Genomic DNA, 48,311 nt, shown 5'->3' with positions numbered 1-48,311 from the left:
GGGGGGGGGGGGGGGGGCAAATGAAGAGCGCCGCCCCGCATGGCGGGACGGCGCTGGTTCGAATGGTTGAAGAGTAGGCGGTGTCAGGCGGCCTGCTTGGCCTTGTTGAGGAGCTTGCGGTTGATCAGCACCTCGGCGATTTGCACCGCGTTCAGCGCCGCACCCTTGCGCAGGTTGTCCGAGACGCACCAGAAGGCGAGGCCGTTCTCGACGGTCGCGTCCTCGCGGATGCGGGAGATGTAGGTCGCGTCCTCGCCCGCAGCCTCGTGGGGCGTGATGTAGCCGCCGGGCTCGCGCTTGTCGACGACGAGCACGCCCGGTGCCGCGCGCAGGATCTCAGTGGCCTGCTCGGGCGAGAGCGGGCGCTCGAACTCGACATTCACCGATTCCGAGTGCCCGATGAAGACCGGCACGCGCACGGCGGTGGCCGTGAGCTTGATCTTCGGGTCGAGCATCTTCTTGGTCTCGGCGACCATCTTCCACTCTTCCTTCGTGTAGCCGTCCTCCATGAACACGTCGATGTGGGGGATGACATTGAAGGCGATGCGCTTGGAGAACTTCTCGACCTTCACCTCGCCCGCCGTGAAGACGGAGCGGGTCTGGTTGAAGAGCTCGTCCATGGCGTCCTTGCCGGCGCCGGAGACGGACTGATAGGTCGAGACGACGACCCGCTTGATCGTGGCCGCCTCGTGCAGCGGCTTCAGGGCCACGACGAGCTGCGCCGTCGAGCAGTTCGGGTTGGCGATGATGTTCTTCTTGGTGAAGCCCGTGATCGCGTCGGCGTTCACCTCGGGCACGATCAGCGGCACGTCCGAGTCGTAGCGGAAGGCCGAGGAGTTATCGATCACGACGCAGCCCTGGCTGCCGATGCGGGGGCTCCACTCCTTCGAGGCTTCGCCGCCGGCCGACATCAGGCAGATGTCCGTGTCCGAGAAATCGTAGGTGTCGAGGGCTTTGACCTTCAGGATCTTGTCGCCGAACGAGACGTCCTGCCCCTGGCTCCGGCGCGAGGCCAGCGCCACGACCTCGTCGGCCGGGAAGGCGCGTTCGGCCAGGATGTCGAGCATCTCGCGGCCCACATTACCCGTGGCACCGACGACGGCGACCTTGTAACCCATCTCTCCAACTCCGCTTGGAACCTTGCAGACCCGCGGCCACGCGGCGCTCGCGCGACGGCCCCGGGTGCCTCTCCGCCGATCGGGCGGCCCGGCCGCGCACCTTCAGCGGCCGTAGAGGGCGCGACCGCGGCGCCTGCGCGCCGGAAACGGGCCTCGCGACCCCCTCTCGTCCGAGGTGGGTCCTCCGGCCGGCGAGAGCAAGACTCTCGGTTCGCGCGCCTGTCAAGGGCGCTCGCGCGACATCCGGCCCGCGCCCTGACCGAAAACGCTCGATTCACCGAGACCGCAGAAAGGCGCCGGCAACCGCGGCGCGGAAACCCCATGGCGAGCCAAGCAGTCGATCATCGCGCCCGGACGATCATCCGGAGCCCGCGCCAGCCGACCCGAGACGCCGATGACGAGACAACGCCACGAACCCCGATTCGATGACAGCGACGATGCCCCGCCGGAGGGCGACCTCCCGGCGCCGGCCCGGCCTCCGTTCGGACTCGGTCGCTTCGCGGTCCGCGCTGCCGCAGCCGCCGCGGTGATCACTGTGCTGAGCCTCTACGCCCGGGAGACGATCCGCACGAACCCGCCGGTGCCGCAGCGTGAGGCCGAGCAGCCGCTCGCGGTGGCCTTCGTGCCGGCGGCGGCGCTGCCAGTGCGTCCCGCGGTCCCGCTCTCGGAGTCGGGCCCCCGCCTGCGGCTCGACGCGGCGGAGGGAATCGAGGTCACGCGGGTCGAGCCGGCCCGCGTCAACGCGGCGACGTCCCAGCGCGAGGCAAGCCTCTCCCGCGGCGATTTCGACGCGATCGAGGAGGCGCACCTGCGCGTGACGCTGACGCAGGGCACGACGGCAGACCCCGCTCCGAGCCTGTTCGTCACCCTCGCGCGCCGCGCCGCGGACGGCCCCGGCCTCTCCGTGACCCGTACGGGCGAGCGCGGCCGGATGGCCTCCAAATTCGGTGCCGTCGAGACCCTGGAGACGGTGCTGGCGGGCCGGATGAGCCGCACCTGCACAGGCTTCGTCAGCTTGGAGGCGGCGCCCGCGCGCCTCGAGGGCTGGCTCTGCGCACCGCTCGGCCAGCCGCCGGAGCCGCGGGCGCTGGCCTGCGCCCTCGACGCGCTCGCCCTCGATGGCCACGCGGACCCGGCGACGGAGGCCGTGTTCCGAGAGGCAGATGTACGGCGCGATACCGGCTGCCGCGGCCCGAGCGAGGCCTCAGCGACAGGCGAGGCCTTGGCCGAGAAGTCAGGTCAGACTGGCTCCATCGCGGCGCTGCGCCGAACGCCAACGAAAAAATAAGGCGAAATCTGGGCAAAAACGTGCAAGCTGGGCCGTGGACTGGGAACTACGGCTCCGCTCGCACGTCTTCTCCACAGACAAGCCGAGGACCGGGAGACCCCTTCGCGGACAGTCCGGGCGCCTGCTCGGGACGCTTCGTGAGAGGCCCTTAACCCTTCGGTGCCAGGATCAGCCCGAATTTAACCAAGGTGCGTCATGCGCTCGTTCAAGATTGCCCTCATGGGAGCCCTCGCCGTTGCCGGCCTCGGCCTCAGCACTGCCGCGGATGCTCAGGGGCGCTACGCGCCGGCGGGCTACCGGGTCAGCCAGCCGCTCCCGATCCGCATCCGTCCCCGTAGCTGGCTGGATGCCGGTAACGTGGTCGAGCCGGGCAGCACCGCCGGCGGCCTCGGCAACCCGGCCACCAACCCGCAGCTCATCGCCGCCTCGAACCAGCTGAACCCGGTCTGGGGCCGCAACGACCGCTTCGGCGGCGGCATCCTGCCCGACCCGATCACCAACGGGCCGTTCATCGGAGCCCGTTCCTCCGCAATCCGCAACATCGACTTCTCGGCCGTCGACGCGATCGACCCAACCTCCTACGTCTCGCGCTACGGCAACCCGTACTGAGTCGGACGAGAGCCGAATAGCGAAAGGGCGCCCCGCGGGGCGCCCTTTCTCGTTCCGAGCCCTTTCGGGGAGGTCGGTGCCGCGGCCTCAGCGCGCCCGCGACCGCAGGGCGGCGATCACGGCCTCGCCCATTCCGGCGGTGCCGAGCACCTTGGCGCCGGCGCCCGCGATGTCCTTCGTGCGGGCGCCGCCGGCAAGCGCGGCGGTGATGGCGCCGTCGAGGAGATCCGCGGCCTCGCCGAGGCCGAACGAGTAGCGCAGGCACATGGCGAGCGAGCCGATCATGGCGAGCGGGTTGGCGATGTCCTGGCCGGCGATGTCGGGCGCGGAGCCGTGCACCGGCTCGTAGAGAGCCTTTCGGGTGCCGCGGGCATCGACCGCGCCGAGGGAGGCGGAGGGCAGCATGCCGAGCGAGCCCGTCAGCATGGCGGCGGCGTCCGACAGGATGTCGCCGAACAGGTTGTCGGTCACCAGCACGTCGAACTGCTTGGGCCGCCGTACGAGCTGCATGGCGCAATTGTCGGCGAGGATGTGCTCGAGCTGGACGTCGGTATAGTGCTCGGCGTGGACCTTCGTCACGACCTCCTTCCAGAGGACGCCGGACTTCATGACGTTGTGCTTCTCGGCCGAGGCGACGCGGCCCGAGCGCTTGCGCGCGAGGTCGAAGGCCACGTGGGCGATCCGCTCGATCTCGGCCGTGGTGTAGACCTGAGTGTCCACGGCCCGCTTCGAGCCGTCGGCCTGAACAGTGATTTCCTTCGGCTCGCCGAAGTAGACGCCGCCGGTGAGCTCGCGCACGATCATGATGTCGAGGCCCTCGACGAGCTCGCGCTTGAGGGCCGAGGCGTCGGCGAGCGCCGGGTAGCAGAGCGCCGGGCGCAGGTTCGCGAACAGGCCGAGATCCTTGCGCAGGCGCAGCAGTCCTGCCTCGGGACGGATGTCGTAGGCGACGCCGTTCCATTTCGGACCGCCGACAGCGCCGAGCAGGATCGCGTCGGCCGCGTCGGCCCGCGCCAGCGTCTCGTCGGCCAGCGGCTTGCCGTGGACGTCGATCGCCGCGCCGCCGACGAGGTCGGTCTCGGTCTCGAACGACGCGATGCCGAGCTCGCCGAGCGCGCCCACCACCCGCTCCACCTGAGCCATCACCTCGGGACCGATGCCGTCGCCGGGCAGGAGGAGAAGCTTGTAGGTCGTCATGGCGGAACTCGTCTGAAATGGGGGAACGCGCCGCGCGGCTCTATCGGCGCGGCCCGGTCCTTGGCAAGCGGGGATCGGTCCGGTCAGGCCTTGCGGGCGACGGTGAAGCGGGCGGCTTCGCGCAGGATCTCGGCTTTCGTGCCCCAGCGCGAGACGGCCTCCTCACAGACGCCGACGAGTCGGTCGCACTCCGCGCGGGCGCCGTCGAGACCGAGCCGGTCGACCAGGGTCGCCTTGCCGGCCTCCTTGTCCTTGCCGGTGGCCTTGCCCATTGCCTCGGGCGAGGCCTCGCGGTCGAGGATGTCGTCGGCGATCTGGAAGGCCTGACCGAGGGCGAGGCCGTAGCGAAGGAGAGCGGCCCGCTCGTCGGGACTCGCACCGCCGACGATGGCGCCGGCTTCGACCGAGAAGGCGAGGATCGCCCCAGTCTTCATGGCCTGGAGTTTCAGGGTGTCGTCGACGTCGACGGCGATCGGACCGAAGCGCCCTTCCGCGCCGAGGTCGAGGAGTTGGCCGCCGACCATGCCGCCGAGGCCCGAGGCCCGGGCGAGGCCGAGGACGAGGTCAGAGCGCACGCCCGCATCCGTCTGCCAGCGCGAGTCGGCGAGGATCTCGAATGCCAAGGTCTGGAGGGCGTCGCCGACGAGGATCGCGGTGGCCTCGTCGTAGGCTCGATGGACGGTGGGCTTGCCGCGGCGCAGGTCGTCGTTGTCCATGGCCGGCAGGTCATCATGGACGAGGGAGTAGCAGTGGACGAGCTCGATCGCCGAGCCCGCCGCCAGCGCCCCCGCGTCGGGGCCGCCCAGCATCCGCGCCGTCTCCACGGCGAGGAACGGGCGCAGGCGCTTGCCGCCGCCGAGCACCGCGTGGCGCATCGCCTCCATCAGCCGGGGCGGCCGCGCGATCTCGCCCGGCTGCACCTCGGGCCCGAGCCGGTCGGCGAGGAAGGCCTCGACCGCGTCGGCCACCGCGCCGAGCCTGTGGGAAAAAGCATCCTCCGGCGTGCCCGCCTTGACCGAAGCGTGGGAAGCTTGCGTTGAGGACGTCGAGGTGGTCATCGGGGTCGTCATCGAGACTCAGGCCTTGATCGGGAATGAAAGTGTCGCGGTGGGGAGGATCGATCGAACTCGCGGGCGAGAGGGCGCCGCGACCGGTCCCGGCGGACGGGACCTGCCGCTGGCCGGGCGCCCACGCAGCGGCGGCCGCGGGCGGGCGCGGCGCGTCGCCGGCCTGATCCTGCTCCTCCCCATTCTCGGCCTCGCCGTCATCGTTTTTCTCGCGCTCGTCTATAGCGCGCTGACGCCGCCCTCAACCCTGATGCTCGGGCGATGGTTGACGGGCCAGCCCGTTCAGCGCACCGCCGTGCCCCTCGACGCGATCTCGCCGCACCTCGTGCAGGCGGTGATCGCCTCGGAGGATCAGCGCTTCTGTGCCCATCGCGGCGTCGACTGGACGGCCCTTCGGGACGTGGTCGACGACGAGGAGGGCCCGAGCCGGGGCGCTTCCACCATCACGATGCAGACGGTGAAGAACGTGTTCCTCTGGCCGGGACGCTCCTACATCCGGAAGGGTTTGGAGATCCCGCTCGCGATGCTGGCCGACGCGCTCTGGGGCAAGCGCCGGGTCATGGAGATCTACCTGAACGTCGCCGAGTGGGGGGAGGGGGTCTTCGGCGCCCAGGCCGCCGCCCGGCACTGGTTCGGCAAGGATGCAAGGGCGCTCACGCGCGGCGAGGCGGCTTTGCTCGCCGCGACCCTGCCGAACCCGATCGCGCGCAGCGCCGGCAAGCCCTCGCGCGGCGTGCGCGCGGCCGCGGCGCGCATCCAGGGCCGCCTCGGGCAGGTCGAAGGGCTGATGAGCTGTCTGCGCGGGTGATCCCGTTCAGTCGAAGCGGACGCCGACCTCGTCACCCGAGCGCCGCAGGGTCTGGCAGGCCATCCGGATCTGCTGCGGCTCGATGACCAGCGTGAAGGCGCCCGGCACCTGCGCGGGGTCGGCCACGCTGAAGCGCGCGCCGACCTCGGAAATCGCCAGGATCAAGACCGGCAGGTCGGCGAGGCCGTCGACCTCGACTCTGCCCCTGCGGCGAAACCGGTTTCCGGCCAAGGTCATGTTCAGCGTGGACATCGTTCGATCTCGGGCCTCCGCAGACTGTCTTGCCCGAGGATCCTTGCTGGACCTTTACCTGAAACCTCGCTTCACAGGGTCTTGAATATCAGAACTGAACTTTACGACTATAAGTATACAGTAATAGAGTTCAGCAACTTCTGATGACGTTGAGGACTGCGTCCGCCACGTGCGACGGTGGCCGCCGGAGCGTTCGAGGTACCGCTCACCGCCGTCAGGTGCCGAGCTTCTTCTTCCGCTGGGCGAGGGTGCGCAGGCGCAGGGCATTGAGCTTGATGAAGCCCGCTGCGTCGCGATGGTCGTAGGCGACAGCGCCCTCCTCGAAGGTCACGAGATCCTGGTCGTAGAGCGAGTTCGGGCTGTCGCGGCCGATCACGTGGACGCCACCCTTGTAGAGCTTCAGGCGCACCGTGCCGGTGACCTGCTCCTGGCTCCGGTCGATCAGCGCCTGCAGCATCTCGCGCTCCGGCGAGAACCAGAACCCGTTGTAGATGAGCTCCGCGTAGCGCGGCATCAGCTCGTCCTTGAGGTGGGCCGCGCCGCGGTCGAGCGTGATCGACTCGATGGCGCGGTGGGCGGGCAGCAGGATGGTGCCGCCGGGCGTCTCGTACATGCCGCGGCTCTTCATGCCGACGAACCGGTTCTCGACGAGGTCGAGGCGGCCGATGCCGTTGGCGCGGCCGAACTCGTTCAGCTTGGCGAGCAGCGTGGCGGGCGACATCGCCTCCCCGTCGATCGAGACCGCGTCGCCCCGCTCGAAGCCGATCGTGATCACGGTGGGGGCGTCGGGGGCCTCCTCGGGCGAGAGGGTGCGCGAGTAGACGTAGTCCGGGACCTCCTCGGCAGGGTCCTCCAGCACCTTGCCCTCCGAGGAGGCGTGCAGGAGGTTGGCGTCCACCGAGAACGGGCTCTCGCCGCGCTTGTCCTTGGCAATCGGGATCTGGTGCTGCTCGGCGAAGGCGATCAGCGATTCGCGGGAGCGGAAGTCCCACTCGCGCCAGGGCGCGATCACCGTGACGTCGGGCTTCAGGGCGTAGTAGCCGAGCTCGAACCGGACCTGGTCGTTGCCCTTGCCGGTGGCGCCGTGGCAGACGGCGTCCGCCCCGACCCGCTCGGCGATCTCGATCTGCTTCTTGGCGATCAGCGGCCGCGCGATGGATGTGCCGAGGAGATAGACGCCCTCGTACTGGGCGTTCGCGCGGAACATCGGGAAGACGTAGTCCCGCACGAACTCCTCGCGCAGATCCTCGATGAAGATGTTCTCAGGCTTGATGCCGAGAAGCTCCGCCTTCCGCCGCGCCGGCTCCAGCTCCTCCCCCTGGCCGAGATCGGCGGTGAAGGTCACGACCTCGCACCCGTAGGTGGTCTGCAGCCATTTCAGGATGATCGAGGTGTCGAGCCCGCCGGAATAGGCGAGGACCACCTTGCTGACGGGCTTCTGGGACGACTGGGACATGGATCCGGCCTCGGTTCGCAGGGCGTGGCGGCGGCTTATCGTGGCGGGGCCGGCCCTGCAACCGGCGGGCCGTCTCGATCGTTCGCTCAGGCCCGCCCGCCTTATCGCGGACACGGGCCTGGGGGAGGTTTGAGCCCACACTCTCGCTCCGGAGATTCCCCGACATGGCGCGGCGGCCGACCCTCGAGTTCTGGTACGAGTTCGCCTCCACCTATTCCTACCTCGCCGCGATGCGGATCGAGGCGCTCGCCGAGGCCGCCGGCGTGGCGGTCCGGTGGCGGCCCTTCCTGCTCGGGCCGATCTTCGCGGCGCAGGGCTGGACCTCCTCGCCCTTCAACCTCTACCCGGCCAAGGGCCGCAACATGTGGCGCGACCTGGAGCGTGAGGCCGCCCGACTCGGCCTGCCACCGGTGCGTCGGCCGGACCCATTCCCGCAGAACAGCCTCGCGGCGACGCGGGTGGCCGTCGCCGGTGCCGATCAGGACTGGCTGATCCCCTTCAGCAAGGCGGTCTACGCCGCCGAGTTCGCGGAAGGCCGCTCGATCGCCGAGCCCGCCGCGGTTGTCGCGATCCTCGACGGGCTCGGCCTCGATGGCACCCTGACGCTGAAGGGGGCCTCCGCCGAGGCCAACAAGACACGGCTGCGCGTCGCCGGGGAGGAAGCGCGCTCACGCGGGATCTACGGCGCCCCAACTTTCCTCACGGACGACGGCGAACTGTTCTGGGGCAACGACCGCCTGGAGCAGGCGCTGGCCTGGGCAGCGGGCGAGCGACCGGGCGACCTGCGCTGAGGGCGCCGCGCGGGCTCGACTCGAGCCCGGCGTACCGCCTTAGGGCTTCGGCGCGGCTGCGGCCGCGGGCTTCTCGGCCGGCGCGGGAGCCCCGGCCGTCTCCTGGAGCTTGCGCGCCTCCTCGGCGCGGCGCGCCACCTCGGCCTGATACTTCTTCTGCTCCTCCTCGGTCATCGCCGGACCGTCGAGGGTGGGGCCGAGGCCGGCGAGCGGCACCATGAAGTTAAGCTCGCGCTGCGTCTGGTTCAGCACGGCGAGCTTCAGACTTGCGCCCTTCTTGAGCGCCGCGAGGGTGTCCGGGCCGATCGTCGCCTCCGAGAAGCAGCCGATCGGCAGGCAGGCGTTGAACTTGCCCGTGGTCGCCTGCTGCCCGTCGACGGTGAAGCGGATGCCGGGCTGAATCATGATGCCGAGCGGCACGAGGAAGCGCACCACGCGCGCCTCCTGCTTCGTCTGCCCGCTGCGCATCTCGTAGAGAGCGATCGCCATGAGGGGCTTGCCGCCCTCGGAGACGAAGTCGCGCGTCGTGCTGCAGAGATCGTTGCCGGCCTGATCCTTGTTGCAGACCTTGATCCAGCCGGGCTGGCCCGGCTCGGGCTTGACGTTGAGGACCTGTGGCGGCTGCTGGCCGGTCGGCCCGGGCATCGGCGCCATGATCGGGGGCGCGGTCAGCGGAGGCGGGGCGGGATTGCCCTGCTCGGCCCGAACCGGCCCCGCCGCGAGCGCAGCCGCGAGGGCCGCGCCGGAGAGCGCGAAGCGCGCGGCACCCCGGCGGCACGTCTGGATCTGGGCTGAGAACATCGGAACGGACCCTTCGGATTGACCGTGCAACCAGCCGTGCGCTCTGGAGCGGAACGAGGGCGAGCGGTTCGGGCGCGCCCCTCACGGCAGGTCGGCCTGCTTTCCCGCTGAATGAGGCGAAGACATGATGCGGCCGACACGCGGTGCGCCGCCGCTCATGGTGGCGCCCCGGGCGGATGCATCGCGGCCGGAAACCCGCTAATCAGCCTGCCCCGCTCTACGGGCAACCCGCGCTGTCCGGAACCGCACCCATGCCGATCGACCGCCGCCGATTCCTCGTCGCCTCCGCCAGCCTCGCCGTCATCATCGGCGGAACCGGCCGCGCCGCCGCGCAGAGCTACGGGCAATCCTACACCGCCACGAGCGACGAGGGCCGGGCGGTTGCCAACATGCGGCTGCCCGGCGAGATCACCGGCGAGATCCCGGCCCTGCGCGGCGTCACCTATGTTGGCCCCCGCGAGGCCGAGACGACGATCTACGAGTTCTTCGACTTCAACTGCCCCTATTGCCGGAAGGCGGGGGCCGACCTCGCCTCGCTCGCGTCGAGCGATCCCACCCTGAGGATCGGACTCGTGCACAACCCGATCCTGTCCGTGCAGTCGGCACAGGCGGCCAAGGTCGCCCTCGCCGTGCAGCGCAAGCTCGGATCGGCGGCGGCCTGGAACCTCTACGGGCAGCTCCTCGGCAGGCCCGGCCGGATCGACGGGCCGGGCGCTCTCGACGCGGCCACCGCCCTCGGCCTGCCGAAGCCGGAGGCAGAGGGCATCGCCGACAGCGAGGAGGTGCGCGCCGCCCTCAAGAGTCACATGAAGATGGCGGCCGATCTCGGGCTCTACGCGACGCCCTCCTACGTGCTCGGAAACACGGGCATCCTCGGCCACCCCGGCGCCCGCTCGCTCGCCCGGATGATCGCCTCTCTGCGGCGCTGCGACCGCATCGCCTGCTGAGACCCGCCGCCCGAGCGGAACACCCGGTGCCTCTGCCCACGCTCCCGATCGCGGAAACGTTAGCCGGATCGGGTCCGCCGGCAGGGGCGAGCGCTCGGCAGCCCGGACCGGACCTGCTACGCTGCCGGCGACGGGGGGAGAAGCCGGCTATGAGACGCATGCTCGCTGCGGTCGCCTGGGCGCTCGCGGCAGCGCACGGCGCTACGGCCGCCGAGGCGCTGAGCAAGGCCGGCATCTACCCGCCGCGCTTCGAGATCCACCCGATCCAGAGCCTCACCCTCACCGACGAGCAGTTCCTCTCCGGACAGGCGGACGGCGCCCGTGCCGTCACCGTCGCCGGCGTCCTGCGCATCGCCAAGGCGGGCAAGGACAGGCTTCCGACCGTCGTGCTGATGCACGGCTCCGGCGGCATTGGCGGGAACATCGCGTTCTGGGAGCGTGCTCTGAACGCGCGCGGCATCTCGACCTTCGCCATCGATGGGTTCACCGGCCGCGGCCTCACGGTGGTGAACACCAACCAAGCCCTGCTCTCCCGCACGAACCTGATCCTCGACATCTACCGGGCGCTCGGCGTGCTCGCCAACCATCCGCGCGTCGACCCTGCCCGCGTGGCCGTGATGGGGTTCTCGCGGGGAGGGCAGGCCGCCCTCTATGCCAGCCTCGCCCGGTTCGACCGCGCCTGGAATCGCTCCGGCCTGACGCCCGCCATCTACCTTCCCGTCTATCCCGACTGCTCGATCACCTTCCAGGCGGATACGGATCTCGTCGCCAGGCCCGTGCGCATCCTCGCGGCCGGCGCCGACGACTATAACCCCGCCGGGCCCTGCCTCGCCTATGCCGCTCGGCTCCGCGAGGCCGGGCTGGACGCCGCGATCACCGTCTTTCCGGGAGGCCAGCACGTCTTCGACAACCCGGTCGGTCCCCGCGAGCCGACCGTCTCGCCCGGCGCGCAGACGGTGCGCAACTGCTCCATCCGCGAGGAGCCGGAAGGTCGGCTCGTGAACGCGCGGACCGGCGAGCCCTTCTCCTACAGCGATCCCTGCGTCGAGACCGGCCCGCATATCGGCTCCGACGACGCCCTCCGCGAGGCGGCGCTCGCGGCGGTGGCCGAGGAGCTCAAGTCCGCCTTCCGGCCCTGATCCTGGTCGGGTCGCCCGCACGGCGCAGGCCACGCTCACCGGAGCACGCCCGGGACGCGGACCGGACGCCTCGGCACCCGCCCGCCGACGGTCGCCGCTGCGCCGAGGACGCGACGCCTGTCGAGATCGGCTGTTGAGAACGGGCGCTCGGCCGGCCGGCTCCGTGCCCAACCTTCGCCACCGTTCACCATCACGGAAACGGGCTGCGCGGAATGCCCCAACGCCGGTTCGCGGCGTCGGCCGCATCGCCTTGCGCGCTCCCATCTCCCATGCTAGGCGGTCGCCGCGTCGGCAAAGGGGCTTCTCGCGCCCCGCGTGTCCGGCACATTCCCAATACCCAGGGTCCAGTGCCGAGCGTCTCCAGGCAGGCGCGATCCGGCCGGAGCCGGGCAAGGATAAGAGAGAGCGGCGGGTGGCGCAGAACGGTTCCGAAGCGGGTCCCCTGGTTGCAGGCGTGGCGGGCCGCTACGCCTCCGCCCTGTTCGAGTTGGCCCGCGACGAGCGCCAGGTCGACGCCGTTGCGGCGGATCTCGACCGGTTCGACGGCCTCCTCAAGGAGAGCGCGGACCTCAACCGCCTCGTGAGGAGCCCGGTCTTCACCGGCGAGGAGCAGGCCGCCGCGATCGGCGCCGTCCTCGACAAGGCCGGAATCTCCGGGCTCGCCGGCAACTTCATCCGGCTCTCCGCCGCGAACCGGCGCCTGTTCGCCCTGCCCGACATGATCCGCGCCTTCCGCGCCCTGGTGCGCGAGTCGAAGGGCATCGTCCGCGCCGAGGTGCGGGTGGCCGAGAAGCCCTCCGACGCAGTGCTGGAGGAGATCAAGTCCTCGCTGCGCGACGTTGCCAAGTCCGACGTCGACATCGACCTGCACGTCGACCCGAGCCTGATCGGCGGCCTTGTGGTGAAGCTCGGCAGCCGCATGGTCGATGCCAGCCTGCGCACCAAGCTCAACGGAATTCGCCTTGCGATGCGGGAAGCCCGGTAGGCGTCGGACGCCGAACCCGCTCCCGTCCCTGACAACACACGATTGTAGTAAGAGGCCCGACGATGGACATCCGCGCCGCCGAGATCTCCGCGATCCTGAAAGAGCAGATCAAGAACTTCGGTGAAGAGGCCGAGGTCACCGAGGTCGGTCAGGTCCTGTCCGTCGGCGACGGCATCGCCCGCGCCTACGGCCTCGACAACGTCCAGGCCGGCGAGATGGTCGAGTTCGAGTCGGGCGTGCGCGGCATGGCGCTCAACCTCGAGCAGGACAACGTCGGCATCGTGATCTTCGGCTCCGACCGCGAGATCAAGGAAGGCCAGACGGTCAAGCGCACCGGCGCCATCGTGGACGTGCCTGTCGGCAAGGGCCTGCTCGGCCGCGTCGTGGACGGCCTCGGCAACCCGATCGACGGCAAGGGCCCGATCGTCGCCGAGGAGCGCCGCCGCGTCGACGTGAAGGCTCCGGGCATCATCCCGCGCAAGTCCGTGCACGAGCCGATGGCGACCGGCCTCAAGGCCATCGACGCCCTCATCCCGGTCGGCCGCGGCCAGCGCGAGCTGATCATCGGCGACCGCCAGACCGGCAAGACCGCGATCGCCCTCGACACGATCCTCAACCAGAAGCCCGCCCACCAGGGCACGGACGAGAAGGCCAAGCTCTACTGCGTCTACGTCGCGGTGGGCCAGAAGCGCTCCACCGTCGCCCAGTTCGTGAAGGTGCTCGAGGACCAGGGCGCGCTCGAGTACTCGATCGTCATCGCCGCGACCGCTTCGGACGCCGCGCCGATGCAGTTCATCGCGCCCTTCTCGGGCTGCGCCATGGGCGAGTACTTCCGCGACAACGGCATGCACGCCGTGATCGTGTACGACGACCTCTCCAAGCAGGCCGTCGCCTACCGCCAGATGTCGCTGCTGCTGCGCCGCCCGCCGGGCCGCGAGGCGTATCCGGGCGACGTGTTCTACCTTCACAGCCGCCTGCTGGAGCGCGCCGCCAAGATGGGCGACGCCGCGGGCGCCGGCTCGCTCACCGCGCTGCCGGTCATCGAGACGCAGGCCAACGACGTGTCGGCCTACATCCCGACGAACGTCATCTCGATCACCGACGGTCAGATCTTCCTCGAGACCGACCTGTTCTACCAGGGCGTGCGCCCGGCGGTGAACGTCGGACTCTCGGTGTCGCGCGTCGGCTCGGCCGCCCAGACCAAGGCGATGAAGAAGGTCGCCGGCAAGATCAAGGGCGAGCTCGCGCAGTACCGCGAGATGGCCGCCTTCGCGCAGTTCGGCTCGGATCTCGACGCCTCGACCCAGCAGCTCCTGAACCGCGGCTCGCGGCTCACCGAGCTCCTGAAGCAGCCGCAATTCTCGCCGCTGAAGATGGAGGAGCAGGTCGCGGTGATCTACGCCGGCGTCAACGGCTACCTCGACAAGCTTCCCGTCAACAAGGTGCGGGCCTTCGAGGACCAGCTCCTCTCGACCCTCCGCTCCAAGCACCAGGACCTGCTCACCGGCATCCGCGATTCGAAGGACCTCTCCGACGAGAACGCGGGCAAGCTGAAGAGCGTCGTCGAGGGCATCTCGAAGTCGTTCAGCTAAGACCGACGGATCGCCGAAGCCGGGCGCGCGACACCCGCGCCCGGCCCTGAGCCGCCCGCGACACACCTGGAAATCCCCCGATGCCGAGTCTGAAGGATCTGCGTAACCGCATCACGTCGGTGAAGGCGACGCAGAAGATCACCAAGGCGATGCAGATGGTCGCCGCCGCCAAGCTGCGGCGCGCCCAGAACGCCGCCGAGAGCGCGCGTCCCTACGCCGAGAAGATGGCCCAGGTGCTCGGCAACCTCGCCGGGAACCTCGTCGGCGGCTTCGGCGCGCCGAAGCTCCTCTCCGGCACCGGCGAGGACCGGGTGCACCTGCTCGTCGTCTGCACCGCCGACCGCGGCCTCTGCGGCGCCTTCAACTCGTCGATCGCGCGGCTCGCTCGCGACCACGCCAACCGCCTCATGGCGGAGGGTAAGACGGTCAAGATCATGACCGTCGGCAAGAAGGGTTACGACATCCTGCGCCGCCAATTCCGGCAGCAGATCATCGAGAACATGGATCTGCGCGGCAACAAGCCGATCGACTATGAATTCGCCTCGGAGATCGCCGACAAGATCCTCGCCCGTTTCGAGGCCGGCGAGTTCGACGTGGCGACGCTGTTCTACTCCGAGTTCCGATCGGTCATCTCGCAGATCCCGACCGCGCAGAAGCTCATCCCCGCCGAGCTGCCGGAGAGCGGCGAGAGCAGCACCGGCGCGCCGGCCGATTCCGCCATGGAGTTCGAGCCGAGCGAGGAGGCGATCCTCGCGACTCTGCTGCCGCGCAACCTCACCGTTCAGGTCTTCCGGGCGCTCTTGGAGAACGCGGCCTCCGAGCAGGGCTCGCGCATGGGCGCCATGGATTCCGCAACCCGCAATGCGGGCGAGATGATCAAGAAGCAGACGCTGGTCTACAACCGCACGCGTCAGGCCATGATCACCAAGGAACTGATCGAGATCATCTCGGGCGCCGAGGCCCTCTAGGCTACCGGCAGCTCCGACCGCACAGAATTGAAGGACAGGGACATCATGGCGAACACCGCTTCCCCCGCCGCCGGCTCCAACAAGGTCGGCCAGATCACCCAGGTCATCGGCCCCGTCGTCGACGTGCAGTTCGACGGTCACCTGCCCGAGATCCTGAACGCGCTCGAGACCAAGAACAACGGCGCCCGCCTCGTCCTCGAGGTCGCCCAGCAGCTCGGCGAGAACACCGTGCGCTGCGTCGCCATGGACACCTCCGAGGGCCTCGTGCGCGGCCAGGAGGTCTCGGACACGGGTGAGCCGATCAAAGTGCCGGTGGGCGCCAACACGCTCGGCCGCATCATGAACGTCATCGGCGAGCCGATCGACGAGGCCGGCCCGATCGAGACCACCACCTTCCGGGCGATCCACCAGCCCGCCCCCTCCTACGCCGAGCAGTCGACCGAGGCGCAGATCCTGGTGACGGGCATCAAGGTCGTGGACCTGCTCGCCCCCTACGCCAAGGGCGGCAAGATCGGCCTGTTCGGCGGCGCCGGCGTGGGCAAGACCGTGCTGATCATGGAGCTGATCAACAACATCGCGAAGGCCCACTCGGGCTACTCGGTGTTCGCGGGCGTCGGTGAGCGGACCCGCGAGGGCAACGATCTCTACCACGAGATGATCGAGTCCAAGGTGAACATGGACCCGAAGGAGCACAACGGCTCGGCCGAGGGCTCCAAGTGCGCGCTGGTCTACGGCCAGATGAACGAGTCGCCCGGCGCCCGTTCCCGCGTCGCGCTGACCGGCCTCACGGTCGCCGAGCAGTTCCGCGACGAGGGCCAGGACGTGCTCTTCTTCGTCGACAACATCTTCCGCTTCACGCAGGCGGGCTCCGAGGTGTCGGCGCTCCTCGGCCGCATCCCCTCGGCGGTGGGCTATCAGCCGACGCTCGCCACCGACATGGGTGCCCTGCAGGAGCGCATCACCACCACGACGAAGGGCTCGATCACCTCGGTGCAGGCGATCTACGTGCCGGCCGACGACCTGACCGACCCGGCGCCCGCCGCCTCGTTCGCCCACCTCGACGCCACGACCGTGCTGTCGCGCTCGATCGCCGAGAAAGGCATCTACCCGGCGGTGGACCCGCTCGACTCGACCTCGCGCATGCTCTCCCCGGCGATCCTCGGTGAGGAGCACTACGACGTCGCCCGCCGCGTGCAGCAGACCCTCCAGCGCTACAAGGCGCTTCAGGACATCATCGCGATCCTGGGCATGGACGAGCTCTCGGAGGAGGACAAGCTGTCGGTGGCCCGCGCCCGCAAGATCGAGCGCTTCCTGAGCCAGCCCTTCCACGTGGCCGAGGTCTTCACGGGCTCGCCCGGAAAGCTCGTCGCCCTCGAGGACACGATCAAGGGCTTCAAGGGCCTCGTGAGCGGCGAGTTCGACGACCTCCCGGAAGCCGCCTTCTACATGGTCGGCACGATCGAGGAGGCCAAGGAGAAGGCCAAGAAGCTCGCGGCGGCCGCCTAAGGCCCCCGCTCCTTCCCCCGGCACGGGGGAAGGGCTTCGGGAAGGGTGCCGCCGCGGCTCGCGGTCTCGTCGGCACCGATCCCGTCTTCGACGCTTCCCGCAACGCCTCCCGACGCGCGGGCGGCGCGCATCCGAAGAGACCCTGATCCGATGGCCACCTTCCAGTTCGATTTCGTCGGCCCCGAGCGGACGCTCTACTCCGGCCAGGTCGAGGCCGTCCAGCTTCCGGGCACCGAGGGCGAGATGACCGTCCTGCCGGGCCACGCGCCCGTGCTGACCGCGCTCAAGGTCGGCGTGATCGTCGTCACCGAGCAGCAGAACAGCGGCAAGCGCATCCTGGTCCGGGGCGGCTTCGCGGATATCGGGCCCACGGGCGTGACCGTGATCGCCGAGCGCGCGGCGCCCATCGAGGAGGTGACTCCGGCCTCGATCGACCGCGACATCGAGGCGATCGAGCTGCTGCGCGACGCCACCGAGGATCTGGAGCGGCGCGAGGAGCTGAACGGCCAGATCGTGCAGCTCCAGGAGTCCAAGGTCGCGCTGGGCCTCTGATCCAGGCTGATCCCGACCTTCCAGAGGTCGTCGCCCGCCGATCCCGGCTCAGCCGGGGCCGGCGGGCTTCTTTCTGCCCGGCTCCGGCTGCCGAGCCGCGTCCGCGCCCAGTGCCGTCGCGATCAGGTCCTCGCGCGCGGCCGCGTCCGTCGGGCAGCCGCGAGCGAGCCATAACCTGCGGGCGGCGGCGAGAGCCTGCCCGATCCGGGGACCCGGCATGAGGCCGAGCGCCACGAGATCGGCGCCGGTCAGCGGCATCACCGGCCGCGCCGCGGAGGGGTCGAGCAGCGCGGGCAGCAGGGCTCGCGCCTCTGGTGACAGGGCAGGGCGCCGCTCGCCGTCGAGAGCGGTGAGAGCGCGCCCGAGCGTGGGCGCGCCGTGCTCGGCCGCGAGGGCGCGAAGCGCCGCGGCATCGATCGCCTCTGGCGTGAGAAGGGCGGCCAGCGCCCGCGCGTAGGCGACCAGCACCGCGAATTCAGCGTTCGAGAGGCGCAGGCGAAGCCGCAGCCGTTCCGCGTCGACGGTGCTGAGCACGAAGCCCGCCGCGAGCCGCCCGTTGACGCAGAGCCCTGCGCGCGCGGCGCGGTCGAGGCGCCCGAGATCGCAGATCCCGGCGATCAGCCGCGTCAGAAGCCCGGTTCGGCTCAGGGTCTCGATCGCCGCCACCGCGCCGGGCGTCATCAGTGTCTTCAGGAATTCCGCCCGCACGCGCTCGCGCGAGAGCCCGTCGAGCGCGTCGCGAGCGCGGATGCACGCGTCGAGACCGGCCGCGTCCGGCGCGTCAGCCCCGAAACGGGCGTGGAAGCGGAAGAAGCGCAGCACGCGCAGCGCGTCCTCGCGGATGCGCGTGTCCGGATCGCCGATGAAGCGCACGCGTCCCTCGGCGAGGTCGGCGAGGCCGCCGGTCAGGTCGTAGAGGCTTCCGTCCGGCCCGAGCGAGAGGGCATTCATGGTAAAGTCGCGCCGCTTGGCATCACGGACGAAGTCGCGCCCGAACCGGACCACCGCGTGCCGGCCGTCCGTCTCGATGTCCTCGCGCAGGGTCGTCACCTCGAACGGGTCGCCGTCGGCGATCACCGTGACGGTCCCGTGGTCGATTCCGGTCGGGACCGCCTTCAGGCCCGCACGCTCGGCCCGTGCCATCGTATCGGCGGGCAGCAGCGTGGTGGCGAGATCGATGTCGGAGACGTCGCGGCCGAGGAGTGCGTCGCGCACGCAGCCGCCGACGAGGCGGGTCTCCTCGCTGGGCGCGTCCAGTGCGGCCAGGACCGCCGACACGCCCGGCCTGGCGAGAAGCCGGCTCAGGCCCGGCGCGTCGAGGCTCTCCGGTATCGTCACCGGAACTGCCCCGGGACGAGGCGCCCGTTCTCCATGTGCGCCGGCACGTAGCCGCCGCTATGGCGCTCGGAGAACAGGCCGGTGAGGATGAGGGAGGCGATCACGACGCCGAACCCGGCCAGCACGAGGCGGAAAACCTGCGCTTCCCAGTGAACCCGGTGAAACGGATTGCGGCCGACGAGCAGCAGGTAGCCGAAGAAGAGGAGGAAGGGGATGAGGAAGAGGCCCACCTCTTCCAGGACGCGACGCAGCATGGGACCCGGTCAGGCAGTGGGGCGGGTGGGCGGATGGGCCCACGCCTCATAGACATAAGCGCTGGTGGAGATTGTGCAGGATGCCGGCCGTGAGGCCCCAGATCATCCGCTCTCCGAAAGGAACCGCGTAGTAGTGCCGCAGCCGCCCCTTCCAGACGAGGGCGTTCAGCGCGTAGCGCGACGGGTCCATCAGAAAGGCGAGCGGAACCTCGAAGATCTCGGCCACCTCGGACGGATTCGGCGCGAAGGGCGCCTCGGGATCGACGAGGCCGACCACGGGCGCGACGAGGAAGCCGGTGGCCGAGAGATAGGGGTCGAGATAGCCGAGCACGCGCACCCGATCGGGCGCGAGCCCGATCTCCTCCTCCGCCTCGCGCAGGGCGGCGTGGCGCGGGGTCTCGTCGTCCGGGTCGATCTTGCCGCCGGGGAACGCGATCTGGCCCGAGTGATCGCGCAGGTGCGGTGCGCGCTTCGTCAGGAGCACGGACAGGCTGCCGGAGCGCGGGACGATCGGCACCAGCACGGCGGCGCGCCGGTGCGGGCCGGGCGGCGCAACGGCCTTGCCCTCCGGGTCTAAGGAGTGGTCGCCGCGCGGGTTCGAGGTCGGATCGCAGGGACCGGGCGGCTCGCGGGCGAGCCTCGCCTCGGCACGAGCGACGAAATCCTCCGCTGCGATCTCGCCCGGCAGGCACCGGGAGTCGGCCGCCGCCACGGGACGCGACGCGGCGCTCATGCGGCCTCGGCCGGTGCGATGGGATGGAAGCTGCCGGCGGCCGCGAGCCCGAACCAGCGAACGCCGTCGATCACGCGCTCCTCGCCCAGCGCCACGAGGTCGTAGGTGAGGGCGCGGGTCAGCAGCGCCCAGAGGTCGCGCCGGACGTGGATGTAGGGCCGCAGGCCGCCGGCCTCGTCCTGCTCGAAGCGGAGGGCGTGCGCCGCGCCGAGGGGCACGAGATCGTCGACGTTGGTGCGGAAAGCGATGTGCCGCGCCTCGCCCGTGCCCTCCACCGCCATCTCGACCGCCACGAAGGGCGCGTCGTCCACCGTGATGCCGACGCTCTCGACCGGCGTCACGAGCACGGTGCGGCCGTCCGGCTCCCGGCGCAGGATCGAGGCGAAGAGCTTCACGAGGGCGGAACGGCGGATCGGCGAGCCGTTGTGGAACCACGTCCCGTCGGCGGCGATGCGCATGTCGATCGCGCCGCAATAGGGCGGGTTCCAGGTCTCGACGGGCGGCGGCCCGCGCTTCGGCAGCGTGCCGAGGGCGGCGCTGAGGCGGCTGAGCGTCGGGTCCGGCGGGGCGGCCTCGTCCGATGGGGTGTCGGCTGTCATGGGCGCATCAGATAGCGTCGTGCGGACGCTGGCAATCCGCGCGAGGCGTCCAGGATACGCCCTCATCCTCCCGGCCTGCGGCGCAGGATCTTCCAGATGCCTGTGGCGCTGGCGACGGTGTCCGTCCCGCGGGTGAGGTCCGTGCGCAGGAAGACGAGGGAGTTGGTGCGCTTCACGATCTCGGGGCGGGCCTCGATCCAGTCGCCGATGCGGCCGGCTCCGACGAACTGCATGTCGAGCTGGATCGTCACGCAGTTCGCGCCGTCCGCCGCCGCCATCGCCGCCACGCCGAGCGCCCGGTCGGCGAAGGTCATCAGCATGCCGCCCTGCACGACGCCGATCAGATTGGCGTGCTTCTCCTCGGCGCGGAACCCGTAGGCGCCGTCGTCCCGGTGCCAGACCGGACCGACATGCGCGATGAAGCCGGGATCGTCGAAGGCGGTCCAGCCTGCGGGGTCGGGCGGCTGCGCGGTCTCTGGCGGCATGGCGGTCTCTGCGAGCGGATCGGCCGGGTCGAGAGCCCAACTCGGTACGGCTCCGGTTGATCCGGCGCCTGTGCGCCGGGCGGAATCGGCTGCGGCGAAACCGACCTTGCCAGGCCGCCCAAAAGGACGCCACACTCCGGCCCTTCGATGCGTCCCCGGCGCCACAGCCCGGGCACGGTCCCTGCACACCGACCGCGAGGCCCTTCGATCGGGTCGCGAGAGACGGGAAACGACGCGCATGACGCACGGCTCATCGCCGGCCACCAGCCTCGACGACGGCATTGTCGCCACCGCCGAATCCTGCCTCGCCGCGGTCGGCAAGGCCCGGGAGGCGATCCACGGCGTGATCTTCGGCCAGGAGCAGGTCGTGGACCTCGCCCTCGTCACGATCCTCGCCGGCGGCCACGGCCTTCTCGTCGGCCTGCCGGGCCTCGCCAAGACGAAGCTCGTCGAGACGCTCGGCACGGTGCTCGGCCTCGACGCGCGGCGCGTCCAGTTCACCCCCGACCTGATGCCCTCCGACATTCTCGGCACCGAGATCCTCGACGAGGACGCCGACCGCCGCCGATCCTTCCGCTTCGTGAAGGGGCCCGTCTTCACGCAACTCCTGATGGCCGACGAGATCAACCGCGCGAGTCCGCGCACGCAGTCGGCCCTGCTGCAGGCGATGCAGGAGCACTTCGTCTCCGTGGCCGGCGAGCGTCACGACCTGCCGCGGCCCTTCCACGTGCTCGCGACGCAGAACCCGATCGAGCAGGAGGGCACCTATCCGCTGCCCGAGGCGCAGCTCGACCGCTTCCTGCTCGAGATCGACGTCGGCTACCCCGATCGTGCGGCCGAGCGGCGCATCCTGATCGAGACGACGGGGATCGAGGAGACCCGGGCACGTTCCGTCATGACGACGGAGGAGCTCCTCACCGCCCAGCGCCTCGTTCGCCGGCTGCCGGTCGGCGAGGCGGTGGTCGAGGCGATCCTCGATCTCGTGCGCTCGGCCCGTCCCGACAGCGGCGACGGCATCGTCAAGGGCAAGCTCCTGTGGGGGCCGGGCCCCCGCGCCAGCCAGGCGCTGACGCTGGCCGTCCGTGCCCGCGCCCTCATCGAGGGCCGCGTGGCTCCGTCCGTCGCCGACGTGAAGGCACTCGCCGAGCCCGTGCTGAAGCACCGCATGGCGCTGAGCTTCGCCGCCCGCGCCGACGGCGAGACCGTGCCGGGCCTGATCCGGCAACTCGCGAGCAAGCTCTAGCGGATGGTCGCGACGCGGGTCTCGGGCTCCTCCGAGCGCACCCCCGGGCGGCGCGAGACCGAGAGCGCGCTCTCGCTGGCCGAGCGGATGCCGCGCCTCGTCCTTGAGGCGCGCCGGGTCTCCTCGACGCTGGCCCACGGCCTGCACGGGCGGCGTCGGGCGGGGCCGGGCGAGAGCTTCTGGCAGTTCCGGCCCTTCGTGACCGGCGAGGCCGCGGCCCGGATCGACTGGCGCCGCTCGGCCCGGGACGACCGGCTCTACGTGCGCGAGCGCGAGTGGGAGGCCGCCCACAACGTCTGGCTCTGGATCGACCGGTCCGCCTCGATGGGTTTCGTCTCGGACCTCGCCGAGACCCCGAAGGTCGAGCGCGCCCTCGTCCTCGGTCTCGCGCTGGCCGACACCCTCGTCGAGGGCGGCGAGCGCGTCGGGCTGCTCGGGCTGACCCGGCCGAACGCCTCACGCCGGATCGTCGAGACGATGGCTCAGGCGATCATCGGCGACGCGGCCGGCCTCGCGCAGGACCTGCCTCCGCGGGCTGCCCTCGGCCGCTTCGACGAGGCGATCCTCGTCAGCGACTTCCTGACGCCGCTCCGAGAGGTCGAGGCCGCGGTTCGCACTATCGCCGGGGACGGCACGCGCGGTCACCTCGTGCTGATCGCCGATCCGGTCGAGGAGACTTTCCCCTTCGCCGGCCAGGCCGTGCTCCAGGACCTTGAGGCCGGGATCAGCCTCGACATCGGCGACGCAGCGGCCTGGGGCGAAGCCTACCGCGAGCGCATCGAGGCCCATCGCGCCGGCCTGCTCGGCCTCGCGCGCGACCTCGGCTGGACGCTCACGCTCCACCGCACCGATCGGCCCGCGAGCGAGGCGGCCCTGCGCCTCGTCACCCTCGTCGCCGCCCGCGGCGCCGGCTGAGGAGGGCGCATGCTCGGACCGCTCACCTTCGCCGCGCCCCTCGCGCTCGCCGCCCTCATCGCTCTGCCGGCGCTGTGGTTCCTGCTGCGGGTGACGCCGCCGCGCGCCCGCCGCATCGACTTTCCGCCGCTGCGGATCGCCGCCGACCTGCTGCCCCGGCGCGAGACGCCGGCCCGTACGCCGCCGTGGCTGCTGATCCTGCGGATGCTGGCGGCCGCCGCGCTCATCCTTGCGGTCGCCGGTCCCGTCTGGAACCCGGCGGGCGTCGGGGCGGGGGGAGGGCGCACGCCGCTCCTCGTGATGATCGACAACGGCTTCGCGGCGGCCCATGACTGGCGTGAGCGACAGCGCGTCGCCACCGACGCGGTCGAGGGCGCGGCCCGCGACGGGCGTCCCGTGGCGATCCTCAGCCTCGCCGATCCGGCGGCGGCGACCGAGGCGCGGACCCCGGCCGCGGCGCTGGAACGCCTGCGCGCGGTGGCGCCGCGCCCGCACCTCGCGGATCGCGGGGCTCATCTGCCGGCGATCGGCACCTTCCTGGAGAGGACGCCCGGCGCCGGCATCGTCTGGATCTCTGACGACGTGACAGGAGCGGGCGAGGCCCGCTTCGCGCCGGAGCTGGAAGCTCTGGCGACGAAGCACGGGGTGGCCCTGACGATCCTCAAGGCCGACCAGCCGCCGGCCCTCGCCCTCACGGGATCCGAGGGCGGCGGGCGCCTCGTCGCCCACGCCCTCCGGGCCGCACCGAACGGCCGCGACACCGGCCTCGTCCGGGCGCTCGACCAGAAGGGACTGCCGCTCGCCGAGCACGACTTCGCCTTCGCGGCCGGCGCCACCGAGGCCGAGATCGTGTTCGACCTGCCGGTGGAACTGCGCAACGCCATCGCGCGACTCGAGATCGCCGGCGAGCGCTCGGCCGGCGCCGTCACCCTGATGGACGAGCGCGGCAAGCGCCGCCGGGTCGGCCTCGTCTTCGGCGGCACCGCCGATCAGGCCCAGCCGCTTCTCGCCCCGACCTACTATCTCGCCAAGGCCCTCTCCCCCTTCGCGGACGTGCAGGAGCCGCGGGGAGCCAAGGGCACCGCCGAATCGATCGGCCAGATGCTCGACAACCAGGTGTCCGTGCTGGTCCTCGCCGATGTCGGCGCCCTCGATGAGGGCACGCTCGCCCGAGTCTCGAAATTCGTGGATGCCGGCGGCCTGCTTCTGCGCTTCGCCGGACCGCGGCTCGCGGCGGGCAACGATCCCCTCGTGCCGGTACGACTGCGCCGTGGCGGCCGGACGTTGGGCGGCACGCTCTCCTGGGACAGCCCGAAGACCCTGGCGCCGTTCGCGCCCGAGAGCCCGTTCGCGGGCCTCGCGCCACCCGCCGATATCGGCGTTCGCCGTCAGATCCTGGCCGAGCCCGACGGCGACCTGCCGAGCCGCACCTGGGCCTCGCTGCAGGACGGCACGCCGATCGTTACCGCAGAGAAGCGGGGGCAGGGCCTCGTGGTGCTGTTCCACGTCACAGCCGACACCACCTGGTCGAACCTGCCGCTCTCCGGCCTCTTCATCGACATGCTGCGCCGCGTGGTCGGCCTCGCGGGCAGCGCCGCGGCGCCCACCGCCGAAGGCGGCCCGCGGCCGGCCGCGGCCGTGCTGGCCCCGCGCCTGACCCTCGACGGGTTCGGGGCGCTCGGCAGCCCGCCCGCCTCGTCGCGGGCCGTCTCGGCCGATTATGGGGACCGGGCGACGCACGATCACCCGCCCGGCTTCTACGGACCGGCGGACGGGGGGATCGCGGTGAACGCGCTCCGGCCGGACGACCGCCTGAAGCCTCTCGACCTCGCGAGTCTGCAGGGCGCCCGGGTCGGGTCGCTGGCCGGGGCCGAGACCCTTGACCTGCGCGCCCATCTCTTCACCCTTGTCCTGATGCTCCTCGTCCTCGACACGCTCGCCGGCCTCTGGCTCGGCGGCTTCCTGAGCCGGTCGACCGGCGGCCTGCTCGGACGGGTCGGCGGCCGTTCGACCGCGCTGCTGCTCGCCGGGCTCGCCGTCCTAGCGCTCGCGGGCCCGCTGCCCACTCGGGCAGAGGAGCCGCCCGCCAACCGCCCGAACGGCTTCGAATCGGCCCTCGTCACGCGGCTCGCCTACGTGATCACGGGCGACGCGGCGGTGGACGAGGCGAGCCGGGCCGGCCTCTCGGGCCTCACCCAGATGCTGGCCTCGCGCACGGCGCTGGAGCCCGGCGAGCCGGCCGGCCTCGACCCGGCCAGGGACGAGCTCTCCTTCTACCCGCTGATCTACTGGCCGATCGCGCCGAGCCGCCCGCAGCCGAGCGAGACCGCGATCCGCCGCATCGACGCCTTCATGCGGAACGGCGGCACGGTCCTGTTCGACACCCGCGACGCCCTGACGAGCCGGCCCGGCGCCGGCCCGAGCCCGGAGTCGGCCTACCTGCGCAAGATGCTGGCGACGCTGGAGGTGCCGGAGCTGGAGCCCGTGCCGATCGACCACGTGCTCACGAAGGCCTTCTACCTCGTCGAGACCTTCCCCGGCCGCTACGCCACCGGCCAGACCTGGGTCGAGGCGCTGCCGCCGGCGGGCGAGGGCGCCGAGCGCCGCCCGGCCCGGGCCGGCGACGGGGTCAGCCCCATCATCATCACGGGCAACGACCTCGCGGCGGCCTGGGCGGTGGGCCGCCGGGGCGAAGCGCTCTACCCGGTCGTCGGCGGCGACCAGCGTCAGCGCGAGATGGCCTTCCGCGGCGGCATCAACATCGTGATGTACACACTGACCGGCAACTACAAGGCGGATCAGGTCCACGTTCCAGCCCTGCTGGAGCGGCTCGGACAGTGAGGACCCGGAAGACAGTGCTGCGGCGCCAACTGCCCGCCCGTCTGCGCACGGGCCCGGCGGCCGGCTTCGGGGACATCACCTCATGCTGAGCCTCAGCTTCACGCCCCTCGTTCCCTGGCCGATCCTGATCGGGTTCGGGGTTCTCGCCCTGCTGTTCTGCGTCCTCGCCTTCGTGGCGCGCGGGCGCACGGCGTTCCTGCGGGCCCTCGTGCTGCTCCTCGTGCTCGGCGCCATCGCCAACCCGTCCCTCGTGCGCGAGGACCGGGAGCCGGTGAAGGACGTCGCCGCGATCGTGGTCGACCGCTCGGGTTCGCAATCCCTCGGCGACCGGCCGGCCATGACCGATCAGGTCCGGGCCGAGCTGCAGCGCCGCTTCGGCGCGCTCACCAACATCGAGCCCCGCTTCATCGACGTGCCCGATTCCCGCGACGGCGACGGCGGCACGCAGCTCTTCGCCGCGCTCTCGCAATCCCTCGCCGACGTGCCGCCCGAACGGCTCGCGGGCGTGGTGATGCTCACGGACGGCGTCGTCCACGACATCCCCGCCTCGGCCGCCGCCCTCGGCCTCAAGGCGCCGCTCCACGTCCTCGTCACCGGCCATCCGGACGAGCGCGACCGCCAGATCAAGCTTCTGGAGGCGCCCCGCTTCGGGATCGTCGGGAAGGACCTGACGATCCGGGCCGAAGTGATGGAGCGCGGCGGCACCGGCAACGCTGTCGTCACCGTCCGCCGCGACGGCGAGCAGATCGGCCGGCGCAGCGTGCCGACGGGCAAGCCCTTCGCCCTGACGACGAAGATCGAGCACGGCGGCCCGAACGTGGTCGAGATCGAGGTGGAGCCGCTGCCCGCCGAACTCACCACGGTGAACAATCGCGCCGTGCTGCCGATCGAGGGCATTCGCGAGAAGCTGCGGGTCCTCCTCGTCTCGGGCGAGCCGCACCAGGGGGAACGGACGTGGCGCAACCTCCTGAAGTCCGACGCCAACGTCGATCTCGTCCACTTCACCATCCTGCGCCCGCCCGAGAAGCAGGACGGCACGCCGATCTCCGAACTCTCCCTGATCGCCTTCCCGACGCGCGAGCTGTTCGTCCAGAAGATCAAGGACTTCGACCTGATCATCTTCGACCGGTACGCGAATCAGAGCGTGCTGCCCTCCGCCTATTTCGACAACATCGTCCGCTACGTGCAGGAGGGCGGGGCGCTGCTCATCGCGGCGGGGCCGGAATTCGCCTCCTCGGCGAGTCTCGCCCGCACGCGGCTCTCCTCGATCCTGCCGGGTGACCCGAACGGTCGGGTGGTCGAGCAGCCCTACAAGGCGGCGCTGACGCAGACCGGCGCGCGCCACCCCGTCACCCGGGCGCTTCCGGGCTCGCAGGCGAGCCCGCCGGCTTGGGGCGACTGGCTGCGCATCGTGGCCGCACAGACCCGTCCCGGCGTGCAGCCGATCATGTCGGGCGCCAACAACCTCCCATTGCTCGCGCTCTCCCGCGAGGAGAAAGGCCGCGTCGCGCTTCTCCTGTCCGACCACGCCTGGCTCTGGGCTCGCGGCTACCAGGAGGGCGGCCCGCACCTCGACCTGCTGCGCCGCCTGGGCCACTGGCTGATGAAGGAGCCGGCGCTCGAGGAGGAGGCCCTGCGGGCGCAGACCACGGGCCGGGGTCGCGAGGTCCGCGTCGAGCGCCAGACCATGGCCGACACCGCGGAGCCCGTCACCGTCACCGGCCCGACCGGGCAGGAGCGGACGCTGACGCTCACGGAAGCCCAGCCCGGCCTGTTCTCGGCGACCTTCGAGGCGACGGAGCTCGGCCTGCACACGCTCCGCTCGGGGAGCCTCGTCGCCTTCGTGAGCGTCGGCCCGGCCAACCCGCGCGAGCTCACGGACGTGTTCAGCGACACCGACCGGATGCGCGCGCTGGCCGAGGCGACCGGCGGCTCGATCCGGCGCGTGGCGGATGCGGGCGGCATCAGCGTGCCGCGGCTGCAGAGCGTGCGCAGCGGCCGGCTCAGCGGCGGCGACTGGATTGGCTTCCGCCCGAGCGACAGCGCCATCATCCGCGGCGTCGAGGTCTACCCCTTGGCGCTGGGCCTGTGGGCACTCGCCGCCCTCGGCGCGGCGCTGCTGGCGATGTGGCTCGTGGAGGGACGCCGCGGCCGGGTTGCGTGATGTTCACGCGCGCCGGCTGCGCATTCCCGGCACGATCCTGAGGTCGCCGCGCGCGGCAAGCGTCCGGTAGGCCTCCGTCTCGACTCCGTAGGCCGCGACGAGGCCCGCCGCGTCGTGGTGCAAGCCCCAGCCGTAGCGCTTCACCAGCGGGGAGGCCCGCAGGCACGCCTGCGGCCTGCCGAAGAAGGCCGCGCGCTCCGCGCCCCGCTCGGCTTCGGCGAGACCGCGTCGGCGCGCATGGACCTCGAACAGCAGATCGTCGCTCGTCAGCCCGTAGGGGTCGCCGACAAGGAGGGCGTGCTGGATCTGCGCCACGGAGCCGGCCCTGCCCGGCACGAGGCCGCGTTCCGCCGTGCTGTCCGCCGAGGCGAGGATGAAGGTGTCAGCGTAGTTCGTGTTCATCGGCCCTCCCGCGGCCGGTACCTCCCGCCCGCGCTCAGCGGCCGGAGACCGGCCCCTGCGTCCGCTCGCAGGTGCCCTCGGCAAGCTCCAGCCAGAGGAAGCGCGCCGGATCGACCGGTCCCGGCAGCACGAGACGTCCCGGCGGCACGGGTGCGAATCCGAAACGGCGGTAATAGGGCGCGTCGCCGACCAGGATGACGAGGCCGTGCCCGGCCTCCCGTGCCGCTCCGAGGCTCGCCTCCATCAGCGCCGCGCCGACGCCGCGATTGCCGAAGCTCGGATCGACGGTGAGGGGCCCGAGCACGAGGATCGGCGCCTCCCCGGCCCGGGCCGGACCGACGCGCACGGACCCGACCAGGAAGGTGCCGACGAGGGCCGTGAAGCTCAGCTCCGCCCGGTGCGTCACGCCCTCGCGCAGACGGTAGGCGGTGCGCGCGAAGCGGCCCGGCCCGAAGGCACGGGCGTGCAGGCGCTCGATGGCCGGCCCGTCGTCGGGGTGCTCGGGCCGGATGACGAGAGAGAGGGGAGACACGCGCGCTTCCGAGATGAGGCGTCGCGCCGGATAGCAGCGCGGGCGCGGAGCCGCAATCGGACCCGAAGCGGCCGCTCACGTCCCCCGAGCGGCGAAATCGATGCGCGGGTCGATCCAGACGTAGATCAGGTCCGACAGCAGGTTCACCGCCAACCCCAGCAGCGAGAAGATGTACAGGGTCGCGAAGACCACAGGGTAGTCGCGTCCGACGATCGACTGGAACGAGAGCAGCCCGAGTCCGTCGAGGCTGAAGATCGTCTCGATCAGGAGCGAGCCCGTGAAGAAGGCCGAGATGAAGGCTCCGGGGAAACCCGCCACAACGATCAGCATCGCGTTGCGGAAGACGTGGCCGTAGAGGACGCTGCGCTCGCTCAGGCCCTTCATGCGCGCGGTGAGCACGTACTGCTTGCGGATCTCGTCGAGGAACGAGTTCTTGGTCAGAAGCGTCGCGGTGGCGAAGGCGCCGATCACGAGCGCGGTCAGCGGCAGCACCATGTGCCACGCGTAGTCGGCGATCTTCTGGCTCCAGGTGAAGCTCTCCCAGCCCTCGCTGGTGAGGCCCCGGAGCGGGAAGATCTGCAGGAAGGAGCCGCCCGCGAACAGGATGATGAGCATCAGCCCGAACAGGAAGCCGGGAATCGCGTAGCCGATGATGACGACGAAGGAGGTCCAGAGATCGAAGCGGGAGCCGTCCTTCACAGCTTTGCGGATGCCGAGCGGGATGGAGATCGCATAGGACAGGAGCGTCATCCACAAGCCGAGCGAGATCGAGACCGGCAGGCGCTCCCTGATCAACTGCAGGACACTGACGTCGCGGAAGTAGCTGCGCCCGAAATCGAATCGGACGTAGTCCCAGATCATCTTGGCGAAGCGCTCCGGGGCCGGCCGGTCGAAGCCGAACTGCTGCTCGAGCTTCGCGATGAACTCGGGGCTCAGCCCCTGCGCGCCGCGGTACTTCGAGCTCGTCTCGCCGCCGCGGTTGCCCGACATGCCCCCGCCGAGATCGCCCGCGCCGCCCGTCACCCGCGAGAGCGAACCGTCGCCCTGTCCCTGGAGCTGGGCGAGCACGCGCTCGACCGGACCGCCGGGGGCGAACTGCACGATGGCGAAGGTGATCAGCATGATCCCGAACAGGGTCGGGATCATCAGGGCGATGCGGCGCAGGATGTAGGCGAGCACGGGTCCCCTCCGCTCTCAGTTGCGGCCGATCCGGCGCGCCCTGTCGGCGTCGAACCACCAGACCGCGGGCACCCCGAGCCCGAATTTCGGGCCCGCGGCGGGACGCCCGTAGACGTCCCAGACCGCGAGGCGATGGCTGCCGGAGTACCACATCGGCACCCAGTAGCGGCCGGCGCGCAGCACCCGGTCCAGGGCCCGGCAGGCTGTGGTCAGCTCTTGGCGGGAGGCCGCGTTCGCCACCTTGTCGAGCAGCGCGTCGATGGCCGGGCTCTCGATGCCGGCGAGATTGTTGGAGCCCGGGGTACCCGCGGCGCGCGACCCGTAAGCTTGGCGCAGTTCCGCACCCGGCGTCACGCCGTTGGTGAAGCGGCGCGAGGTCAGGTCGAACGCGAAGTCGTTGAGGCGGGCCTGATACTGCGAGGGGTCGACCTGCCGGATCGTGCCCTTGATGCCGATCAGCCCGAGATTGCGGATGAACGGATGGGTGTGCGGCTCCAGCGCCGGATCGGTGTCGAGGAACTCGATCTCGATCGGCTTGCCGCCGGGGAGCCGGATCGTGCCGCCCTCGCGGGTGCAGCCGGCCTCGCGCAACAGGGCGACGGCGCGGCTGAGGAGCGCCCGGTCCTGACCCGATCCGTCGGAGACCGGGGGCGTCCAGGCCTCGTCGAACACCTCCGCCGGCAGCCCCTCGCGCAGCGGGTCAAGAAGGGCGAGTTCCTCGGCGGAGGGTCGGCCCGTCGCCTTGAGATCGGAGTTCTCGAAGTAGGAGGCCGTGCGCGTATAGGCGCCGTACATCAAGTTGCGGTTGGTCCACTCGAAGTCGAAGCAAAGGCCGATCGCCTCACGGACTCGCGGGTCGCGGAACGCCTCGCGGCGGGTGTTGATCCACCAGCCCTGGGTGCCCGAGGGCGTCGCGTCGGCCACCGTCGTCTTCACGACGCGCCCTTCCTTGACGGCCGGGAAGTCGTAGCCCGTTGCCCAGACGCGGGCGGTGAACTCCTCGCGGTAGGTGAAGGCGCCGCTCTTGAACGCCTCGAAGGCCACCTGCCGATCGCGGAAGTACTCGTAGCGGATCGAGTCGAAGTTGTGCTGGCCGACGTTCACGGGGAGGTCCGCCGCCCAGTAGTCGCGCACCCGCTCCAGCTCGATGAAACGGCCGACGTCGAGGCGACCGACCTGGTAGGGGCCCGAGCCGAGGGGCGGCTCGAGCGTCGCGGCCTCGAAATCGCGCGTCTCGTAGTAGCTCGCCGAGAAGATCGGCAGCTGCGCCACGATGAGCGGCAGGTCGCGGCTGCGACCGGGCGCGAAGGTGACGACCACGGTACCCTCGTCCGGGGCGGTCGCATCCGTCATGTCGCGGATGACCTGCGAGATCTCCGGGTGGCCCTTCTCCCGCAGCAGCTTCAGGGAGGTCGCGACGTCCCGCGCCGTCAGCCGCGAGCCGTCGTGGAAGCGGGCCTGCGGTCGCAGGCGGAACGTGTAGGTGAGCCCGTCCTCGCTCACCTCGACCGCGCGGGCGACGAGTCCGTAGATGGCGTCCGGCTCGTCGAGCGCCCGCACCATCAGGCTGTCGAAGGTGAGGTTCATCCCCGCCGCACCGTCGCCGCGCAGCACGTAGACATTCAGCGTATTGAACGTATTGCCGTTCTGGTTGCCGAAGGTGGCGGAGATCTGCGCCGAGAACCGGCCGCCGTGCGGCGCGGCCGGGTTCACGTAATCGAAGTTCTGGAAATCGGCCGGATATCTCAGGTCGCCGAAGCTCGACAGGCCGTGCACGCCGCGGGACGCCTCCGCCCGTCCGGGCCGGGGCAGGCAGGCCGCGCCCGCGAGCGCGCCGACGCCGATGACGAGGCTGCGCCGTGTGGGAGCGGGGCTCAACGGGGCGCTCCCGTCCTGGCGGCGAGCGTCTCGTCGTACCACCACGTCGTCGGAAAGCCCGAACCCCCGTAGCGGGGCAGGAGGTCGGGCCGGCTGAAGCGGTTCCAACGCAAGGTCCGGGAGACGCCCGAGGCCCATTGCGGCACCACGAAGTTGTGGGCGAGCAGGACCCTGTCGAGGGCGCGGGTCGCCGCGACGACGCCGGGCCGGTCCTTGGCGAAGATCACCTTCTCGACCAGCGCGTCGATGCCGGGATCCTTGATGCCGGCGATGTTGCGGGCACCCGGCTTGTCCGCGGCGGCCGAGCCCCAGTACTCCCGCTGCTCGTTGCCCGGCGAGAGCGACTCGGGCCACGAACTCGTCGTGATGTCGAACTCGAAGGCGCGCATCCGGTTCTGGTACTGCGCCTGGTCGATCACGCGCAGGGTCGAATCGATGCCGATCAGCCGGAGCTGCGCGGCGAAGGGCAGGATCACCCGCTCGAAGACGTTCTGGAATTCAAGGAACTCCACGGTGAGGGGCTCGCCGGTCTTGGCGTTCACCATCTTGCCGCCGCGCAACTCGTAGCCGGCCTCGCGCAGGAGCTTGACCGCCTCGCGCAGGTTGGCCCGCACCCCGTCGGGGCCGTCGTTGACCGGGTTCTTGTAGGGCGTCGTGAAGACGGAGGCGGGGATCTTGTCCCGAACGCTCTCCAGGATCGCCTTCTCCTCACCCTCGGGCAGGCCGGAGGAGGCGAGTTCGGAGCCGAAGAAGTAGGAGTCGATCCGCTTGTAGAGCCCGAAGAACAGGGCCCGGTTCATCTCCTCGAAATTCATGGCGAGGTTGAAGGCGCGCCGCACCCGCTCGTCCTTGAATTTGTCCTTGCGCAGGTTGAACACGAAGGCCTGCATGATGCCGGTGCCGCGGTCTGGGAACTCCTCCTTGACGAGGCGGCCCTCCTTCACGGCCGGGAACTCGTCGTAGGCGGTCGCCCAGTTGCGGGCGATGTTCTCGCTGCGGAAATCGTAGAGGTCGCCCTTCAGCGCCTCGACCAGCACGGTCGAGTCGCGGAAGTACTCGTTGCGCAGCGTGCCGAAATTGTTGCGGCCGGCGTTCACGGGCAGATCCTTGCCCCAGTAGTCGGGCACCCGCTCGTAGGTGGCGCTGCGGCCAGGATCGAACCGCGCCAGGCGGTAGGGGCCGGAGCCGAGGGGGATCTCCAGGGTGGTCTCGGTGGGGTTTCGCGCCTTGCCCTCGGCGTTGCGCCCCGTCCACCAGTGCTTCGGCAGCACGCGGAGCTGACCGATCACCTGGGGCAGTTCGCGGTTACCGGTCTCGCTGAACGAGAAGGTCACCTCGCGCTCGCCGGTGCGCTCGGCCTTCGTCACGTTGTGGTAATAGGCGGCGTAGAAGGGGCTGTTGTCCTTCAGGATGCCGAAGGACCAGATCACGTCGTCGACGGTGACCGGCTGGCCGTCGTGCCAGCGGGCGCCCTCCCGCAGGCGGTAGGAGACCGAGGAGAGATCGGGCGCGATCCGCACCGCCTCGGCGAGGAGCCCGTAGGACGTGAAGGGCTCGTCGAGGGATTCCGTCATCAGCGTATCGTAGATGAGCAGGATCCCGCCCTCGAGGTCGCCCTTGAGGCCCGACACGATGCTGTTGAAATTGTCGAAGCCGCCCTGCGCGCCGAGGCGGACGAGGCCGCCCTTCGGCGCGTCGGGCCGCGCGTAATCGAAATGCTTGAAGTCCGGCCCGTATTTCGGCGCGCCCATCAGGGTGACGGCGTGCGCCCACTCGCCCGAGGGCGCGGTGACGGACGCGGCGGGCGCCGGCTCGGACGCCGCCCCTGCCGGAAGCCCCGAGAGGGCGACGCAGAGCGTCGCGGCGAAGAGGCGTCCGATCAGGGCGTGCGCTGTCACGGTGAGGCGATCTCCCGGTGGGCGCCCGGACGAGATCCGGGCGCGGGGCCGGGCGACGTTCTAGGACGGACGGGCGGCGCGCGCCAAGCCGGCGCGTCGGCGCAGGGCGCCCCCGGCTTCAATCGGCCGGCGGTTCCGGCTTCTTCTCCTCCGGCGCGCCGCGCAGGAGCCTGAGCGATTCCTCGATCCGGGCTCGGCTCGTTTCGACCGCGAGGCGTGTGAGCGCGAGGCAGCGGTCGGTGCGGGCCTGGAACGTGAAATCGATCCGAGCCGGGCGCGGAAGCTTGTGCATCCTGACCTTCTGGCCAGAAGACCGGCGAGCCGCATTTACCTGGGTGAAGCGCACCGACCGGGAAAGGGCCGGATCCGGCAGCCCGAATGAGAAAGGCCGGGCATTCGGCCCGGCCTCCTCTCATCCGCACAGGCTCGCCGCGGCTCACTGCTGGGCAGGCTTCTCCCCGCCGACATCCACATCCTGCGCCTTCTTCTCCGCGGCGGGATCGGCCTTGGCCGGCGGCTCCTTGGCATCCGGCGCGCTCGGGGCGGCCGGAGCGATCGCGTCCTTGCCGGTCGGCGTCGGGCCGCTCGCCTCGGGTGCCTGCTGCGGCGCGACCTCGTTGTGGCCCTCGACGCTGCCGGCGGGCTTCGGCCCGACGGGCTTGGCCGTGCTGGTGTCGGCGGGCTTGGCCGGGCTGTCCTTGCCCTCGGAACCCTTGTTGGCGGCGGGGGCGGCGGAGGTGGGCTTGTCGCCCTCGGCCTTCGCGGGAGCCGGCGCGGCCTCGGCGGGCTTCGCCTCTGCGGGCTTGGCCTCCGCAGGCTTGGCTTCGGCAGGCTTGGCTTCGGCCTTCTCAGCGGCCGGCAGGGGCTTAGGGCTGTCCGAGAGCGTGCGCAGGTAGGCGATCACGTTGGCGCGCTCCTGCGGGGAGGAGATGCCGGCGAAGGCCATCTTGGTGCCCTTGGCGTAGCCCTTGGGGCTCTCCAGGAAATGGTCGAGATCCTCGTAGGTCCAGGTGCCGCCCTTCTCCTTGAGGCTGGCCGAGTAGTCGAATCCTGGTTCGTGCGCCTTCTGGCGCTCCACCACGTCCCAGAGATGGGGGCCGACCTTGTTCGGGCCGCCCTTCTCGAAGCTGTGGCAGGAGGCACAGGCCTTCGTGCCGGCCTGGCCCTTCTCGACATTGGCGCTGGCGAGCCGCACCGCGACGGGCTCGGCCTTGGCGGCCGGCGCCGCGGCGGACTCCTCCTTGGGCTCCGGCAACTCGTAGCCGGCCGTACCCGCGGGCTTCGGATGGTAGATCAGCTCGGCGACGAACCCCGATCCCATTGCGAACAGCAAGGCTCCGAGCACAGCACCGGCAACCTTGTTCACCTCGAATGAGTCCATTCTCGACAACTCCGGCGCGCCACCGGGGTGCGCCCCCGCGGCACAAGATTGCGACCGGCGGGGGAGGCGCCGGACATTGGAAGTTTTCGAGGGTGCTCTAGCCGCTCTGCCCCGATCTTGACAATGGCGGATTCGGCGTCGGCAAGGTCGCAGACCCGACAGGACGCGGCGGCCGTTCCCCTATTTCCTCGTCATGACAACACGCTTGCCGCCTGTTAAGCACCGCCGCTCGCGCGCCGAAGCCTGTTGACAGCATGTCCGACCCCCTCGTCCTGATCCCCGCGCGGCTCGCCGCGACGCGGCTGCCGAACAAGCCGCTCGCCGACATCGCGGGCGAGCCCATGATCGTCCATGTCTGGCGGCGCGCCATGGAGGCCGGGATCGGCCCCGTCGTGGTGGCCACCGACGCGCCGGAGATCGCCGCCGCCATCGAGGCGGTCGGCGGGCTCGCCACGATGACGCGGGCCGACCACCCATCGGGCTCCGACCGGCTCGCCGAGGCGCTGGAGACCGTCGATCCCGAAGGCCACCACGACGTCGTCGTGAACGTGCAGGGGGACCTGCCGACGATCGACCCGCGGGCCATCGGCGCGGCGGTCACCCCGCTCGCCGACCGGGCCGTCGACATCGCTACGCTGTGCGCCGTGATCACCCGGGCCGACGAGGCGACGGACCCGAACGTGGTCAAGCTCGTCGGCCATCCGGTCGGGCCGAACCGGCTGCGCGCCCTCTACTTCACCCGGGCCCGCGCCCCGTGGGGGGAGGGGTCGCTCTATCACCATATCGGGCTCTACGCGTATCGCCGCGCGGCACTCGCCCGCTTCATGTCCCTGCCGCCCGGCCACCTGGAGACCCGCGAGAGGCTGGAACAGCTTCGGGCGCTCGAGGCCGGGATGCGCATCGACGCGGTCGTCGTCGACGACCTGCCTCTCGGCGTCGACACGCCGCACGATTTGGAACGCGCCCGCGCCCTGATGGGCGCCCGCCGCCTGCACTGACGAAGCGATGACGAACCGCACCATCTCCTACCAGGGCGAGCCTGGCGCCAACTCGCACATCCTCTGCGCGCAGGCTTACCCGGACTGGACGCCGCTGCCCTGCCCGACCTTCGAGGACGCCTTCGCGGCGGTGACGGAGGGGCGCGCCGCGCTCGCCATGATCCCGATCGAGAACTCGATCGCGGGGCGCGTGGCCGACATCCATCACCTGATCCCGACCTCATCGCTCCACATCGTGGCCGAGCACTTCCTGCCGATCCACTTCCAGCTGATGGCGCTGCCGGGCGCCTCCGCCGAGGGGCTGACGAGCGTGCACAGCCACGTCCACGCCCTCGGCCAGTGCCGCCGGATCATCCGGCGCCTCGGCCTGCGGGCGGTCGTGGCAGGCGACACCGCGGGCGCGGCCCGCGAGGTCGCGGAGGCCCGCGACCCGACGCGGGCGGCCCTCGCGCCCGCTCTCGCTGCGGAGGTCTACGGCCTGGAGATCCTGGCGCGGGACGTCGAGGACGAGGCCCACAACACCACCCGCTTCGTGGTGTTCTCGCCCGAGCCCGAGGCCACCCCGCCGGGGGAGGGGCCGACCGTGACGAGCTTCATCTTCCGGGTGCGCAACATCCCGGCCGCCCTCTACAAGGCGCTCGGCGGCTTCGCGACGAACGGCGTGAACATGTCGAAACTCGAGAGCTACATGGTCGAGGGCCAGTTCACCGCGACGCAGTTCTACGCCGAAGTCGACGGCCATCCGGAGGATCCGGGCCTCGCCCGCGCCCTGGAGGAGCTCCGCTACTTCTCGCGCGAGTGCAAGATCATCGGGACCTACCCGGCTCACCCGTTCCGGGAGACCACGCGGCTCGCCGCGGAGTAGGCGCTACTCCCGCCGGATGACCCGGTCCACCAGCACGTCCGACCAGAAGCCCGGCCGGAAGTCGCGCCTCAGCGCGGCCGGGTCGTAGGCGGTCTCGACCCAGGTGATGAAGTCGAGGCCCTTCGCCTCGCCCTCGCGCAGGTAGAGCGCGAAGAAGGCGTCGAGGATGCCGGTCTTGGCGAAGCGGAAATGGCCGAACCGGGCGGAGAGCTGGCGGGCCGCCTCGGCCACCGGCCGGTTCTCGTGCAGGATCAGGTAGAGGGCCGCGGCAAGCCCGGCCCGGTCCGCCCCCGACTTGCAGTGCATCACGGCCGGGTACTCGATCCCTGCGAAGAAGTCCCGTGCTGCCAAGATCGTCTCGCGCGATGGCGCGTCGCGGGACCGCAGCACGAACTCGACGAGCTTGAGCCCGTGGCGCTCGCACGCCTCCCGCTGCAGCGGCCAGGATCCGTGCTCGCGCCCACCCCGCAACGAGATGATGGTGCGCACGCCCCGGCGGTGGAAGCGGGCGAGATCGCGCGGGCTCGGCTGGGCCGAGCGCCAGATCTCGCCCGTGCCGACGCGGTGATGATTCAGGTAGGCGAGGCGGAACACCCCGTGGTCCACGAGGAGCATGTTCGCCCAGGCCATCAGGCGGGCGCCCGGCCCGGCGATCGGCCGCTCGAAGCGGGCGATGCGGGCGAGTCGCCGCGCGTTGCGGACCTCGGTGGTGCGGAAGCGGTTGAACACGGGGCGCTGAGCGGCTTCGGTGGCGGCTGCGATCGATGGTCGCCGGCTCTACCAGCCCGGTCGGAGCGCGGCAAATCGTGCGTACGGTTCCGGCATCAGGCTTGCCTTCTCTTTGCCGGCATCCGGGCAGAACCTGAGGCAGGGCAATCGGGTTTCCCACCGGCGACGAGCACGCGAGACGCTTGAGAGAAGGGATCCGGGGCATGAGCACGCGCAGCACGACGAGCATCCGCCGCGCCCGCGAGACCGACGCGCCCGCGCTCTCGGCGGTGTTCGACGCGGCCTGGCGCGAGGCCTATCGCGGCATCATCCCCGGCATCGCGCTGGAGCGCCTGATCTCGCAGCGCGACGGCCGCTGGTGGCGCGGCGCGCTCCGCCGCGGCCGGCCGATCGCCGTGGTCGAGACGCCTGCCGGCGTGGTCGGCTACGCCGCCTACGGCCGCGCCCGCAGCGGTGCTCTGAAGGCGGAGGGCGAGATCGACGAGCTCTATCTCGCCCCGGAATACCAGGGCCTCGGCCTCGGACGGCGCCTGTTCCGGGCCGTGCGCAACGATCTCGGCGACCACGGCCTTCCCCGCGTCGGCGTCTGGTCCCTGGAGGAGAACGAACGGGCGGCGACCTTCTACGAGGGGCTCGGGGGCATTGCCGGCCCGCGCACGCTCGACCGCATCGCCGGCGTACGCCTCGCCAAGGTCGGCTATCTCTTCCGCTGAGGCACGGGCCGGCAACGATCCTGCCGAAACGTCGCGGACCCGCCAGAAGGCTGATTTCCTTTGTCGGGCAACGGCTCTAAGAGACCGGCGCACGGGGCTCGCGCGCCCCGCTCTCCGGGAGACGAGGTACCATGCGCATCGATGCCATCTCGATCGGCAAGAACCCGCCGCACGACGTCAACGTCATCATCGAGGTCCCGCTCGGCGGCGAGCCGATCAAGTACGAGATGGACAAGGACGCGGGCGCGCTCGTGGTCGACCGCTTCCTCTACACCTCTATGGTGTATCCGGGGAATTACGGCTTCATCCCGCACACCCTGTCGGGCGACGGCGATCCCTGCGATGTGCTCGTCGCCAACACCCGCGCCATCGCGCCGGGCGCCATCATGAGCGTGCGCCCGGTCGGCGTCCTCGTGATGGAGGACAATGCGGGCGAGGACGAGAAGATCGTCGCGGTGCCCTCGCGCCACCTGACGATGCGCTACGACCGTATCGAGAACTACACCGACCTGCCCGAGATCACGCTCAGCCAGATCCAGCACTTCTTCGAGCACTACAAGGACCTCGAGCCCGGCAAGTGGGTGAAGGTCGTGCGCTGGGGCGACAAGGCCGAGGCGCAACGCCTGATCCTGGAAGGGATTGAGCGGGCCAAGGCAGACAAGAAAGGCTGAGGCCGGAGCGACCGGAAGCTCAGAGCGCCTCGCCTCTGAGGAGGCGCGGCTGCTCGCCCCGGAGGCCGGCGGCCTCGCCGATGAAGAAGCGCTTGAGCGCGGGGCTGCGGTCGACGAGACCGAGGCCGAGATCGCGGATCAGGCGCACGGGCAGCACGTCGTTCGAGAACAGGCGGTTGAGCCCATCAGTCGCCGCGGCCATCGCCAGCGCGTCGAAGCGGCGGCTGCGCTCGTAGGCGCGCAGCACATCTTCCCCGCCCGGATCCATCCCGAGGCGCAGCGCGTCGCTCACCGCCTCGGCGAGCGCCGCGGCGTCGGCGAGGCCGAGGTTCAGCCCCTGACCGGCGATGGGGTGGATGACGTGGGCGGCGTCGCCGAGGAGCGCGAGGCGCTCCGCCCGGTAGCTCCGCGCCAGCCCGAAGGCGAGGGGATGCGCGCTCGGGCCGTCTTCCAGGCTCAGCGCACCGAGGTTCAGGGTGAAGCGCCGCTCGATCTCGGCGAGCACCTCCTCCGGGCCGCCCCCGAGCAGGGCCGGGACGTCCGCGGCGCGCTCGGTCCAGACGATCGAGGAGCGGTGCCCGAGACGCCCGCCCCGAGTCAGCGGCAGGATCGCGAAGGGCCCGCCCGGCAGGAAGTGCTCGTAGGCGCGCCCCTCGTGGTCGCGGGCGTGCCCGATCGTGGCGACGATGCCCATCTGCGGGTAGGACCGCCCGACCCAGCCGATCCCTGCCGCCTCGCGCAGGCGCGAGCGCGCGCCGTCCGACGCCGCGACGAGGCTCGCCGCGAGGGACTCCCCGTCCGAGAGGGTAACGCGCATGGCGCGCCCCTCCGGCCGCGCTCCCGAGACGCCGCGCGCGTCGAGGACGAGGCCGGCCTCGCGGGCGCCCGCGAGCAGCGCCTCGACCAGGGGCTCGGCCTCGACCATGTGCGCGAAAGGATCCTCGCCCTCGCGGTCCTGCCCGAACGTGAGGAAGACGGGGCGAACCGGGTCCGCGAGCCGGCTGTCGCTGATCGCCATGTCGTGGATCGGCTGGGCCGCGCCGGTCAGCCGCTCCCAGACGCCGAGGCGCTCCAGCATGCGGCGCGCGCCCGCCGCGACCGCGTAGGCGCGCCCGCGCTGGCGGCTGCCGCCCGAGGCGAGGGCGGGGTCGCACAAAGTCGCCGCGAGGGCCGGCCCGTGCGCCTGCTTCAAGGCCAGCGCCAATGCGAGACCCGGGATGCCGCCACCGGCCACGAGGATGTGGCGGGCTCCAGGCCGGACTGTCGAACTCGTCATCGCTCCGTCGCCTCCCGCTGACCGGCCTTCGCGCCCGGCCTTGCCCCAGGCGGGCCCAAGCCTGCTATGACCTGCCGCCCGAGGCCACAAGGCCCCCTTCAGCCGAACGTGATGCCATGACCGGAATCGTCGCAGAACTGCTCGACATCCTCGATCTCGAACGCCTGGAGGTCGACCTGTTCCGCGGCATCAGCCCGCAGATCGGCTGGCCCAGGGTGTTCGGCGGGCAGGTCGTGGCCCAGGCGCTGGTCGCGGCGACCCGGACCGTGCCGAGCACGCGCCCGCCGCACTCGCTGCACGCCTACTTCCTCCTCGGCGGCGACCCCAAGGTGCCGATCATCTACGAGGTCGAGCGCATCCGCGACGGGCGCAGCTTCACCACGCGGCGGGTGAAGGCGATTCAGCACGGGCGCGCGATCTTCGCGATGTCGGTCTCCTACCACGACGCGGAGGAGGGCTACGCGCATCAGGCCCGGATGCCGGAGGCGCCCGATCCGGACACGCTGCCGGACACGCGGGCCCTGCTCGCCGCGGGCGGCGAGGGCATCCCGTTCCCGGTCGCCGCCTACTTCGCCCGCGAGCGGCCGATCGAGCTGAAGCCGGTCTCGATCAAGCGCTACCTCGTGCGCGAGCCGCGCGAGCCGCGCTGCCAGGTCTGGCTCCGGGCGGCCTCGCCCCTGCCGGACGACCCGGCGATCCACCAGGCCGTGCTCGCCTACGCCACCGACATGACGCTCCTCGACGCGACCCTGATCGCGCACGGGCGCACGGTGTTCGACACGGACATGCAATCGGCCAGCCTCGACCACGCGCTCTGGCTGCACCGCCCGTTCCGGGCCGACGAGTGGCTCCTGTACGCGCAGGACAGCCCCTCCGCCGAGGGCGCGCGGGGCTTCGCCAGGGGCCAGATCTTCAGCCGCTCGGGCGAGCTCGTGGCCTCGGTGGCGCAGGAGGGGATGATCCGGCCGCGACGGTCACAGACCTGAGGGCGGCGAGCGACGAGAACCGTACGAAACGGCCGCCCGCGGCCCGGTTTTGCCGAAAGAAGGCGCGTTCTGCACAAGGACGCGCCATTTTTTCGCGCCGAGCCGCCCGGCCAGGCGCCAGCCGCCGTTCATTTCCTGTGCAGGCGCCCGACTCGCGAAAAGGTTCCAGCGCTCCAGGACGCTGGCATAGCTCTTGAATGAGGGCCGGCGAGCGCGGGGTCATCCCGATCCCCGCGCAACCCGGACCGAGACGTCGCGATCAAGACGGCTCCGGCTACCGGTCCCAGTCGGACAAGGGGGCGCCGCCCATGAAAATCGTGATGGCCATCATCAAGCCGTTCAAGCTGGAGGAGGTGCGCGACGCCTTGACCGGCATCGGCGTGCACGGCCTGACAGTGACCGAGGTCAAGGGCTACGGCCGCCAGAAGGGTCACACGGAGATCTACCGCGGCGCCGAGTACGCCGTGAGCTTCCTGCCGAAGCTCAAGATCGAGGTGGCGGTCGCGGCCGACCTCGTCGCGAACGTGATCGACACGATCGCCGGCGCCGCCCGCACGGGTCAGATCGGCGACGGCAAGATCTTCGTCATGCCTCTCGAGAAGGCCGTCCGGATCCGGACCGGCGAGACCGACGCCGACGCCCTCTGAGGCCGCCCTCTGAGCCGGCCCATCGTCCGGCTCCGCCGAACCACACCGTTTCACAACAGCATCGCACCGCGATCGGGAGTCTCGAGTCCATGAAACTTCGCAACATCCTCGCGCTCGGCTTGGGAGGGGCGGCGCTCGCAGCCCTCCTCGTCGAGCCGTCCCTGGCGCAGACGCCTGCGCCGGAGGCCGCCGCCGTCCCGGCCGCCGCGCCGGTGCCCGCCAAGGGCGACACCGCCTGGATGCTCATCTCCAGCGCCCTCGTGCTCCTGATGACCGTCCCGGGCCTAGCCCTGTTCTACGGCGGCCTCGTGCGCACAAAGAACATGCTCTCGGTCCTGACGCAGGTCTTCGCCATCGCCTGCATCGTGTGCCTGATCTGGGTCTTCTTCGGCTACAGCCTCGCCTTCACCAACGGCGGCGGCCTCAACGACTTCGTCGGCGGCTTCTCGAAGGCCTTCCTGAAGGGCGTCGACCCGACCACCACCGCCGCAACCTTCTCGAACGGCGTCGTGATCCCCGAATACGTCTACATCTGCTTCCAGATGACGTTCGCGATGATCACCCCCGGCCTCATCGTCGGCGCCTTCGCCGAGCGGATGAAGTTCTCGGCGCTGATCGTGTTCTGCATCCTGTGGGTCACGCTCATCTACTTCCCGATGGCGCACATGGTCTGGTACTGGGGCGGCCCGGACGCGGTCGGCAATGCCGCCAAGGCCCTCGCCGCCGCGACCGACGACGCCACCAAGAAGGCGGCGCAGGACGCGCTCGACGCAGTCAACGCCGATGCCGGCCTGCTCTTCAAGATGGGCGCGCTCGACTTCGCCGGCGGCACCGTCGTGCACATCAACGCGGGCATCGCCGGCTTCGTCGGCTGCCTGATGCTCGGCAAGCGCATCGGCTACGGCCGCGACCTGCTCGCTCCGCACTCGCTGACCATGACGACGATCGGCGCCTCGCTGCTCTGGGTCGGCTGGTTCGGCTTCAACGCCGGCTCGAACCTCGAGGCCAACGGCACCACCGCGCTCGCGATGATCAACACCTTCGTCGCCACCGCCGCAGCGGCCGTCTCCTGGCTGTTCGTCGAGTGGGCCGTGAAGGGCAAGCCCTCGCTGCTCGGCATGCTGTCGGGCGCCATCGCGGGCCTCGTCGCCGTCACGCCGGCCGCGGGCTTCGCCGGCCCGATGGGCTCGATCGTCCTCGGCCTCGTCGCCGGCGCGCTCTGCTTCGTGATGTGCTCGACCGTGAAGAACGCCATCGGCTACGACGACTCGCTCGACGTGTTCGGCGTGCACTGCATCGGCGGCATCCTGGGCGCGCTCGCCACCGGCATCCTGGTCAGCCCGGATCTCGGCGGCGCCGGCATCCCGGACTACACCACGAAGCCCGGCGAGCTCGTCGCCGGTGCCTACGACATGACGGCCCAGCTCCTCACCCAGGCCAAGGCCGTCGGCCTCACCCTCCTGTGGTCGGGCATCGGCTCGGCGATCCTCTACAAGCTCGTGGACGTCACGATCGGCCTGCGGGTGACGCAGGAGGAGGAGCGCGAGGGCCTCGACATCGCCGACCACGGCGAGCGCGCCTACAACTACTGATTGCGGCGCGTCGGCGGAACTCCGCCCGACAGGAGGCCCCGGCTCTCGCGAGCCGGGGCCTTTCTCATGGCGCCGCTCTCCAATTCCGCAGCGGGGATATGCGGCCGTCGGAGCGCCCGCCATCCGTCTCTGGCCAGCCAGAAAGATGTGCGCCTGCGAGATGACCTGACAGACCGAGTCCCCACATCGGATCGTCGCGTCCAGCCGGCACTTCGGCAGACAAAAAGTGGCAGTTTCGCAACATCTCCGCGCCAATTCTGTAGAAGATGTTGTACTGCCTTTAATCTGAGCAATTGCCTAGACTTTGATTTTGATCTGCTGCGACCATTTCGGCAGCTTTACCGTTGAGACGACAACGGGACTCGAAATCATGACACTGAGATTATCGCTCAGGGGCGGCACGGCCACGACCGCCCTGCTGCTCTGCCTCGGCCCAGTCTGCCTGAGCCCGGCGCAGGCCGCGGACATGCCCGCCGCGCCCCCGCCCACCCCGGTCGTCGAGTCCTGCAAGGCGGCGATCACCTTCCCGGCCTATGGCGGCGTCATCAAGCAGAACCCGAACCCGGCCTGCTTCACCACCGGCCTCGGCGACATCTACGTCGGTGGCGCCGTCACCGGCTACGCCTACACCTACTCGAACCCGTTCGGCGCCTTCTATACGCCGCCCCTGGAGCGGGACGACCGCTACGGCCGGGTCGATTTCAGCAACGTGCAGGCGTTCATCCAGAAGGCGGACGGGCCGTTCCAATTCTACATCCAGACCGGCCTCTACTCGATCCCGGCCCTCGGCTTCCCGACCTTCAGCGCGCTGAGCCAGACCGACCTCCTGTTCGGCCCGCTGCCCGTCGTCTTCGGCAAGGTCGCCATCAACGACGAGTGGTCGGTCCAGGGCGGCCGCATGCCGACGAATATCGGCTCGGAGCTGGCCTTCACCTTCCAGAACCTGAACATCTCGCGCGGCCTGCTTTTCAACCAGGAGAACATCATCAACCAGGGCGTGCAGGTGAACTATGCGAGCGGGCCGTGGGCGGCCTCGCTCGCCGCCACGGACGGCTTCTTCTCGGGCGAGATCAACTGGATCACCGGAGCCGTCACCTACAAGCTCGACGACGCCAACACGGTCGGCATCAACGGTGGGACGCACTTCACGAACTTCAACTCGGGCCTGCGCAGCCTGCGCTTCCAGTACGCGACGCCGCTCGCGCTGCAGAACAGCAGCATCGTCAGCGCGAACTACACCTACTCGGCCGGCCCCTGGATCGTGACTCCGTACATCCAGTACACCAACGTCGACAGCAACGCCGCGCTCGGACTCGCCGGAGCCGAGACCTTCGGCGGCGCGATCCTCGCCAGCTACGCGATCACCGACAACTTCGCGCTCGCCGGCCGCTTCGAGTACATCACCCAGAGCGGGAACCGCTTCAACCCGGGCGGCCAGACATCGGTCCTGTACGGCGCCGGAAGCTCCGCCTACTCCTTCACCATCACGCCGACCTTCACCTTCGATCGGTTCTTCATCCGCGGCGAGTACTCGCACGTCGAACTCGTCGACTTCCAGCGCGGGGACCTGTTCGCGGGCGGCGCCACCCCGGGCCTCGGTTTCGGCCGCCTGGGCAACCGCAGCGGCCAGGACCGCTACATGATCGAGACCGGCTTCACCTTCTGATCCGGTCGCGGTCAGTCCGACTCCGGCTACCCGAAATACAACTTCCGATTCGGTTCGGGCCTGCGTTCCCTCCTGGGAACGCGGGCCCGTCGCGTCTGCGAAAGGACATTCTGCACGTCGCAAACTTTAGCTTCGGACAGTTTGAGCGCTTCCACTCGCCGGATGCGCGGCAACAATGTGGCACCCGTGCCACATAATGCGTTCAAATCTGCTTGAGCAGGGAAAATGCTCACGAAATAGGCAATTGCTCGAATTCTCGTTTTGCGGCGCACGGGCGATTTCGGCACCTTCCTCCCATCAAGAAAAAGGGGCTGGGCTCTGAGATGACGTCGAAACTTTTCCTGAAGGGTGCTGCCGCCGCGCTGGCTTCCCTCCTCTGCTTCGGGCAGGCCGAAGCCGCCGACATGGCCGCGCCGAAGGTGATGCCGCCGGAGGCCAAGGCGCCGGATCCGATCATCGGCTTCGCGTTCTACTCGCAGCTCGCCTCGGACTATAACTTCCGCGGCGTGTCGCAGTCCGACCGCCAGTACAGCTACCAGAGCTTCTTCGAGGCGCAGTTCTTCAACAACCTCGCCTATGCCGGCTTCTACACCTGGCAGACCCGCCTGCCGACCCGGCCCGACTTCGAGTTCGATCTCGTCGCGGGCATCCGGCCCGTCTTCGACAAGCTCTCCTTCGACCTCGGCGTGATCTACTACTACTACCCGGGCGAGACGCCGCTGATCATCAACGGCACGCAGTTCACGACCCGCAACACGGACTTCATCGAGTACGCGGGCAAGGCGCTCTATCAGGCGACGCCCGAGCTCGCCATCGGCGCCAACGTCTTCTTCGCGCCGAACTACCTCGGCCAGCACACCAACGGCACCTACGCGTCCGGCACCATCGCCTACACCCTGCCCGCCGCGTGGTTCTCGTTCCTGCCCGAAGCCTACGCGGGCGGCTTCTCGATCTCGGGCGAGGGCGGACACTACTTCCTGGGCGCGGCCAAGACCTCGGCCACCGGCTTCATCCCCTTCGACCTGCCGAGCTACAACTACGGCAATGTCGGTGTCTCCTGGGCCTACAAGAACCTCCTGGTCGACCTGCGCTTCCACACGACCGACCTCAACCCGACCCAGTGCTTCAACCTGACCACCGACCCGAAGGGCATCCTGCGCGGCACCGGCCGCTCCGACTGGTGCGGCGATGCGGTGATCGGCTCGATCCGCTGGCAGGCCTCCACCACCAACCCCGGCGTCTACGCCGAGCCCGGCGGCTTCCTCAACATCTTCCGGTAAGCCGCCCGCTTTCCGCACCCGTCGCGAGCGAGAAGGGCCCCGGATCGCTCCGGGGCCCTTCCTTGTTGGTCCGGCACGCCCGCCCGTCGAGGGAGGGCGCGATCGTCAGAAGCTCACCGCCCGCACCCGCTTGACCTGCGGGATCGCGGAGATCTGGTCGAGGACGTCGGGGCCGACCGGCCCGTCCACCGCCACGAAGGCAATGGCATTGCCGCCCTCGGTCTCGCGGCCGAGGTTGAACGTCGCGATGTTGACGCCGGCCTCGCCGAGCAGGCTGCCGAAGCGGCCGATGAAGCCCGGCTTGTCGTGGTTGCGCACGTAGAGCATGTGCGGCGCGAAGGCGGCGTCGATGTCGATGCCGCGGATCTCGATCACCCGCGGCTTGCCGTCGTGGAAGACGGTGCCGGCGGCGTCCCGCGGCATGTCCTCGGCCTCGACCGTGATGCGCACCACCGACTCGAAGTCGCTGTCGCCGCCCGCCCGCTTCACCTCGTCGATCACGATGCCTCGCTCCCGGGCGATGGCCGGGGCCGAGACCATGTTGATCTCGGCGAGGAACGGCCGCAGCACGCCGGTGACCGCCGCCGAGGTGAGAGCGCGGGTGTTCATCCCGGCCACCTCGCCCTCGTAGGTGATGCGGATGCCCTTGATCGGCGCGTCCGTGAGCTGGCCGAGGAACGAGCCGAGCTTGTCGGCGAGCGAGACGAACGGCCTCAGCCGCGGCGCCTCCTCGGCCGAGATCGAGGGGAAGTTGATGGCGTTGGTGATCGCGCCGCTGAGGAGGTAATCCGACATCTGCTCAGCGACCTGCAGCGCCACGTTCTCCTGCGCCTCGTTGGTGGATGCGCCGAGATGGGGCGTGCAGATCACGTTCGGATGGCCGAAGAGCGGGTTTTCCCGCGCCGGCTCCTCCACGAAGACGTCGAAGGCCGCGCCCGCGACGTGACCGGCATCGAGGGCCGCGCGAAGCGACACCTCGTCGACGAGGCCGCCGCGGGCGCAGTTGACGATGCGAACGCCGGGCTTCGTCCGCGCCAGCGCCTCGGCGGAGAGGATGTTGCGGGTCTTCTCCGTCATCGGCACGTGCAGGGTGATGATGTCGGCCCGCGCGAGAAGGCCGTCGAGCTCGACCTTCTCGACGCCGATCTCGCGGGCGCGCTCGGGCGAGAGGAAGGGATCGTAGGCGATCACCTTCAGCTTCAGGCCGATGGCGCGGTCGGCGACGATCGCGCCGATATTGCCACAGCCGATCACGCCGAGGGTCTTGCCGGTCAGCTCGACTCCCATGAAGCGGTTCTTCTCCCACTTGCCCCCTTGCGTCGAGGCATCGGCCTGCGGGATCTGGCGGGCCAGCGCGAACATCATGGCGATGGCGTGCTCGGCGGTGGTGATGGAATTGCCGAAGGGCGTGTTCATCACGATAACGCCCTTGGCGGTCGCGGCCGGCACGTCGACGTTGTCGACGCCGATGCCGGCGCGGCCGACGACGCGCAGGCGGGTCGCCTCGGCCAGGATCTTCGGCGTCACTTTGGTGGCCGAGCGGATGGCGAGGCCGTCGTACAGGCCGATGACGGCGGCGAGCGCCTCCTTGTCCTTGCCGAGTTCGGGACGGAAATCGACGTCGATGCCGCGATCGCGGAAGATCTGGATGGCGGCCTCCGACAGCGCGTCGGAGATGAGCACCTTGGGAGCGGGCATGGGTGCCTCCTGCTCTGGAATGGGGAGGGCGGCGGCCAGACGGGATCAAGCCCGGCCGCACGGGATCTCAGGATGGCGCGGATAGCGCGACGCGCACCCTCTCCCGTTCGGGAGCGGGTTGGGGTGAGGGGGGGCGACCCATCCGGAGCACCCTGATCGCTCACCCGGTCCGCGCGCCGCGGACTCGACCTCCCCCGAAGGAGAGAGGTGGGCGCTACGCGGCCTGCGCCAGCTTCGCCTTGGCCTCGGCGAAGGCCCAGTCCAGCCAGGGG

At 70.4% G+C, this 48,311-nt stretch carries 45 protein-coding genes; 24 read left to right on the top strand and 21 right to left on the bottom strand.

Annotated features, from left to right (window positions below; genetic code table 11):
- Positions 1–83: 83 nt before the first annotated feature.
- On the bottom strand, positions 84–1,118 hold the full coding sequence (locus MOX02_RS00220; RefSeq protein ID WP_147023685.1) for an aspartate-semialdehyde dehydrogenase: 1,035 nt from the start codon (positions 1,116–1,118) through the stop codon (positions 84–86).
- Positions 1,119–1,512: 394 nt separating this feature from the next.
- Here MOX02_RS00220 and MOX02_RS00215 point away from each other — a divergent pair, with 394 nt between their 5' ends.
- Complete coding sequence (locus MOX02_RS00215) at positions 1,513–2,406, top strand: hypothetical protein (protein ID WP_147023684.1); 894 nt, start codon at positions 1,513–1,515, stop codon at positions 2,404–2,406.
- Positions 2,407–2,601: 195 nt separating this feature from the next.
- Positions 2,602–3,015: a hypothetical protein gene (locus MOX02_RS00210; protein ID WP_147023683.1), complete on the top strand. Its 414-nt coding sequence runs from the start codon at positions 2,602–2,604 to the stop codon at positions 3,013–3,015.
- A gap of 87 nt (positions 3,016–3,102) precedes the next feature.
- Here the strand turns inward: MOX02_RS00210 and leuB are convergent, their stop codons facing one another.
- Entirely contained in the window at positions 3,103–4,212 is a 1,110-nt protein-coding gene (leuB, locus tag MOX02_RS00205) for a 3-isopropylmalate dehydrogenase (RefSeq protein ID WP_147023682.1), read from the bottom strand.
- Between the two features lie 83 nt (positions 4,213–4,295).
- A complete protein-coding gene (locus tag MOX02_RS00200; RefSeq protein ID WP_174804858.1) occupies positions 4,296–5,282 on the bottom strand; it encodes a polyprenyl synthetase family protein in 987 nt (328 codons plus the stop codon).
- Between the two features lie 100 nt (positions 5,283–5,382).
- Here MOX02_RS00200 and mtgA point away from each other — a divergent pair, with 100 nt between their 5' ends.
- Positions 5,383–6,087, top strand: a complete 705-nt coding sequence (gene mtgA / locus MOX02_RS00195) for a monofunctional biosynthetic peptidoglycan transglycosylase (RefSeq protein WP_238178765.1) — start codon at positions 5,383–5,385, stop codon at positions 6,085–6,087.
- 6 nt (positions 6,088–6,093) lie between these two features.
- On the opposite strand, the gene MOX02_RS00190 is transcribed toward mtgA, so the two are convergent.
- Both MOX02_RS00190 and MOX02_RS00185 read right to left on the bottom strand, forming a co-directional pair.
- The gene (locus tag MOX02_RS00190; RefSeq protein WP_147023681.1) at positions 6,094–6,339 is read right to left on the bottom strand and encodes a hypothetical protein; all 246 of its coding nucleotides are present in this window, start codon (positions 6,337–6,339) and stop codon (positions 6,094–6,096) included.
- 214 nt (positions 6,340–6,553) lie between these two features.
- A complete protein-coding gene (locus MOX02_RS00185) occupies positions 6,554–7,795 on the bottom strand; it encodes an argininosuccinate synthase (protein ID WP_147023680.1) in 1,242 nt (413 codons plus the stop codon).
- A gap of 164 nt (positions 7,796–7,959) precedes the next feature.
- On the opposite strand from MOX02_RS00185, the gene MOX02_RS00180 reads away from it, so the two are divergent.
- Positions 7,960–8,586: a 2-hydroxychromene-2-carboxylate isomerase gene (locus MOX02_RS00180; protein WP_147023679.1), complete on the top strand. Its 627-nt coding sequence runs from the start codon at positions 7,960–7,962 to the stop codon at positions 8,584–8,586.
- Positions 8,587–8,625: 39 nt separating this feature from the next.
- Here MOX02_RS00180 and MOX02_RS00175 read toward each other — a convergent pair whose 3' ends face one another.
- Entirely contained in the window at positions 8,626–9,387 is a 762-nt protein-coding gene (locus MOX02_RS00175; protein WP_147023678.1) for an invasion associated locus B family protein, read from the bottom strand.
- 251 nt (positions 9,388–9,638) lie between these two features.
- Here MOX02_RS00175 and MOX02_RS00170 point away from each other — a divergent pair, with 251 nt between their 5' ends.
- The 7 genes from MOX02_RS00170 to atpC all read left to right on the top strand — a co-directional run bounded on the left by MOX02_RS00170 (position 9,639) and on the right by atpC (position 17,076).
- Positions 9,639–10,334, top strand: coding sequence for a DsbA family protein (locus tag MOX02_RS00170; protein ID WP_147023677.1), 696 nt, complete (start codon positions 9,639–9,641; stop codon positions 10,332–10,334).
- 149 nt (positions 10,335–10,483) lie between these two features.
- Positions 10,484–11,473, top strand: coding sequence for a dienelactone hydrolase family protein (locus MOX02_RS00165; protein WP_147023676.1), 990 nt, complete (start codon positions 10,484–10,486; stop codon positions 11,471–11,473).
- Between the two features lie 412 nt (positions 11,474–11,885).
- Positions 11,886–12,458 carry a F0F1 ATP synthase subunit delta gene (locus tag MOX02_RS00160; RefSeq protein WP_147023675.1) on the top strand — a complete coding sequence of 191 codons (573 nt, stop codon included), beginning with the start codon at positions 11,886–11,888 and terminating at the stop codon, positions 12,456–12,458.
- A gap of 62 nt (positions 12,459–12,520) precedes the next feature.
- Positions 12,521–14,050, top strand: a complete 1,530-nt coding sequence (atpA, locus tag MOX02_RS00155; RefSeq protein WP_147023674.1) for a F0F1 ATP synthase subunit alpha — start codon at positions 12,521–12,523, stop codon at positions 14,048–14,050.
- 80 nt (positions 14,051–14,130) lie between these two features.
- A complete protein-coding gene (locus MOX02_RS00150) occupies positions 14,131–15,018 on the top strand; it encodes a F0F1 ATP synthase subunit gamma (protein WP_147023673.1) in 888 nt (295 codons plus the stop codon).
- A gap of 45 nt (positions 15,019–15,063) precedes the next feature.
- The gene (gene atpD / locus MOX02_RS00145) at positions 15,064–16,524 is read left to right on the top strand and encodes a F0F1 ATP synthase subunit beta (protein WP_147023672.1); all 1,461 of its coding nucleotides are present in this window, start codon (positions 15,064–15,066) and stop codon (positions 16,522–16,524) included.
- 150 nt (positions 16,525–16,674) lie between these two features.
- Positions 16,675–17,076: an ATP synthase F1 subunit epsilon gene (atpC, locus tag MOX02_RS00140; RefSeq protein ID WP_147023671.1), complete on the top strand. Its 402-nt coding sequence runs from the start codon at positions 16,675–16,677 to the stop codon at positions 17,074–17,076.
- 48 nt (positions 17,077–17,124) lie between these two features.
- On the opposite strand, the gene MOX02_RS00135 is transcribed toward atpC, so the two are convergent.
- From MOX02_RS00135 to MOX02_RS00115, 5 genes are all read right to left on the bottom strand, one after another.
- The gene (locus MOX02_RS00135) at positions 17,125–18,408 is read right to left on the bottom strand and encodes a CCA tRNA nucleotidyltransferase (protein WP_147023688.1); all 1,284 of its coding nucleotides are present in this window, start codon (positions 18,406–18,408) and stop codon (positions 17,125–17,127) included.
- Positions 18,409–18,410: 2 nt separating this feature from the next.
- On the bottom strand, positions 18,411–18,668 hold the full coding sequence (locus tag MOX02_RS00130; RefSeq protein ID WP_147023670.1) for a DUF6111 family protein: 258 nt from the start codon (positions 18,666–18,668) through the stop codon (positions 18,411–18,413).
- Positions 18,669–18,714: 46 nt separating this feature from the next.
- Positions 18,715–19,401 (bottom strand): CoA pyrophosphatase, encoded by a 687-nt coding sequence (locus MOX02_RS00125; RefSeq protein WP_147023669.1) that lies wholly within the window; start codon positions 19,399–19,401, stop codon positions 18,715–18,717.
- Positions 19,398–20,000, bottom strand: coding sequence for a DUF1285 domain-containing protein (locus MOX02_RS00120; protein ID WP_147023668.1), 603 nt, complete (start codon positions 19,998–20,000; stop codon positions 19,398–19,400). The genes MOX02_RS00125 and MOX02_RS00120 overlap by 4 nt, the downstream gene beginning before the upstream one ends.
- 62 nt (positions 20,001–20,062) lie before the next feature.
- Positions 20,063–20,485, bottom strand: a complete 423-nt coding sequence (locus MOX02_RS00115) for a PaaI family thioesterase (protein ID WP_147023667.1) — start codon at positions 20,483–20,485, stop codon at positions 20,063–20,065.
- Positions 20,486–20,723: 238 nt separating this feature from the next.
- Here MOX02_RS00115 and MOX02_RS00110 point away from each other — a divergent pair, with 238 nt between their 5' ends.
- The 4 genes from MOX02_RS00110 (at position 20,724) to MOX02_RS00095 (ending at position 27,648) form a co-directional block, all read left to right on the top strand.
- The gene (locus MOX02_RS00110; RefSeq protein WP_147023666.1) at positions 20,724–21,728 is read left to right on the top strand and encodes an AAA family ATPase; all 1,005 of its coding nucleotides are present in this window, start codon (positions 20,724–20,726) and stop codon (positions 21,726–21,728) included.
- Between the two features lie 3 nt (positions 21,729–21,731).
- Positions 21,732–22,643, top strand: a complete 912-nt coding sequence (locus tag MOX02_RS00105; RefSeq protein WP_147023665.1) for a DUF58 domain-containing protein — start codon at positions 21,732–21,734, stop codon at positions 22,641–22,643.
- 9 nt (positions 22,644–22,652) lie between these two features.
- Positions 22,653–25,484 (top strand): DUF4159 domain-containing protein, encoded by a 2,832-nt coding sequence (locus tag MOX02_RS00100; protein WP_147023664.1) that lies wholly within the window; start codon positions 22,653–22,655, stop codon positions 25,482–25,484.
- Between the two features lie 82 nt (positions 25,485–25,566).
- On the top strand, positions 25,567–27,648 hold the full coding sequence (locus MOX02_RS00095) for a hypothetical protein (protein WP_147023663.1): 2,082 nt from the start codon (positions 25,567–25,569) through the stop codon (positions 27,646–27,648).
- A gap of 3 nt (positions 27,649–27,651) precedes the next feature.
- Here MOX02_RS00095 and MOX02_RS00090 read toward each other — a convergent pair whose 3' ends face one another.
- The 7 genes from MOX02_RS00090 to MOX02_RS00065 all read right to left on the bottom strand — a co-directional run bounded on the left by MOX02_RS00090 (position 27,652) and on the right by MOX02_RS00065 (position 34,918).
- Positions 27,652–28,050 carry a DUF6157 family protein gene (locus MOX02_RS00090; protein ID WP_147023662.1) on the bottom strand — a complete coding sequence of 133 codons (399 nt, stop codon included), beginning with the start codon at positions 28,048–28,050 and terminating at the stop codon, positions 27,652–27,654.
- Positions 28,051–28,084: 34 nt separating this feature from the next.
- Entirely contained in the window at positions 28,085–28,582 is a 498-nt protein-coding gene (locus MOX02_RS00085; protein WP_147023661.1) for a GNAT family N-acetyltransferase, read from the bottom strand.
- 75 nt (positions 28,583–28,657) lie between these two features.
- Complete coding sequence (locus tag MOX02_RS00080; RefSeq protein WP_147023660.1) at positions 28,658–29,761, bottom strand: microcin C ABC transporter permease YejB; 1,104 nt, start codon at positions 29,759–29,761, stop codon at positions 28,658–28,660.
- A gap of 15 nt (positions 29,762–29,776) precedes the next feature.
- Positions 29,777–31,639, bottom strand: a complete 1,863-nt coding sequence (locus MOX02_RS00075; protein WP_147023659.1) for an extracellular solute-binding protein — start codon at positions 31,637–31,639, stop codon at positions 29,777–29,779.
- On the bottom strand, positions 31,636–33,537 hold the full coding sequence (locus MOX02_RS00070) for an extracellular solute-binding protein (protein ID WP_147023658.1): 1,902 nt from the start codon (positions 33,535–33,537) through the stop codon (positions 31,636–31,638). Before MOX02_RS00070 ends, MOX02_RS00075 begins: the two co-directional genes overlap by 4 nt.
- Positions 33,538–33,655: 118 nt before the next feature.
- Entirely contained in the window at positions 33,656–33,829 is a 174-nt protein-coding gene (locus MOX02_RS30910; RefSeq protein ID WP_170267583.1) for a hypothetical protein, read from the bottom strand.
- A 144-nt stretch (positions 33,830–33,973) separates the two neighbouring features.
- A complete protein-coding gene (locus tag MOX02_RS00065; RefSeq protein WP_147023657.1) occupies positions 33,974–34,918 on the bottom strand; it encodes a c-type cytochrome in 945 nt (314 codons plus the stop codon).
- Between the two features lie 254 nt (positions 34,919–35,172).
- On the opposite strand from MOX02_RS00065, the gene MOX02_RS00060 reads away from it, so the two are divergent.
- Positions 35,173–35,916, top strand: coding sequence for a 3-deoxy-manno-octulosonate cytidylyltransferase (locus MOX02_RS00060; RefSeq protein ID WP_147023656.1), 744 nt, complete (start codon positions 35,173–35,175; stop codon positions 35,914–35,916).
- A 7-nt stretch (positions 35,917–35,923) separates the two neighbouring features.
- Positions 35,924–36,781: a prephenate dehydratase gene (locus tag MOX02_RS00055; RefSeq protein ID WP_147023655.1), complete on the top strand. Its 858-nt coding sequence runs from the start codon at positions 35,924–35,926 to the stop codon at positions 36,779–36,781.
- Between the two features lie 3 nt (positions 36,782–36,784).
- Here MOX02_RS00055 and MOX02_RS00050 read toward each other — a convergent pair whose 3' ends face one another.
- Positions 36,785–37,510, bottom strand: coding sequence for a tyrosine-protein phosphatase (locus tag MOX02_RS00050; RefSeq protein ID WP_147023654.1), 726 nt, complete (start codon positions 37,508–37,510; stop codon positions 36,785–36,787).
- Between the two features lie 203 nt (positions 37,511–37,713).
- Here MOX02_RS00050 and MOX02_RS00045 point away from each other — a divergent pair, with 203 nt between their 5' ends.
- On the top strand, positions 37,714–38,223 hold the full coding sequence (locus MOX02_RS00045; RefSeq protein WP_147023653.1) for a GNAT family N-acetyltransferase: 510 nt from the start codon (positions 37,714–37,716) through the stop codon (positions 38,221–38,223).
- Positions 38,224–38,354: 131 nt separating this feature from the next.
- Positions 38,355–38,894, top strand: a complete 540-nt coding sequence (gene ppa / locus MOX02_RS00040; protein WP_147023652.1) for an inorganic diphosphatase — start codon at positions 38,355–38,357, stop codon at positions 38,892–38,894.
- Positions 38,895–38,913: 19 nt separating this feature from the next.
- On the opposite strand, the gene MOX02_RS00035 is transcribed toward ppa, so the two are convergent.
- Positions 38,914–40,170 (bottom strand): FAD-dependent monooxygenase, encoded by a 1,257-nt coding sequence (locus tag MOX02_RS00035; RefSeq protein ID WP_147023651.1) that lies wholly within the window; start codon positions 40,168–40,170, stop codon positions 38,914–38,916.
- Between the two features lie 116 nt (positions 40,171–40,286).
- On the opposite strand from MOX02_RS00035, the gene tesB reads away from it, so the two are divergent.
- The 5 genes from tesB (at position 40,287) to MOX02_RS00010 (ending at position 46,341) form a co-directional block, all read left to right on the top strand.
- On the top strand, positions 40,287–41,156 hold the full coding sequence (tesB, locus tag MOX02_RS00030; protein ID WP_147023650.1) for an acyl-CoA thioesterase II: 870 nt from the start codon (positions 40,287–40,289) through the stop codon (positions 41,154–41,156).
- Between the two features lie 308 nt (positions 41,157–41,464).
- On the top strand, positions 41,465–41,803 hold the full coding sequence (locus MOX02_RS00025) for a P-II family nitrogen regulator (protein WP_147023649.1): 339 nt from the start codon (positions 41,465–41,467) through the stop codon (positions 41,801–41,803).
- A gap of 89 nt (positions 41,804–41,892) precedes the next feature.
- A complete protein-coding gene (locus MOX02_RS00020; RefSeq protein WP_147023648.1) occupies positions 41,893–43,395 on the top strand; it encodes an ammonium transporter in 1,503 nt (500 codons plus the stop codon).
- Positions 43,396–43,765: 370 nt separating this feature from the next.
- Entirely contained in the window at positions 43,766–45,061 is a 1,296-nt protein-coding gene (locus MOX02_RS00015; protein ID WP_373866702.1) for an outer membrane beta-barrel protein, read from the top strand.
- A 323-nt stretch (positions 45,062–45,384) separates the two neighbouring features.
- The gene (locus tag MOX02_RS00010; RefSeq protein ID WP_238179982.1) at positions 45,385–46,341 is read left to right on the top strand and encodes a TorF family putative porin; all 957 of its coding nucleotides are present in this window, start codon (positions 45,385–45,387) and stop codon (positions 46,339–46,341) included.
- 105 nt (positions 46,342–46,446) lie between these two features.
- Here the strand turns inward: MOX02_RS00010 and serA are convergent, their stop codons facing one another.
- Positions 46,447–48,039: a phosphoglycerate dehydrogenase gene (gene serA, locus MOX02_RS00005; protein ID WP_147023647.1), complete on the bottom strand. Its 1,593-nt coding sequence runs from the start codon at positions 48,037–48,039 to the stop codon at positions 46,447–46,449.
- Between the last annotated feature and the right edge of the window lie 272 nt (positions 48,040–48,311).

It is taken from the genome of Methylobacterium oxalidis (assembly GCF_007992195.1).
GTDB lineage: Bacteria > Pseudomonadota > Alphaproteobacteria > Rhizobiales > Beijerinckiaceae > Methylobacterium > Methylobacterium oxalidis.
This window is presented reverse-complemented; position numbering and strand designations above follow the sequence as displayed.

Coding starts and splice junctions, on each gene's coding strand:
- atpC (WP_147023671.1), top strand. CDS start 16,675: ATGGCCACCTTCCAGTTCGATTTCGTCGGCCCCGAGCGGACGCTCTAC.
- MOX02_RS00125 (WP_147023669.1), bottom strand. CDS start 19,401: ATGAGCGCCGCGTCGCGTCCCGTGGCGGCGGCCGACTCCCGGTGCCTG.
- ppa (WP_147023652.1), top strand. CDS start 38,355: ATGCGCATCGATGCCATCTCGATCGGCAAGAACCCGCCGCACGACGTC.
- MOX02_RS00150 (WP_147023673.1), top strand. CDS start 14,131: ATGCCGAGTCTGAAGGATCTGCGTAACCGCATCACGTCGGTGAAGGCG.
- MOX02_RS00115 (WP_147023667.1), bottom strand. CDS start 20,485: ATGCCGCCAGAGACCGCGCAGCCGCCCGACCCCGCAGGCTGGACCGCC.
- MOX02_RS00210 (WP_147023683.1), top strand. CDS start 2,602: ATGCGCTCGTTCAAGATTGCCCTCATGGGAGCCCTCGCCGTTGCCGGC.
- MOX02_RS00035 (WP_147023651.1), bottom strand. CDS start 40,170: ATGACGAGTTCGACAGTCCGGCCTGGAGCCCGCCACATCCTCGTGGCC.
- MOX02_RS00010 (WP_238179982.1), top strand. CDS start 45,385: ATGACGTCGAAACTTTTCCTGAAGGGTGCTGCCGCCGCGCTGGCTTCC.
- atpA (WP_147023674.1), top strand. CDS start 12,521: ATGGACATCCGCGCCGCCGAGATCTCCGCGATCCTGAAAGAGCAGATC.
- tesB (WP_147023650.1), top strand. CDS start 40,287: ATGACCGGAATCGTCGCAGAACTGCTCGACATCCTCGATCTCGAACGC.
- MOX02_RS00095 (WP_147023663.1), top strand. CDS start 25,567: ATGCTGAGCCTCAGCTTCACGCCCCTCGTTCCCTGGCCGATCCTGATC.
- MOX02_RS00215 (WP_147023684.1), top strand. CDS start 1,513: ATGACGAGACAACGCCACGAACCCCGATTCGATGACAGCGACGATGCC.
- MOX02_RS00100 (WP_147023664.1), top strand. CDS start 22,653: ATGCTCGGACCGCTCACCTTCGCCGCGCCCCTCGCGCTCGCCGCCCTC.
- MOX02_RS00015 (WP_373866702.1), top strand. CDS start 43,766: ATGACACTGAGATTATCGCTCAGGGGCGGCACGGCCACGACCGCCCTG.
- MOX02_RS00180 (WP_147023679.1), top strand. CDS start 7,960: ATGGCGCGGCGGCCGACCCTCGAGTTCTGGTACGAGTTCGCCTCCACC.
- leuB (WP_147023682.1), bottom strand. CDS start 4,212: ATGACGACCTACAAGCTTCTCCTCCTGCCCGGCGACGGCATCGGTCCC.
- serA (WP_147023647.1), bottom strand. CDS start 48,039: ATGCCCGCTCCCAAGGTGCTCATCTCCGACGCGCTGTCGGAGGCCGCC.
- MOX02_RS00020 (WP_147023648.1), top strand. CDS start 41,893: ATGAAACTTCGCAACATCCTCGCGCTCGGCTTGGGAGGGGCGGCGCTC.
- MOX02_RS00130 (WP_147023670.1), bottom strand. CDS start 18,668: ATGCTGCGTCGCGTCCTGGAAGAGGTGGGCCTCTTCCTCATCCCCTTC.
- MOX02_RS00025 (WP_147023649.1), top strand. CDS start 41,465: ATGAAAATCGTGATGGCCATCATCAAGCCGTTCAAGCTGGAGGAGGTG.
- MOX02_RS00200 (WP_174804858.1), bottom strand. CDS start 5,282: ATGACGACCCCGATGACCACCTCGACGTCCTCAACGCAAGCTTCCCAC.
- MOX02_RS00110 (WP_147023666.1), top strand. CDS start 20,724: ATGACGCACGGCTCATCGCCGGCCACCAGCCTCGACGACGGCATTGTC.
- MOX02_RS00045 (WP_147023653.1), top strand. CDS start 37,714: ATGAGCACGCGCAGCACGACGAGCATCCGCCGCGCCCGCGAGACCGAC.
- MOX02_RS30910 (WP_170267583.1), bottom strand. CDS start 33,829: ATGCACAAGCTTCCGCGCCCGGCTCGGATCGATTTCACGTTCCAGGCC.
- MOX02_RS00105 (WP_147023665.1), top strand. CDS start 21,732: ATGGTCGCGACGCGGGTCTCGGGCTCCTCCGAGCGCACCCCCGGGCGG.
- MOX02_RS00170 (WP_147023677.1), top strand. CDS start 9,639: ATGCCGATCGACCGCCGCCGATTCCTCGTCGCCTCCGCCAGCCTCGCC.
- MOX02_RS00090 (WP_147023662.1), bottom strand. CDS start 28,050: ATGAACACGAACTACGCTGACACCTTCATCCTCGCCTCGGCGGACAGC.
- MOX02_RS00165 (WP_147023676.1), top strand. CDS start 10,484: ATGAGACGCATGCTCGCTGCGGTCGCCTGGGCGCTCGCGGCAGCGCAC.
- MOX02_RS00055 (WP_147023655.1), top strand. CDS start 35,924: ATGACGAACCGCACCATCTCCTACCAGGGCGAGCCTGGCGCCAACTCG.
- MOX02_RS00220 (WP_147023685.1), bottom strand. CDS start 1,118: ATGGGTTACAAGGTCGCCGTCGTCGGTGCCACGGGTAATGTGGGCCGC.
- MOX02_RS00060 (WP_147023656.1), top strand. CDS start 35,173: ATGTCCGACCCCCTCGTCCTGATCCCCGCGCGGCTCGCCGCGACGCGG.
- MOX02_RS00185 (WP_147023680.1), bottom strand. CDS start 7,795: ATGTCCCAGTCGTCCCAGAAGCCCGTCAGCAAGGTGGTCCTCGCCTAT.
- MOX02_RS00190 (WP_147023681.1), bottom strand. CDS start 6,339: ATGTCCACGCTGAACATGACCTTGGCCGGAAACCGGTTTCGCCGCAGG.
- MOX02_RS00120 (WP_147023668.1), bottom strand. CDS start 20,000: ATGACAGCCGACACCCCATCGGACGAGGCCGCCCCGCCGGACCCGACG.
- MOX02_RS00065 (WP_147023657.1), bottom strand. CDS start 34,918: ATGGACTCATTCGAGGTGAACAAGGTTGCCGGTGCTGTGCTCGGAGCC.
- atpD (WP_147023672.1), top strand. CDS start 15,064: ATGGCGAACACCGCTTCCCCCGCCGCCGGCTCCAACAAGGTCGGCCAG.
- MOX02_RS00175 (WP_147023678.1), bottom strand. CDS start 9,387: ATGTTCTCAGCCCAGATCCAGACGTGCCGCCGGGGTGCCGCGCGCTTC.